This window comes from Pseudomonas sp. NBRC 111124 (genome assembly GCF_001320245.1).
Lineage (GTDB): Bacteria > Pseudomonadota > Gammaproteobacteria > Pseudomonadales > Pseudomonadaceae > Aquipseudomonas.
This window is the reverse complement of sequence record NZ_BCBA01000042.1, coordinates 113,745-169,864: the sequence shown is the minus strand read 5'-3', so window position 1 is coordinate 169,864 and position 56,120 is coordinate 113,745. Positions and strand designations below refer to the sequence as shown.

Genomic DNA, 56,120 nt, shown 5'->3' with positions numbered 1-56,120 from the left:
CAAAATTGTTCGAACGGTTACGCCGCTCGAACTCCGCCGGCGGGATGAATGCCATCAACTCGTCCGGGCAAGCCTCGCCCTTCAGGTGCGCCGCCAGGCAGTTCACGTAGGCGATGTGCCGGCGCAGCAAGGTCGCCTTGACCGGGTTCAGCCCCTCTTCTGTGTCATCGATCAGCGTCAGCGTCTGCCGGGCGAAGCTGCGCGAACCGTTCACCAGCGCCCCCCATAAAGTCCGCGCTTCCCACCAACGGTTGTAAGCGCTGCTGTTGCGAAAGCTCACCAGCACCACCAGCGCCGAACCCAGCAAGGTCAGCGGGATCAGCGGCAAGGTGAACTTGCTGTTGAAGAACAGCATGAAGTCGATGGTGACCAGCACATCCCAGAGCAGGAGCCAGAACAGCGACCAGCCGATGTAGCCGAAGGTCTTGACGATCAGGCGGTACTTGCGGGCAATGACGTCTTTCACATGAGCTGCCTCGAAAAACCGGGTATGCAGCATGGGACGCCGAGGGGCGGGTATGGTTCGGTGCTGTCGGTGCTGGGGTGTTACTGGACGTGTTGTTTAAAAAGCGCGAAGCGTACTACACAGCTTTCGGATGCCGCTGACTAGGGTGTCGAAAAGGGAACTGGCATTGTCGTTGTCTCTCTATTTAGCGCATTTATGCAGGGGCTCTGATGAAGCCAAAGCTGAATCCTTTCGACATGGCAAACCTTCTGGATTGCGAAGAGGCAATCGAGGAGTACCTGATGCAGGTGACAAACGATGGCAACTCTGCCGAGCTTGCCCGGGCACGGCTCCACGTCGACAGAGCCCGGGCTCGCAGTGCTGTGATCAACGCAGCGGCTATTTCATCTGCACCAGCGCGAACCGCGTGCCATCCTGAGCCTACTGCTCCTCAATGGCGGCGGAAGGCTCCGCCTGACTACTAGCGTTGATCACGGCTTGCTGGCCACTGCGACATAGCCCTTGACCGCCGCAGGCGCGCCGTGCGGCTTACCCTTGTGCGCCAGGTACTGGAAGCGTCGCCATTCCTTGTCGATTTCGCTGTACGACATGAACACGCTGACCCGTGCCTTGTCGGCCAAGTCCGGGCGGTTGCGGGTGTCGATCCCGTCCTTGGCGATGAAGGCCACGTTCATCCCGACCACCTTGCCGTCATCGGCGAACACCGGGCCGCCGGACATGCCCTTGACCAGCGGGCCGTCATGCACGGAGTAGAAGACGCTGCCTTGTGTGCCTTCGAGGCGCACCAGTGAGTCGAGCGTGTGGCCTTTGCCCTGCACCGGCATCATGAAACTGTTGAAGCCGACCGCAGTCACCGACTCGCCCGGCACGAACTGGCGCCACTGCGGCACTTTGCTGGCCTTGTGCTTGAAGAACACCACATCACCCAGCCCTTCATGCACCACGTTGCGCAGGAACGGGGTGTGCTTGGCGGTTACGGCGTAGTCTTCATTCCACTGGATGGCGCTGGCCATCAATAACATCGGGAGGGGGGCACCGGAAGTGACGACAAAAGCCTGGTCGTAGACGGGGTCTGAAACGTATGCGGTTGGCATTCCATTGCACCCACTCAGCAGCATCATTGCTGCCAGACAGGGCGCGGTTTTGTTCATGGGGCACGCAGTGATAATGGGTGAGGGGGCGCAACTATGGCTAAGTGCTATTACGCTATCAATACTTTTGGCATATAACCGACGAATGACAGCTTATGGCCATCATTTGGGTGGCGGCCAATAGATTCGCTGGATACCCGTAGGGCCAGTGGTCGTTGGGGTGGCGTCAAAACGTAGGAGGTTTTGGCTTGCCGGGACGAATGAGCTGGGTTGAGCTCGATTGAGCTGCATTGAGCTGCATTGAGCTGCATTGAGCTGCACCCGAGGTATTAAACGCTGAACGACAGGCACAAAAAAACCGACCATAAGGTCGGTTTTTTCGGATTTTGGTGCCCCGAGGGAGACTCGAACTCCCACTCCTTTCGAAAACGGATTTTGAATCCGCCGCGTCTACCAATTCCGCCATCAGGGCTTGTGGCGCGCAGTATAGAGAGGTGCCCGTTGTCGGTCAATCGGCTTTCATGGTCAATTTTCACGCATTGGGCTAAACTTCCCGGCCCTGTCGAACCCGAACATCATCATGCGCGTCGCCGATTTTTCCTTCGAACTCCCCGATTCCCTGATCGCCCGCCACCCTCTGGCCGAGCGCCATGGCAGCCGACTGCTGGTCCTCGATGGGCCGAGCGGGGCGCTGGCGCACAAGCAATTCCCGGATCTGCTCGACTACCTGCAGCCGGGTGACCTGATGGTGTTCAACAACACCCGGGTGATTCCGGCGCGGCTGTTTGGCCAGAAAGCCTCCGGCGGCAAGCTGGAAGTGCTGGTCGAGCGTGTGCTCGACAGCCACCGCGTGCTGGCCCATGTGCGTGCCAGCAAGGCGCCGAAAGAAGGTGCGGTAATCCTCATCGACGGCGGTGGTGAGGCCGAGATGGTCGCCCGCCACGACACGCTGTTCGAACTGCGCTTCACCGAAGAGGTGCTACCGCTGCTCGACCGTGTCGGCCACATGCCGCTGCCGCCCTACATCGACCGCCCGGACGAAGGCGCCGACCGTGAGCGCTACCAGACCGTGTACGCCGAGCGCGCCGGTGCCGTGGCCGCGCCCACCGCCGGCCTGCACTTCGACGAAGCGCTGCTGGAGAAGATCGCCGCCAAGGGCGTCGAGCGCGCCTTTGTCACCCTGCACGTGGGGGCTGGCACCTTCCAGCCGGTACGGGTCGACAAGATCGAAGACCACCACATGCACAAAGAGTGGCTCGAAGTGAGCCAGGACGTGGTCGACGCCATCGAGGCCTGCCGTGCCCGTGGCGGCCGGGTAATCGCGGTGGGTACCACCAGCGTGCGCTCGCTGGAGAGCGCTGCGCGCGATGGCGTGCTCAAGGCCTTCAGTGGTGATACCGATATCTTCATCTTCCCGGGCCGGCCATTCCATGTGGTCGATTGCCTGGTCACCAACTTCCACCTGCCGGAGTCCACGCTGCTGATGCTGGTCTCGGCCTTCGCCGGTTACCCCGAGACCATGGCTGCCTACGCGGCGGCGGTCGACAACGGGTACCGCTTCTTCAGTTACGGTGATGCCATGTTCATCACCCGCAATCCGGCGCCACGCGGCCCAGAGGATCAAGCATGAGTCGCACCTGTCGAATGTCATTCGAACTGCTGGCCACCGACGGCAAGGCCCGTCGTGGTCGCATTACCTTCCCGCGTGGCACCGTGGAAACCCCGGCGTTCATGCCGGTGGGCACCTATGGCACGGTCAAGGGTATGCTGCCGCGTGACATCGAGGCCATCGGCGCCGAGATGATCCTGGGCAACACCTTCCACTTGTGGCTGCGCCCAGGTACCGAGGTGATCAAGAAGCACAACGGCCTGCACGACTTCATGCAGTGGAAAGGCCCGATCCTCACCGATTCCGGTGGCTTCCAGGTGTTCAGCCTGGGTGCCATGCGCAAGATCAAGGAGGAAGGGGTCACCTTCGCTTCGCCAGTCGACGGCTCCAAGGTGTTCATGGGCCCTGAAGAGTCCATGCAGGTACAGCGTGACCTGGGCTCGGACGTGGTGATGATCTTCGACGAATGCACGCCGTACCCGGCCGAGCACGACGTTGCCCGCACCTCCATGGAGCTGTCGCTGCGCTGGGCCCAGCGCTCTAAGAACGCCCATGCCGACAACACCGCAGCGCTGTTCGGTATCGTTCAGGGTGGCATGTACCAGGATTTGCGCATGCGCTCCCTGGAGGGCCTGGAGAACATCGGTTTCGACGGCCTGGCCATCGGTGGCCTGTCGGTCGGCGAGCCGAAGCACGAAATGATCAAGGTGCTCGACTACCTGCCGGACCAGATGCCGGCTGACAAACCTCGTTACCTTATGGGGGTAGGCAAACCCGAAGATCTGGTTGAGGGTGTGCGCCGCGGCGTCGACATGTTCGACTGCGTGATGCCCACGCGCAACGCGCGCAACGGCCACCTGTTCGTCGATACAGGGGTGATCAAGATCCGCAACGCGTTCCATCGCCATGATGATTCGCCGCTGGATCCGACCTGTGACTGCTACACCTGCACCAACTTCTCCCGTGCTTATCTCCACCATCTGGACAAGTGCGGCGAAATGCTGAGCAGCATGCTGAATACCATCCACAACTTGCGCCATTACCAGCGCTTGATGGCCGGTTTACGCGAGGCTATTCAACAGGGTAAATTGGCCGCCTTTGTCGACGCCTTCTACGCCAAGCGCGGGCTTCCTGTGCCGCCTTTGGACTGACTGTTCGCATCCATTATTAGAAAATTACATTAGGAGTGCCCAATGAGCTTCTTGATCCCCGCCGCATACGCGGACGCTGCAGCACCCGCCGCTGGCCCAGCCGGTACCGGTTTTGAGTGGATTTTCCTGGTCGGTTTCCTGGTCATCTTCTACCTGATGATCTGGCGCCCGCAGTCCAAGCGCGCCAAAGAGCAGAAGAACCTGCTGAGCAACTTGCAGAAAGGTGACGAAGTTGTCACCAACGGCGGCATCGCCGGCAAGATCGTCAAGGTTTCCGATGACTTCGTGGTTCTGGAAGTTTCCGACACCGTCGAACTGAAGTTCCAGAAGGGTGCCATCGCGGCCACCCTGCCAAAAGGTACGCTCAAGGCTATCTGAGTTACCGGTTTCATTTTTCCAGTCGGGGCGCGCAAAGCGCCCCGCGTCTTGAACGGGCGGCGTGATGCTGAACAAATACCCTCTGTGGAAATACGCACTGATCCTGGTGGTACTGGCGATCGGTTTCATTTATTCCGCTCCCAATCTCTACCCGGATGATCCGGCGGTGCAAGTCAGCGGTGCCAGCTCGGCGCTGCAGGTCAACCAGGCCGACCTCGATCGCGTCAGCAAGGCGCTGGTCGATGCCGGTATCACCGTCAAGGGCGCGAGCCTGGGTGAGAAGGGCAGTGGGCTGATTCGCCTGACCAACCAGGAAGATCAACTGCCAGCCAAGGATGTAGTGCGCAAGGCACTGGGCGATGATTACGTCGTGGCCCTGAACCTGGCCCAGACTACCCCGCAGTGGCTGCGCAACCTGGGTGCAAGCCCGATGAAGCTGGGCCTGGACCTGTCCGGTGGTGTGCACTTCCTGCTGGAAGTGGACATGGACAAGGCCATGAGCGCCCGCATGAAAGTCTACGAAGGCGAGGTCAAGACCTTGCTGCGCAAAGAGCGCATCCGCTACCGCAGCCTGCCGCAGCAGGATGGCGGTGTGATGCTGGGCTTCGCTGACGATGCTACCCGCGAACAGGCACGTGCCCTGATCCGCAAGAATTTCAATGATTTCGACCTGACCACCACCGAGCGCAACGAGCTCGCCGTGCTGCGTCTGGCGCTGACCCAGGCGAAAGTCGCCGAGATCCGCGAATACTCGATCAAGCAGAACCTGACCACTGTCCGCAACCGTGTGAACGAACTGGGCGTGGCCGAGCCGCTGGTGCAGCGCCAGGGTGCCAACCGCATCGTGGTCGAGCTGCCAGGTGTGCAGGACACTGCCGAAGCCAAGCGTATCCTCGGCAAGACTGCCAACCTGGAGTTCCGCTTCGGTGCCGAGCCGGGTGCTTCCAAGGCCACTACCGAGGTCTTCGAATTCCGTGAAGGCAACCGTTCCGCTGCAGTCGAGCGTGGCCTGATCATCACTGGTGACCAGGTTACCGACGCCCAGGCCAGTTTCGACGAGCACGGTCGCCCACAGGTGAACATCCGCCTGGATGGCCACGGTGGTGAGCTGATGAGCCGCGCAACCCGCAGCAACGTCGGCCGCAGCATGGCGGTGATCTTCATCGAGCAGAAGCCGGTCACCCGCTACGTCAAGCAGACCGTCGACGGCGTTGAGAAGGACGTTGCCGTACAGAGCTTCCAGGAAGAGAAGAAGATCATCAGCCTGGCGACCATCCAGTCGCCGCTGGGCAGCCAGTTCCGCATCACCGGCCTGAACGGCCAGGGTGAATCGTCGGAACTGGCCCTGCTGCTGCGTGCCGGTGGTCTGGCCGCGCCGATGTACTTCGCCGAAGAACGTACCATTGGCCCAAGCCTGGGTGCCGACAACATCACCAAGGGTATTGATGCGTCGCTGTGGGGCATGCTGTTCGTCTCGCTGTTCATCATCGCCATCTACCGCGGCTTCGGCGTGATCGCCACCATCGCCCTGGCAGGCAACATGGTGCTGCTGCTGGCGCTGATGTCGTTGCTCGGCGCGACCCTGACCCTGCCGGGTATTGCCGGTATCGTGTTGACCATGGGTATGGCGGTGGACGCCAACGTGCTGATCTTCTCGCGTATCCGCGAGGAGCTGAATGCCGGCATGTCGGTGCAGCGCGCCATTCACGAAGGCTTCAACCGCGCCTACACCGCGATCATCGACGCCAACCTGACCAGCCTGCTGGTCGGCGGCATCCTGTTCGCCATGGGTACCGGCCCGGTCAAGGGCTTCGCGGTCACCATGTCCCTCGGGATTTTCACCTCGATGTTCACCGCCGTCATGGTGACCCGTGCAATGGTCAACCTGACCTGCGGCGGGCGTGACATCAAGAAGCTGTGGGTTTGAGGGAGCTGCGATGAAAACCATCAATTTCATGGGCGTGCGCAATGTCGCGTTCGCCATTACCGTGCTCCTCACCGTGCTGGCGCTGTTCAGCTGGTGGCAGAAGGGCCTGAACTTCGGCCTGGACTTCACCGGCGGTACGCTGATCGAGCTGACCTACGAACGCCCGGCCGACCTCAAGGCAGTCCGTGCCGAGCTGGTCGATTCCGGCTTCCACGAGGCCGTGGTGCAGAGCTTCGGCGCCACCACCGACCTGCTGGTGCGCATGCCGGGCGACGACCCGCAGCTGGGTGCCAAGGTTGGCGCGGCCCTGCAGAAGGCCGGTGGCGACAACCCGGCCACCCTCAAGCGCGTCGAGTTCGTCGGCCCGCAGGTGGGTGAAGAGCTGCGCGACCAGGGCGGCCTCGGCATGCTCCTGGCACTGGGCGGCATCCTCATCTACCTGGCCTTCCGCTTCCAGTGGAAGTTCGCCGTGGGCGCGATCGTCTCGCTGATCCACGACGTGGTGGTAACCCTGGGTATCCTGTCGTTCTTCCAGATCACCTTCGACCTGACGGTGCTCGCGGCGGTGCTGGCGATCATCGGTTACTCGCTGAACGACACCATTGTCGTCTTCGACCGGGTACGTGAGAACTTCCGCGTGATGCGCAAGGCCTCGCTGATCGAGAACATCAACGTCTCGACTACCCAGACCCTGCTGCGCACCATCGCCACCTCGGTTTCGACCTTGCTGGCCATCGCTGCGCTGCTGTTCTTCGGTGGCGACAACCTGTTCGGCTTCTCCCTGGCATTGTTCATCGGTGTCATGGCCGGTACCTACTCGTCGATCTATATCGCCAACGTGGTGCTGATTTGGCTCAACCTGAACAGCGAAGACCTGATCCCGCCGGTGAAAAACGAAGGCGTAGATGACCGTCCTTAACGGCTAGCCCTACACCGTTCGGCGACCAAAAAGGCGCGAGTGTTGAACTCGCGCCTTTTTTTTCGCTCCAAGGCTGGGAGAAAGCGGAGCACGCTCCGCGGGTATGATCAGGAGGTTCATGTGAACAAATCAATGCTGGTGGGTGCGGTACTGGGTGCTGTCGGTGTAACTGCCGGAGGTGCTGTGGCGACCTACAGCTTGGTGAACAAGGGGCCTGAGTACGCCCAGGTCACCGACGTGCAACCGATCAAACAGCAGGTCAAAACCCCGCGCGAGGTCTGCAAGGACGTCGCTGTCACGCGTCAGGCGCCGGTCAAGGACCAGCACCAGATCGCCGGTACCGTGGTCGGTGCCCTCGCCGGCGGTTTGCTGGGTAACCAGATCGGTGGCGGCACCGGCAAGAAGATCGCTACCGTGGCCGGTGCGGTCGGTGGTGGTTATGCCGGGAACAAGGTGCAGGAAGGCATGCAGCAGCGTGACACCTACACCACCACGCAAACCCGCTGCAACACGGTCAACGACATCAGTGAGAAGGTGGTGGGCTACAACGTCAAATACACCATCGGCGACCAGGTCGGCCAAGTGAAGATGGACCGCGAGCCGGGTTCGACCATTCCGTTGGACAAGAATGGCAAGCTGATCCTCAGCGAAGCCGGGCAGTAAGCGCCGGGCATAAAAAAAGCACCCCGAGGGGTGCTTTTTTTTTGCCTGCAATCGGCGCTTAGCGCTTCATGTGCTCTGGCAGGTGTGGCTGGATAGCGGTCAGTACGGCCTTGAAGCACTTGATGTTGCCTGCAACGATGTGGCCTTTGTCGAGGAAATCGTGGCCACCGTTGAAGTCGCTCACCAGGCCACCGGCTTCCTGGATCAGCAGCACGCCTGCCGCCATGTCCCACTCGGACAGGCCCGACTCCCAGAAGGCATCGAAACGGCCGGCGGCCACGTAGGCCAGGTCCAGGCTGGCGGAGCCTGCGCGGCGGATGCCGGCGGTCTGGCCAGTCAGGGCGCGGAACATGCCCAGGTAGTTGTCCATGTCAGCCATCTGGTTGTCACGGAACGGGAAGCCGGTGCCCAGCAGGGCGCCTTCCAGGCTGGTGCGCGAGCTGACGCGCAGGCGGCGGCCATTGAGCTGGGCGCCACGGCCACGGCTGGCGGTGAATTCTTCCTGGCGAACCGGGTCGACGATTACCGCGTGCTCGAGGCGGCCACGGTATTTGCAGGCGATGCTGACTGCGAAGTGCGGGATGCCACGCAGGAAGTTGGTGGTGCCGTCCAGTGGATCGATGATCCACAGGTAGTCCTTGCCTTCTTCGCCGGTGCCGGCGTGCAGGCCGGTTTCTTCACCTTGAATGGAGTGGTTCGGGTAGGCCTTGCGCAGGGCGTTGACGATGCTCTGCTCGGCGGCACGATCCACTTCGGAGACGTAGTCCTTGGCCTCTTTCTCGTCGACCTTGATGGTATCCAGGCGTTCGATGGAGCGGAAAATCAGTTCACTGGCGCTGCGAGCGGCGCGCAGGGCGATATTCAGCATAGGCTGCATGGGCGGGTCACCTGGAGATGTTAAAGAAGAAAGCCGAACATTCTAGCAGAAAAGTTTGGCGGCAGAAGTGTCACATTTGCTTTCATGGCGTTACGCTGGTCGGTTCTGTAAGATCGATTTCCCCCAAACCTGCATCTGTGAGCACAACACCTTGCTGCAAAATATTCGTGTTGTTCTGGTCAATACCAGCCACCCCGGCAACATCGGCGGCGCTGCGCGTGCCATGAAAAACATGGGCTTGTCGCGTCTGGTGCTGGTGCAGCCAAAAGAGTTCCCGTCCGGCGACGCCACCGCGCGCGCCTCGGGTGCCGACGACATCCTGGCCAATGCCCAGGTGGTCGACAGCCTTGAAGACGCGCTGGTCGGCTGCAGCCTGGTCATGGGTACGAGCGCCCGTGAGCGCAGTATCCCCTGGCCGCTGATCGACCCGCGCGAATGCGGGGCCAAGGCCGTCGAGCACGCCACTGGCGGTGAAGAAATCGCCCTGGTGTTCGGGCGCGAGCACGCCGGCCTGACCAACGAAGAACTGCAGCGATGTCACTTCCACGTGCACATTCCCTCGAACCCCGACTTCAGCTCGCTGAACCTTGCCGCCGCGGTCCAGGTGCTCTCCTATGAGGTGCGCATGGCCTGGCTGGCAGCCGAAGGCGCGCCCTCGAAAGTCGAGAAGTTCGACGCCAACTCGCTGCGCAGCAACGAGCTGGCGACCATGGACGAAATGGAGCTGTTCTATGAACACCTGGAGAAAACCCTGGTGGACATTGGCTTCCTCGACCCCGAGAAGCCCAAGCACCTGATGCCGCGCCTGCGCCGGCTGTACGGGCGCAGCTCGGTCAATCGTTCGGAAATGAGCATTTTGCGCGGCATCCTCACCGAGACCCAGAAGGTGGTCCGGGGCGAGCCGCATAAACGGAAGGACTGACAGATGTTCGAACGTCTGCGTGAAGATATCCAGAGCGTATTCCATCGCGACCCGGCGGCGCGCAATGCTTTCGAGGTGCTGACCTGCTACCCGGGCATGCATGCCATCTGGCTGCACCGCCTAGGCAATGCTCTGTGGAAACGCGACTTCAAATGGCTGGCCCGGCTGGTGTCGAACTTCGGCCGCTGGTTGACCGGTATCGAGATCCATCCCGGTGCGACCATTGGTCGGCGCTTCTTCATCGACCACGGCATGGGCATCGTCATCGGCGAAACCGCGGAGATCGGTGACGATGTCACCCTTTATCAGGGCGTGACCCTGGGTGGCACCAGCTGGAACAAGGGCAAGCGCCATCCGACCCTGGAAAACGGCGTAGTGGTAGGGGCGGGCGCCAAGGTGCTCGGGCCGTTCACCGTGGGTGCCGGGGCCAAGATCGGCTCCAATGCGGTGGTGACCAAGGCGGTTCCGGCGGGTGCCACTGCGGTCGGCATCCCGGGGCGGATCATCGTCAAGAGCGAAGACAGCGAACTCGAGGCCAAGCGCAAGGCCATGGCCGAGAAGATCGGCTTCGATGCCTACGGCGTCAGCGGCGACATGCCGGACCCGGTTGCCCGTGCCATCGGCCAGATGCTCGACCACCTGCAGGCCGTCGACGAGCGCCTGGAGGGCATGTGCGGCGCGCTGACCAAGATGGGCAGTGACTACTGTGCCAAAGAGTTGCCGAAGTTGCCGGAAGACGACTTCGCGGTCGAAACCCAGGCCGCCCAGCGCGACACTCAGTCGCATTGATTGCGCCGCAGTGAAGTCACTCTGACATATGGGGCGTGTGCTCACGCCCTGTTACTGCTACAATCGCGCCCGCCTTCCCGATGCAAACCCGACTAAAGCAGTAGGTCTAATAGTTGACTTAAATGCTCGGGAATCGCATACTCGCACACATCCCGTAACTCCCGTGGTACCCATTAGCCATGCGACTGACTACCAAAGGCCGATACGCCGTCACTGCCATGCTTGACCTGGCACTGCACGCGCAGCATGGGCCTGTGTCTTTGGCCGACATTTCCGAGCGCCAGGGCATTTCCCTCTCTTATCTGGAACAGCTGTTCGCCAAGCTGCGCCGCAGCAGCCTGGTCTCCAGTGTGCGCGGTCCGGGTGGTGGCTACCAGCTGTCGCGCGGCATGGAAACCATCGAGGTGGCCCAGGTCATCGATGCGGTCAACGAATCGGTTGATGCCACCCGTTGCCAAGGCCTCGGGGATTGCCATGCCGGTGATACCTGCCTGACCCACCACCTGTGGTGCGACCTCAGCCAGCAGATCCATGAATTCCTCAGCGGCATCAGCCTGGCCGACCTCGTCATGCGCCGTGAGGTGCAGGAAGTCGCCCAGCGCCAGGACCTGCGGCGTGTCGCAGGCCGTACTGCCCAGCTGGACAAGATTGAGACGTCCGCCGTCGACTGACTGATTAACAGTGACGAGCGACGCCACCGCCTGATAGGAGATACCCATGAAGTTGCCGATCTACCTCGATTACTCCGCTACCACGCCGGTCGACCCTCGCGTCGCCCAGAAGATGGCCGACTGCCTGCTGGTCGACGGCAACTTCGGTAACCCGGCCTCGCGTTCCCACGTATTCGGCTGGAAGGCCGAAGAAGCGGTCGAGAACGGCCGCCGCCAGGTTGCCGAGCTGATCAACGCCGACCCGCGCGAAATCGTCTGGACCAGCGGTGCCACCGAGTCTGACAACCTCGCGCTGAAAGGCGTGGCGCATTTCTATCAGAGCAAGGGCAAGCACATCATCACCTCCAAGATCGAGCACAAGGCGGTCCTGGACACCGCTCGCCAGCTCGAGCGTGAAGGTTTTGAAGTCACCTACCTGGAGCCGGGTGAAGACGGCATCGTCACCCCGGCCATGGTCGAAGCTGTTCTGCGCGACGACACCATTTTGGTCTCGCTGATGCACGTGAACAACGAAGTCGGCTCGATCAACGACATCGCCGCCATCGGTGAACTGACCCGTTCGCGCGGCGTACTGTTCCACGTCGACGCCGCCCAGTCGGCCGGCAAGGTTGAGATCGACCTGCAGAAGCTGAAGGTCGACCTGATGTCGTTCTCCGCGCACAAGGTCTACGGCCCTAAAGGTATCGGCGCGCTGTACGTCAGCCGCAAGCCGCGCGTGCGTCTGGAAGCCATCATTCACGGCGGTGGCCATGAGCGCGGCATGCGTTCGGGCACCCTGCCGACCCACCAGATCGTCGGCATGGGCGAAGCCTTCGCCATTGCCAAGCAGGAAATGGCCGCCGAGAACGTGCGCATCAAGGCCCTGAGCGACCGCTTCTTCAAGCAGGTCTCGGACCTCGAAGAACTGTACGTCAACGGCAGCAAGACTGCCCGCGTACCGCACAACCTGAACCTGAGCTTCAACTACGTCGAAGGCGAGTCGCTGCTGATGTCCCTGAAGGACATCGCCGTATCGTCCGGCTCGGCCTGTACCTCCGCTTCGCTCGAGCCATCGTATGTACTGCGCGCTCTGGGTCGTAACGACGAGCTGGCGCACAGCTCGATCCGCTTCTCCTTCGGCCGCTTCACCACCGAAGAAGAAGTCGACTACGCCGCGCAGCAAGTCTGCATGGCGGTTAACAAACTGCGTGAGCTGTCGCCGCTGTGGGACATGTACAAAGACGGCGTTGACATCTCCAAGATCGAGTGGGCCGCCCACTAAGCAGTCGCCGGCAAGAGCGGCTCCCTGATGAGGAAGGAATTGCACCATGGCATACAGTGAAAAGGTCATCGACCACTACGAAAACCCACGCAACGTCGGCAAGATGAACGCCGAGGACCCGGATGTCGGTACTGGCATGGTCGGCGCCCCAGCGTGCGGTGACGTGATGCGTCTGCAGATCAAGGTCAACGAGCAAGGCATCATCGAAGATGCCAAATTCAAGACCTACGGTTGCGGTTCGGCCATCGCCTCCAGCTCCCTCGCCACCGAGTGGATGAAGGGCAAGACCCTGGACGAAGCCGAAACCATCAAGAACACCCAGCTGGCGGAAGAACTGGCGCTGCCGCCAGTGAAGATCCACTGCTCGGTACTCGCCGAAGATGCCATCAAGGCAGCCGTTCGCGACTACAAGCAGAAGAAAGGCTTGATCTAAGCCGCCCGTTGCAAGGTAAGAGTCAAGGAGTTCCGATGGCTATCAGCATGACAGAAGCCGCCGCCAACCACATTCGCCGCTCCCTCGACGGGCGCGGCAAGGGTGAGGGCATTCGCCTGGGCGTGCGCACCACCGGCTGCTCGGGCCTGGCCTACGTGCTGGAGTTCGTCGACGAGCTGGCGGATGAAGACACCGTTTTCGAGAACCATGGCGTCAAGGTGATCATTGATCCCAAGAGCCTGGTCTACCTCGACGGTACCGAGCTGGACTTCGTCAAGGAAGGGTTGAACGAAGGCTTCAAGTTCAACAACCCCAACGTGCGCGGTGAGTGTGGCTGCGGCGAAAGCTTCAACGTTTGAGGCTGGCCGTGGGTACTCCTTGTCATTACGCTCTGTTTGACCTCCAGCCCTGCTTCCGTCTGGACCTCGACAAGCTGGCCACTCGCTATCGCGAGCTGGCCCGCGAGGTCCATCCGGACCGCTTCGCCGATGCTTCCGAGCGCGAGCAGCGGGTAGCGTTGGAAAAGTCCGCGGCCCTCAACGACGCCTACCAGACCCTGCGCAGTGCGCCGCGCCGTGCCCGCTACCTGCTGGCCATCGGTGGCCACGAAGTGCCCCAGGAAGTCACGGTCCATGACCCGGACTTCCTGTTGCAGCAGATGCAGTGGCGCGAAGAGCTCGAAGAACTGCAGGACGAAGCCGACCTCGATGGCGTGGCCGTGTTCAAGAAGCGCCTGAAGGGCGCACAGGACACGCTGAACGAGGATTTCGCCGCCTGCTGGGATGTGCCTGCCGAGCGCGACAAGGCCGAGCGCCTGATGCGCCGCATGCAGTTCCTCGACAAGCTCGCCCAAGAAGTGCGCCAACTGGAAGAGCGCCTCGACGATTAACCCGGTGTCGCCCGTGATGACGCCTAAGGTATTCAGATAAGCATGGCCCTACTGCAGATCGCCGAACCCGGTCAAAGCCCTCAGCCGCACCAGCGTCGCCTGGCGGTGGGGATCGACCTGGGTACCACCAATTCTCTGGTCGCTGCCGTGCGCAGCGGTCGCAGCGAGCCCCTGCCCGATGCGCAGGGCAACGTCATTCTGCCGTCGGCAGTGCGTTACCTGGCTGGCCACAACGAAGTCGGCCTGGCCGCGCGTGAGGCGGCCTCCAGCGACCCGCTGAACACCGTGCTGTCGGTCAAGCGCCTGATGGGCCGTGGCCTGGCAGACGTGAAACAGCTCGGCGAGCAGCTGCCGTACCGCTTCATTGGCGGCGAATCGCACATGCCGTTCATCGACACCGTCCAGGGGCCGAAAAGCCCGGTGGAAGTGTCCGCTGACATCCTCAAGGTGCTGCGCGAGCGTGCCGAAGCCACCTTGGGTGGTGAGCTGGTGGGCGCGGTGATCACCGTGCCGGCCTATTTCGACGACGCCCAGCGCCAAGCCACCAAGGATGCCGCGCGCCTGGCCGGCCTGAACGTGTTGCGCCTGCTCAACGAGCCGACCGCCGCTGCCGTGGCCTATGGCCTGGACCAGAACGCTGAAGGTCTGGTGGCTATCTATGACCTGGGTGGCGGTACCTTCGATATCTCGATCCTGCGCCTGACTGCCGGTGTGTTCGAGGTGCTGGCTACCGGTGGCGATACCGCCCTGGGCGGCGACGATTTCGACCACGCCATCGCTGGCTGGATCATCGAGCAGGCTGGCCTGTCCGCCGATCTCGACCCGGCCACCCAGCGCCAGCTGCTGCAGGCCGCCTGCGCCGCCAAGGAAGCCCTGACCGACGCTGATACTGTCCGCGTCAGCCATGGCGCCTGGTCTGGCGAGCTGAGCCGCACCGCCTTCGAAGCCATGATCGAGCCCCTGGTGGCGCGCAGCCTGAAAGCCTGTCGCCGCGCCGTACGCGACAGTGGCGTCGAGCTGGAGGAAGTGGGCGCAGTGGTGATGGTCGGTGGCTCTACCCGTGTGCCGCGTGTGCGCGAAGCCGTGGGTGCGCTGTTTGGCCGCACCCCGCTGACGTCGATCGACCCGGACCAGGTGGTGGCCATCGGCGCCGCCATTCAGGCCGACACCTTGGCTGGCAACCGCCGCGAAGGGGGTGAGCTGCTGCTGCTTGATGTGATCCCGCTTTCCCTGGGCCTCGAGACCATGGGTGGGCTGATGGAGAAGGTGATCCCGCGCAACACCACCATTCCGGTGGCCCGCGCCCAGGAATTCACGACTTACAAAGACGGCCAGTCGGCCATGATGATCCATGTCCTGCAGGGTGAGCGCGAGCTGATCAGCGACTGCCGCTCCCTGGCGCGCTTTGAGCTGCGCGGTATACCGGCCATGGTTGCCGGTGCCGCCAAGATTCGCGTGACCTTCCAGGTCGATGCAGATGGTCTGCTCAGCGTTGCCGCCCGTGAATTGGGCTCGGGCGTGGAAGCCAGCATCCAGGTCAAGCCGTCCTACGGCCTGACTGATGGTGAGATTGCCCGCATGCTCAAGGATTCCTTCGAGTACGCAGGTTCTGACAAGCAGGCGCGCCAACTGCGTGAGCACCAGGTCGACGGCGAACGCCTGCTTGAAGCGGTGCAGGGCGCCCTGGACGCCGACGGTGAGCGCCTGCTCAGCGAAGACGAGCGGGTAGCTATCGAGTACCAGATGCAAGAATTGCGTGATTTGCTCAGCGGCACCGATGGCGCGGCCATCGAGCAACAGACCAAGCGTCTGTCGCAGGTGACCGATGCTTTTGCCGCCCGTCGCCTTGATTCGACGGTCAAAGCCGCACTGGCCGGGCGCAACCTGAATGAGATCGAGGAGTAACCGATGCCCCAGGTGATTTTCCTGCCGCACGAGAAGTTCTGCCCGGACGGGCTGGTGGTCGAGGTGGAGCCAGGGACCAACATCCTTGAGCTGGCCCACGAGCACCACATCGAAATGGAAAGTGCGTGTGGCGGCGTGTGCGCCTGCACCACCTGCCACTGCATCGTGCGCGAAGGCTTCGACTCGCTCGAGGAAGCCGACGAGCTGGAAGAGGATATGCTGGACAAGGCCTGGGGGCTGGAGGCGCAATCGCGCCTCGCTTGCCAGGTGATCGTCGGTGAGGACGACCTCACCATCGAACTGCCCAAATATACGCTCAACCACGCTGCCGAAGCGCCGCACTGAGGTTTGCCCGATGAGCTTGAAATGGATTGATGTACTTGAGATCGCCATTCAGCTTGCAGAAAGCAAGCCGGAAGTCGATCCTAAATATGTGAATTTCGTCGATCTGCACCGCTGGGTGCTGGCCTTGCCAGAATTCAGCGACGATCCGTCACGTGGCGGTGAGAAAGTGCTCGAGGCCATCCAGGCGGCCTGGATTGAAGAAGCCGACTAAGCGCGACGCTGCAGGTTAGGCAATCCCCTGGAACCCGCGTATAATTCGCGGGTTTAATTTTTGTAACACTCAATATTCTGGAGTTTTCCATGGCTGTTCAACGTACTTTCTCGATCATCAAGCCTGACGCCGTTGCCAAAAACGTTATCGGCAAGATCACCACCCGCTTCGAAGAAGCCGGCCTGAAAATCGTTGCCTCGAAAATCAAGCAACTGTCCAAAGCCGAAGCCGAAGGCTTCTACGCCGAGCACAGCGCTCGTGGCTTCTTCGGTGACTTGGTTGCCTTCATGACTTCCGGACCAGTCGTTGTTCAGGTTCTGGAAGGCGAAAACGCCATCGCTCTGAACCGTGAGCTGATGGGCGCTACCAACCCTAAAGAAGCTGCTCCAGGCACCATCCGTGCTGACTTCGCCGAGTCGATCGACGCCAACGCCGTTCACGGTTCGGACTCCGAAGCTGCCGCTGCTCGCGAAATCGCTTACTTCTTCGCTGCTACCGAGGTAACCACTCGCTAAGCGAAAGCTTACGGGTGAGGGTGAATCCATGACGACATCTACTGGCAAAATCAACCTGTTGGGGCTGACCCAGCCGGAAATGGAAAAGTTCTTCGACTCGATAGGGGAGAAGCGCTTCCGTGCCGGTCAGGTGATGAAATGGATTCACCATTTTGGCGTGTCCGACTTTGCGGCCATGACCAACGTAGGCAAGGTCTTGCGCGAAAAGCTCGAGGCCGTTGCCGAGATTCGCCCCCCGGAAGTGGTCAGTGAAGACATTTCCGCCGACGGCACCCGTAAATGGGTGATCCGCGTTGCCTCCGGCAGCTGCGTCGAGACCGTCTATATTCCCACCGACGACCGCGGTACCCTCTGCGTTTCGTCGCAAGCCGGCTGCGCCCTGGACTGCAGCTTCTGCTCCACCGGCAAGCAAGGCTTCAACAGCAACCTCACCGCCGCCGAAGTGATCGGCCAGGTGTGGCTTGCGAACAAATCCTTCGGGACCGTCCCTGCCAAGATCGACCGCGCGATTACCAACGTGGTGATGATGGGCATGGGCGAGCCCCTGCTGAACTTCGACAACGTCATCGCCGCCATGCACATCATGATGGATGACCTTGGCTATGGCATTTCCAAGCGTCGCGTCACTCTGTCCACCTCGGGCGTTGTGCCGATGATCGACGAACTGGCCAAGCACATCGACGTCTCCCTTGCGCTGTCGCTGCATGCGCCGAACGACGAACTGCGCAACCAGCTGGTGCCGATCAACAAGAAGTACCCGCTGAAGATGCTTCTGGAATCGTGCATGGGCTACATGTCGACCCTTGGCGGCAAGCGCGTGCTGACCATCGAGTACACCCTGCTCAAGGACGTCAACGACCAGCCCGAGCATGCGGCGCAGATGATCGAACTGCTGCGCGACGTACCGTGCAAGATCAACCTGATCCCGTTCAACCCGTTCCCGCATTCGGGCTACGAGCGGCCGAGCAACAACGCGATCCGCCGCTTCCAGGACCTGCTGCACCACGGCGGCTTCAACGTCACCACCCGCACCACCCGTGGCGACGATATCGACGCCGCCTGTGGTCAGCTGGTCGGCCAGGTCAACGACCGTACCCGCCGCAGCGAGCGCTACATCGCCGTCCGCCAGCTGTCCGCTGACGCCGAGCTGCAAGACAGCGCCGTGAGCCACTGAGTCCGGCCTTGCCATGAGCCTGCGCGCTGCGCTGTCGATCCTTGCGCTTTCGCTGCTGGCCGGCTGCGTGTCGGGCGGCGCGGGCGATCCCCTGGCCAACCGCCAGGGGCGGGCGGAGGCGGGGCGGGCCTACACGCAACTTGGTCTGGGATATTTGCAACAAGGTTTGACCCAGCAGGCCAAGGCCCCCTTGGGCAAGGCCTTGGCGCTGGATGCCGATGATGCCGACGCCCACACGGCCCTGGCCATGGTGTTCCAAACCGAAGCCGAGCCTGCCCTTGCCGAGGCCCACTTCAAGAAAGCGCTGGCATCCCGCCCGGGCGACACGCGAATTCGCAACAATTACGGCAGTTTCCTATATGCTCAGCAACGTTTTGCCGAAGCCGAGCAGATGTTTCGCCTGGCCAGTGCCGATACCCTGTATCCTGAACGTTCGCGGGTGTACGAGAACCTTGGCCTGACGGCCTTGAAGCTCGACGATCGCGACCAGGCGCATGCGTATCTGACCAAGGCCCTGCAACTCAACCGTCGCCAGCCCAGAGCGTTGCTGGAAATGGCTGAGTTGTCCTACGAAAACAGGCATTATGTGCCGGCCCGAGACTACTACGATCGTTTCAGCCAGTTGAGCGATCAAGACGCCCGTAGCCTTTTGCTGGGCAGCCGCCTTGCCCGGGTGTTCGACGAGCAGGGCACCCTGGCCGATCTGGGCCAGCAATTACAACGACTTTATCCCGGTACGCCGGAATATCAGCAATACCTGTCGGAGCAACGATGAAAGCCGCGCATCCCGAAGTAGCAGCAGCGACTGGCCAGAACCCCGGTGAGCTGTTGCGCCAGGCCCGCGAGAGTCGGGAGTGGTCGCAAGCCGAGGTGGCCCGCAAGCTCAACCTCACCGTAAGTTCGTTGAACCACGTGGAAACCGGCGCCTTCGACAAGCTGCCCGGGCACACCTTCGCTCGTGGTTACATCCGCGCCTACGCCAAATTGATGGACATGGACCAGGCATCGCTGGTCGAGGCCTTCGACCAGTACACCGGCACCCACGCCAAGGGCAGCGAAGTGCATTCGCTGGGTCGTATCGAAGAACCGGTGCGCCTGTCGCACAACATCATGCGCGGCGTCACCCTGTTGCTATTGGTCGCCGTGGTTGGCGGCAGCTTCATCTGGTGGCAGGACCAGGGCAGCATGAAGGGCAAGGACCTGGCCAAGATGGCCCTTGAGCATGTAGAAGTCGAAAGCGCCGACGGCACCACCCAGATCCACCCGCTGGACGAGCCTGAAGATCAGGCAGTGACCGCAGGCCAGCAACCTGAGAGCGCACCGCTGCCACTGGAGCAGGCCCCTGCCGAGGCGGCTGCTGAAACCGCCCCTGCGACCACTGCATCTGCACCTGCTCCCGCCCCGGTTCAGCAGGCACCCGTTCATGCTGCCGCGCCAGCCCCGGCACCAGCAGCGCCGGCTGCGCCAGTGGCCAGCGTGCCAGCGGTCGCCGCCGTCGAGCCTGCCGCCCCTGCGGCGGTGCCGGCCGGCAGCGCCAAGGTTGCAATACAGTTCACTGCCGATTGCTGGACCCAGGTGTCCGATGGCAACGGCAAGGTGCTGTTCAGCGCTATCAAGCGCAAGGGGGACAACCTCGAGCTGAACGGCAAGCCGCCGTTCGCTGTACGCCTGGGCTTTGCCCGTGGCGCCCAGGTCAGCTACAACGGCCAGGCCGTCGATGTTGCCCCGTTCACCAGTGGCGAGACCGCTCGCCTGAAGTTGGGACAGTAAGTCATGCACGGCGAATCTCCGATCAAACGTCGCGAATCCCGCAAAATCTGGGTCGGCAATGTGCCGGTGGGTGGTGATGCCCCCATCGCTGTGCAGAGCATGACCAACACCGACACCAACGATGTCATGGCCACCGTGGCGCAGATTCAGCGCCTGGTCGATGCCGGCGTCGACATCGTCCGCGTCTCGGTGCCGGACATGGACGCCGCCGAGGCGTTCGGCAAGATCAAGCAGCGGGTAAGCGTGCCGCTGGTTGCCGATATCCATTTTGACTACAAGATCGCCCTGCGTGTGGCAGAGCTTGGCGTCGATTGCCTGCGCATCAACCCCGGCAACATCGGCCGTGAAGACCGCGTGCGCGCGGTGGTCGATGCTGCCCGCGACCGCGGTATCCCGATCCGTATCGGCGTCAACGCCGGTTCCCTGGAAAAGGACCTGCAGAAGAAGTACGGCGAGCCAACCCCGGCCGCGCTGGTCGAATCGGCCCTGCGTCACGTCGAGCACCTCGACCGCCTGGACTTCCAGGACTTCAAGGTCAGCGTCAAGGCCTCCGACGTGTTCATGGCCGTTGAAGCCTACCGCCTGCTGGCCAAGCAGATTATCCAGCCGCTGCACCTGGGGATCACCGAAGCCGGTGGTCTGCGCTCGGGAACGGTGAAATCCGCCGTCGGCCTCGGTATGCTGCTGGCCGAAGGCATTGGCGATACCATCCGTATCTCGCTGGCGGCCGACCCGGTCGAGGAAGTGAAGGTCGGCTACGACATCCTCAAGTCGCTGCACCTGCGTTCGCGTGGCATCAACTTCATCGCCTGCCCGAGCTGTTCGCGGCAGAACTTCGATGTGGTCAAGACCATGAACGAGCTGGAAGGGCGCCTGGAAGACCTGCTGGTGCCGCTGGACGTGGCGGTGATCGGTTGCGTGGTCAACGGCCCCGGCGAAGCCAAGGAAGCCCACGTGGGCCTGACCGGTGGCACGCCGAACCTGATCTACATCGACGGCAAGCCGGCGCAGAAACTGACCAATGACAACCTGGTCGATGAGCTGGAGAAGCTCATCCGCCAGAAAGCGGCCGAAAAGGTCGAGGCTGACGCGGCGCTGATCGCCCGCAGCTGACACACAGATTCGTAAGGACTTTTCGTGAGCAAATCGCTGCAAGCCATCCGTGGCATGAACGACATCCTGCCAGAGCAGTCGCCGCTCTGGCGCTACTTCGAAGGCACCGTCGCCGGCCTGCTGGATACCTACGGGTACAGCCAGATCCGCACGCCGATCGTCGAGTTCACCGAGCTGTTCAAGCGCTCGATTGGTGAAGTCACCGACATCGTCGAAAAAGAGATGTATACCTTCGAAGACCGCAACGGCGATTCGCTCACCCTGCGCCCAGAAGGCACCGCCGCCTGCGTGCGCGCCGTGCTGGAGCATGGCATCACCGGCAACGGCCAGGTGCAGAAGCTCTGGTACATCGGCCAGATGTTCCGCCACGAGCGCCCGCAGAAGGGCCGCTACCGCCAGTTCCACCAGATTGGCGTGGAAGTGTTCAACCTGGACGGTCCGGACATCGACGCCGAGCTGATCATGCTCACCTGGCGCCTGTGGGGCCTGCTGGGTATCCAGGACGCGGTCAAGCTCGAGCTCAACAGCCTGGGCACCAGCGAAGCCCGTGCCCGCTACCGTGACGCGTTGGTCGATTTCCTCTCAGCGCGCCTGGAGCAGCTCGACGAAGACAGCCAGCGCCGCCTCAAGAGCAACCCGCTGCGCATTCTCGACAGCAAGGACCAGGGCACCCAGGCGGTGCTGGTCGGCGCGCCGAAGCTGGAAGACTACCTGGACGAAGATTCCCGCGTGCACTTCGAGGGCCTCAAGGCACGTCTCGACGCCGCGGGTATCCCGTTCGTAATCAACACCAAGCTGGTACGCGGCCTGGACTACTACAGCAAGACCGTGTTCGAGTGGGTCACCGACAAGCTCGGCGCCCAGGGCACCGTCTGTGCCGGTGGTCGTTACGACGGCCTGGTCGAGCAGATGGGCGGCAAGCCGACCACTGGCGTTGGTTTTGCCATGGGTATCGAGCGCCTGATCCTGCTGCTGGAAACCCTCGGCAAGGTCCCCGAGTCGATCAACCGCACCATCGACGTTTACCTGTGTGCCTTCGGCGAGCAGGCGGAACTGGCCGGCCTGCGCCTGTCCGAAAGCCTGCGCGATCGCTTGCCGGGCCTGCGCCTGGCGGTCAACGCCGGTGGTGGCAGCTTCAAAAGCCAGTTCAAGAAAGCCGACAAGAGCGGCGCCTTGTTTGCCCTGATCCTCGGCGACGACGAACTGGCCAAGCAAGAGATCGGCCTGAAGCCCCTGCGTGGTCAGGGCGAACAACAGAACATTGCCTGGGATGCTCTTGCTGAGCACCTGGAAACCGCGATCGCCCAGGCGTAACGCGGTTCAACAAGCGAATAGGCGAAAAGGAGTATTGGGGTGTCGAGTACCGATGATGATGACCTGGCAGGGGTCAAGGACTGGTGGAACCGCAACGGCAAACCGCTGCTGACTGGCGCATTGCTGGCCGGTGTGGTGGTGCTGGGCTGGAACACCTGGCACAAGTACCAGAGCAACCAGTCGCAAGGTGCCTCTCAGCTGTATCAGGCATTGCTTGAGACCAGCCTGACGCCGAACGGTCAGCCAGACGCAACCAAGGTTGCGGAGCTGGCAGGCAAGCTCAAGAGCGAGTTTGGCGGTACTGCGTACGCCCAGTATGGCAGCCTGTTCGTGGCCAAGGTCGCGGTCGAGAGCGGCAAGCTCGACGACGCCGCTACCGAGCTGAAGGGTGTGCTGGACAAGCCGGCCGACGTCACCCTCGGCGAAATTTCGCGCCAGCGCCTGGCGCGGGTGCTCGCCGCCCAGAACAAGGCCGAAGAGGCCCTCAAGCTGCTCGACGGCGATGCTGACAAGGCATTCCTGGCCAGCCGTGAAGAGTTGAAGGGTGACCTGCTGGTGCAGCTGGGCCGCGGTGACGATGCCCACAGTGCCTACGAAAAAGCCAAGGCCGCGCTGTCTGACGAAGCAGCGGTCGGTGGCCTGCAACTGAAGCTGGATGACCTGGCCAAAGGGGACGCGTAAGTGATCGGTTGGAAACAAGCAGCAGTGCTGACCCTGGCCGTGCTGGCCGCAGGTTGCAGCAGCAACAGCAAGAAGGAACTGCCTCCGGCCGAGCTGACCAAGTTCACCGAAGAAGTGGTGCTGAAAAAGCAGTGGAGCCGTTCGATTGGTGACGGCCAGGGTGAAACCTACAACACCCTGGTTCCGGCCATCGAAAACGACCGTATCTACGCCTCCGACGTCAACGGCGAAGTCTTCGCCCTCGACCGCATCACCGGTGATGTGGTGTGGAAGAAGGACCTCGAGCTGCCGGTTTCCGGCGCTGTCGGCGTGGGCTATGGCCTGGTGATGCTCGGCACCCTCAAGGGTGAAGTGGTTGCCCTGGACTCCAGCACCGGTGAAGAGCGCTGGCGCTCGCGTGTGACCAGTGAAGTGCTGGCACCGCCGGCCAACAACGGTGACGTCGTCGTGGTGCAGACCCAGGACGATCGCCTGATCGGCCTTGACGCCAGCACCGGCGACCGCCGCTGGATCTACGAAAACACCCCGGCCGTGCTGACCCTGCGTGGCACCGGCGCGCCGATCGCCACCAACCGTCTGGCCGTCGCCGGCCTGTCCACCGGCAAAGTGGTGGCGGTGGACATCAACAACGGCGTGCCAGTGTGGGAGAGCCGCGTGGCCATCCCGCAGGGCCGTTCCGAGCTGGACCGCGTGGTCGACATCGACGGCGGCCTACTGCTGTCCGGTGGTACCCTGTACGTCAGCACCTACCAAGGCCGCGTTGCCGGCCTGGACCTGGAAAGCGGCCGTGTGCTGTGGCAGCGCGATGCCTCTAGCTACGTGGGTGTTGCCCAGGGCTACGGCAACGTCTATGTCAGCGAAGCCACCGGTACCGTTGAAAGTGTCGACGAGCGCTCTTCCAGCGCGCTGTGGACCAACGATTCGATGGCCCGCCGTCAGTTGACCGCGCCTGAAGTGTTCTCCAGCTACGTGGCTGTCGGTGACTTCGAGGGTTACCTGCACCTGCTGAGCCAGGTCGATGGCCGCTTCGTCGGCCGTGAGCGTATCGACAGCGATGGCCTGCGCGCCCGCCCACTTGTGGTCGGCGACACCATCTACGTCTTCGGCAACAGCGGCAAGCTCGAGGCACTGACCATCCGCTGAAGCTATGCTTGAAGCCTTGGCGGGCTTCAAGCCGCGGCGTAGGACACGCCGCCCGAACTCCGGCCGCTGCCTTGCAGCGGCCTTTGCATTTTCAAGAATTCAAGAGTGGAGAGCCGATGGTTCCCGTAATTGCCCTGGTGGGCCGCCCGAACGTCGGCAAATCCACCATGTTCAACCGCCTGACCAAAACCCGCGATGCCATCGTCGGTGACCTGTCGGGCCTGACCCGTGACCGCCAGTATGGTGATGCCAGCTGGCAAGGTCGTTCCTTCATCCTGATCGACACCGGCGGTATCACCGGTGACGAAGTGGGCATGGACGAGAAGATGGCCGAGCAGTCGCTCATGGCCATCGAAGAAGCCGACTATGTGCTGTTCCTGGTCGACGCCCGTGCCGGCATGACCGCCGCCGACCAGATGATTGCCGAGCACCTGCGCAAGCGCAACAAGGCGGCGATTCTGGTGGCCAACAAGATCGACAACATCGACCCCGATGTTGCGCGTGCCGAGTTCTCGCCGATGGGCATGGGCAACGCCATTCCGGTGGCGGGCTCTCAGGGCCGTGGTATCAGCGCCTTGATGGAAGCCGTGCTGGGCCACCTGCCGCGTGACGCCGAGGAAGAAGCCCTTGACCAGGACGTCGCAGAAGGCGAGGAGGCCGTGCGCATTCCTGGCCCAAGCGAGAAAGATGGCATCAAGATCGCCATCATCGGCCGCCCGAACGTTGGCAAGTCGACCCTGGTCAACCGCATGCTCGGCGAAGAGCGCGTGGTGGTGTATGACGAGCCGGGTACTACCCGTGACAGTATCTACATCCCGTTCGAGCGTGATGGCGACAAGTACACCTTCATCGACACTGCCGGTGTGCGCAAGCGCGGCAAGATCCACGAGGAAGTCGAAAAGTTCTCGGTGGTGAAGACGCTGCAGGCGATCAAGGACGCCAACGTCGTCATCTTCGTCATGGACGCCCGTGAGGGCGTGGTCGACCATGACCTGAACCTGCTGGGCTTCGCCCTCGAGGCCGGCCGCGCCATCGTCATCGCCCTGAACAAGTGGGATGGCATGGAGCCGGGTGAGCGCGCTTACGTGAAGACCGAGCTGGAGCGCCGGCTGTTCTTCGTCGACTTCGCCGACATCCACTTCATCTCCGCCTTGCACGGCACCGGCGTGGGCAACCTGTACAAGTCGGTGCAGGCCGCGTTCACCTCGGCTGTGACCCGCTGGCCAACCAGCCGCCTGACGCAGATCCTCGAAGATGCTGTCAGCGAGCACCAGCCACCGCTGGTCAACGGCCGCCGCATCAAGCTGCGCTATGCCCACCTCGGTGGTGCCAACCCGCCGCTGATCGTGATCCACGGCAACCAGACCGAGAGCATTCCCAAGTCGTACTCGCGCTACCTGGAAAACACCTACCGCCGCGTGCTGAAGCTGGTCGGTACGCCGATCCGTATCGAGTACAAAGGCGGTGAGAACCCGTACGAGGGCAAGAAAAACACCCTCACCGATCGCCAGGTCAACAAGAAGCGCCGCCTGATGTCGCACCACAAGAAGGCTGAGAAGAAGCGCCGCGACAAGCGCTGATTCCGCGTATGCCTCTTCGCGGGCTAGCCCGCGAAGAGGCCCGTTGATCCAGCGCAATACCCATTGTTTCAACCTTTTTCCTGACCGCTCGATCCGCTATGCTCGGACTCCACCCCGTGCCGGATACACCCCAGGAAAGAGGGCTCCATGATCCGCAGCAAACTGCCGAATGTCGGCACGACCATCTTCACCACCATGTCCCAGCTCGCCGTGCAGACCGGTGCGCTCAACTTGTCGCAAGGCTTCCCCGACTTCAACGGCCCGCAGGCGCTGCTCGATGCAGTCGGCCGGCACGTGGCCGCCGGGCATAACCAGTATTCGCCGATGACCGGCCTGCCGGCCCTGCGCCAACAGGTGGCAGCCAAGGTCGCGCGGCTGTATGGCGCCCAGGTCGATGCCGACCATGAAGTGACCATTACGCCAGGCGCCACCGAAGCGATCTTCTGTGCCATCCAGGCGGTCATCCATGCTGGGGACGAAGTGATCGTCTTCGATCCCTGCTACGACAGCTATGAGCCCTCCGTGGAGCTGGCAGGCGGGCGTTGTGTGCATGTGCAACTGAGCGACGGTGACTTTCGCATCGACTGGCAGAAGTTCAGCGATGCCTTGAGCCCGCGCACGCGCATGGTGATCCTCAATTCACCGCACAACCCCAGTGGCGCGCTGATCAGCCGTGAAGACCTCGACCAGCTGGCCCAGCTGATCGCCGCGCGTGATATCTACCTGATCAGCGACGAAGTCTACGAACACCTGGTCTACGACGGCGTACGCCACGCCAGCGTGCTTGCCCACGAGGCGCTCTACGAAAAAGCCTTCGTCATCAGCTCGTTCGGCAAGACGTACCACGTCACCGGCTGGAAAACCGGCTACGTGATCGCACCACCGGCCTTGAGCGCCGAGCTGCGCAAGGTGCACCAGTACGTCAACTTCTGTGGTGTGACGCCCCTGCAGTGCGCGTTGGCCGACTTCATGGCCGAGCACCCGGAGCACATTGATGAACTGCCGGCCTTCTACCAGGCCAAGCGCGACCTGTTCTGCGACCTGCTCGAAGGCTCACGTTTCAGTTTTACCCGCACAGCGGGCACTTACTTCCAGCTGGTGGACTACTCGCAGATCCGCCCGGACCTGAACGATGTCGACATGGCACTGTGGCTCACCCGTGAGCATGGTGTAGCGACCATCCCGGTGTCTGTGTTCTACCAGCAACCCATCCCCGAGCAACGCCTGGTGCGCCTGTGCTTTGCCAAACGTGAGGAGACGCTGCGTCAGGCAGCGGAAAAACTATGCGCGATCTGAGTGCACTGCCCAACCTGAAAGTCGCCCTGGTCCAGACCACCCTGGCGTGGCATGACCGCGAGGCCAACTACGCGCATTTCGAGGTGCTGCTTGACCAGGCCCGCGGCAGCGACCTGGTGGTCCTGCCAGAGATGTTCACCACGGGGTTCTCGATGCAGTCGCAAGACTTGTGCGAGCCCGAGAACGGCCCGACCTACAAATGGCTCAAGGCCCAGGCCAAGCGCATCGATGCGGTAATAACCGGCAGCGTGATCATCCAGGCCGCCGACGGCAGCCACCGCAACCGCCTGCTGTGGGCGCGGCCGGATGGCGAGATCCTGCATTACGACAAGCGTCACTTGTTCCGCATGGCGGGTGAGCACAAGCACTACACCCCCGGCGAGCGCCAGGTTCAGTTCGAGGTCAAGGGCTGGCGAGTGCGCCCTCTGATCTGTTACGACCTGCGCTTCCCGGTGTGGAGTTGTGATGCTCAGGACACCGACCTGCTGCTGTACACCGCCAACTGGCCCGCGGCACGCCGCCAGCATTGGAACCGCCTGTTGCCGGCGCGGGGGATCGAGAACCTGTGCTATGTGGCGGCGGTGAACCGGGTGGGGACGGACGGTAAGGGCTTTGCCTACTCCGGCGACAGCCAGGTGCTGGACTTCCAGGGCGAGAGCCTGCTCAGCGCGGGAGAGGCGGACGGGGTATTCACCGCAGTGCTGAGTGCGGCGGATCTGGCCGCCTACCGCACCAAGTTCCCAGCCAACCTGGATGCCGATACCTTCGAGTTGCACTAACGCAGGCCAGGCCCTTTCGCGGGGCAAGCCCGCTCCTACAGGCTCAGCGCTATCCTTGTAGGAGCGGGCTTGCCCCGCGAAAGGGCCGGCCCTGCTTACACCCATCTCAAATCAATACACATCCCGCCGATACCGCCCATCCTCAATCAACTGCTGCACTGCCTCCTCCCCGAGGATGCCGCTGAGTGCCGCATCTACCCCCGCAGCCATGCCTTGCAGGCTTCCGCAGACATATATGCAAGCACCATCAGCTACCCAGCGCTTGAATTCCTCGGCGTGCTGCAGCAGCACATCCTGCACATAGACTTTCTCTGCCTGATCCCGCGAGAACGCCAGGTCCAACCGCGCCAGGTCGCCGTTGTCGAGCCAACCCTGCAGCTCTGCGCCACACAGCAGGTCATGGGCCCTGTTGCGCTCGCCGAACAGCAGCCAGTTGCGCTGCTCACCGGCATTGACCCGCGCTCGGATCAGGCTGCGCAGGCCCGCCAGGCCGGTGCCGTTGCCGATCAGGATCATCGGCGCCGAGGTGTCCGGCAGGTGGAAACCGCTGTTGCGCCGCAGGCGCAGGCTCAGCGTGCCGTTCAACGGCAAGTACTCTGTCAGCCAGCCGGAGCCTAGGCCCAGGTTGCCGTCGGCGTGGCGCTCCTGGCGCACGATCAGTTCCAGCACGCCATCGCTGGCGATCGAGGCGATTGAGTATTCGCGGCTGCCGATCGGCACCAGCGCATCGATCAGTGCCTGCGGTTGCAGGCCAAGCAGGTGGTCTCGGCGGCTCGGCAATTGGCGGCCAGCCAATGCCTGGCTCAAGGTCTCCTGCAAGCCACCGACTTGCACCAGCGCTTTTGCGTCCAGCGCCATACCGTGCAGGAAGGTGTCGATCCGTGGCTGGCCATTGAGCGGCAGGATTTCCACCAGGTCACCGGCCTCCCAGCTGGCGGGTTGCTCGGGGCGCAGACCCAGCAGGTAGACCGGCTGCCCTTGGCTGCCGGGGTTGAGCAGATCGCGTTGCACCAGCGTCCAGCTGCCGAAACTCGGCGGCTGCCAGGCGCTGACAGGCTGGGCGCCGGTCAGTTGCGCCAGTTCCTGCTGCCACTGCTGCAGTGCGGCCTGATCGGCGTTGTCGACTTCCACCGGGCTGAAGGCGCTGCTGGCGCCACGATCACCCAGCCAGGCCTGCAGCCTTCGGGCAAAGCCGCAAAAGTGCGGGTACTGACGGTCACCCAAGGCGAGCAGGGCATAGCTGAGGTTGTTCAGCGCCCACGGTTGGCCGAGGATCTTTCGTTCGAAGCCACGGGCACTGTCAGGCGCCTCGCCATCGCCGAAGGTACTGACCACAAACAAGGCACGGCGAGCCTGGCGCAGGTCTTCTTCACCCAGATCGGCCAGGGCGCGCACTTGTACCGGCAAGCCGGCTGCCTGCAACTGCCCGGCGCTCTGCCAGGCCAGTTGCTCGGCGAAACCGCTCTGGCTGGCGAAGCCGATCAGCCAGCTGTCGGCGCTGGCCGGGTTGCCGTGGACAGTGCCGCGGGCGGCACGGACCTGGCGCTTCTTGCGGCGGCGGTCGAGGTACAGCAGCCAGCCGGTGACGAAGAACAGCGGCATGGTCAGGCTGGCGATGGTGACGATGATGCGGCCCGGCAGGCCGAAGTATTCGCCGACGTGCAGGGCGTAGACGCTCTGCAGCAGCTGCGCCTTGAAGGATTTGTCGCTGTAGCGGTCCTGGCTTTTCACCTGGCCAGTGGCGGGGTCGAGCACCAGGGTGTTGAACGCGCGCGGGTGTGCGGCGTCTTCGGGGAGGTAGAACAGGTTGGCCGGCTGGCCACCTGCCGGCGGCAGGCGCAGGTTGTACATGGCCAGGCCAGGGCCGGCGGCGTCCTTGAGGTTGGCCCAGATGGCATCGTAGTCGACCACCAGCGGCGGGGCGTTCTTGTCGACCCTGGGCGGCCCGTGGCGGCCACGGCCTTCGCCACGTTTCTGCTGTTGGCCGGCGGCGGGTTCGTCAGCCAGCAGCTTGTTCAGGCCCGAGCGGTACCATTCGTAGGACCAGAACAGCCCGGTCAGTGCGAACAGAAGGTAGAACAGCAGGCACCAGGTCCCGGCCACAGCGTGCAGGTCCCAGTTGAAGGCGCGGCCTTTCTTGGCCCAGTCGAAGGTCAGCCAGGTGCGCCATTTCAGCGCTTTGCGCGGCCAGCGCAGGTACAGGCCGGACAGGCAGAAGAACACCAGCATCAGGGTGCAGGCCCCGGTGATCTGCCGGCCGGTGTCGCCCATGGCGAGGAAGCGATGCAGGGTCAGCATCAGGTTGAAGAAGCCTTGGCCGGCCGCATCACCCTTGAGCTCGCCAGTGTAGGGGTCGGCGTAGCGCAGCGCGCCGCGGCGCTCGCCCGGTGGCGGGGTGAAGAACACCCGCGCGGCGTTGCCTTCGCGCACGTCGACCCACAGCATCGACACCTTGTCGCCTTGCTCGGCCTCGACCCGGCGCACCAACTCGCCCATTGGCAGCACGCCCTCGGCGCGTACCTCGACCTTCAGCACATCGGCGTTGAAGGCGCGCAGCAGCTCTTCCTGGAATGAGTACAGCGCACCGGTGACGCCCATCAAGGCCAGCACCAGGCCGGCGGTGATGCCAAAGAACCAGTGCAGTTGGAACAGCGTCTTCTTCACCACGTCTCTCACCTTGTGTTGCTGCCACAGACCCCGCGGGGTGCATTATGCCTTGATACGCAAAAGCCCCGCTCACAGGTATGAACGGGGCTCGGCGGTGTTTCGTCAGAAGTGGACGCTGGTGGTCAACAGTGCTGTCCGCCCTGCCGCCTGGTTGGCGAAATGGGTGGAGAAGGCCTTGTCGTAATACACCTCGTTGGTCAGGTTCTGCACGTTCAGCTGCAGGTCGACGTTCTTGGTCAGCTTGTAGGCGGCCATGGCGTCATAGCGCACATAGCTATCGACCATGGTGGTGTTGGCTACGCTGCCGTACACATCATCCACATAGAAGGCGCCGCCACCGACGGTCAGCTTCGGCGTGATCGAATAGGTGGTCCACAGGCTGGCGCTGTTGTTCGGCGTGTTCGGCAGCTGGTTGCCGTCGTTGGCCTTGCCCAGCGGGCCTCCGTCGATCTGACGCGCTTCCATGTAGGTGTAGCCGGCGAATACTTGCCACTTGTCGGTGATCTTGCCGCTGGCCGACAGTTCGATGCCCTGCACCCGGGTTTCGCCGACGTTTTCGTAAGTGGTGGTGTTCACCTGAACGCGGGCGTTTTCCTTCTCGGTGCGGAATAGGGCGGCAGCCAGGGACAGACGCTCGTTGAACAGGTCCCATTTGGTGCCGATTTCGTAGTTGGTGGTTTCTTCCGGCTCCATGTCGCTGCTCAGCAGGTTGCCGCTGCGATCGGTGGTGTTGCCCAGCGGGTTGCCTTCCATGCCTTCGCCGAGGTAGGCCCCTGGCGGGGTGGCCGAGGTCGCGTAGGACACGTAGATGCTGCCGTTGTCGGCCGGTTTCCATACCAGGCCGAGCTGGCCGGTGACGAACTCGCTGGTGTCCTTGCCCTTCGAGACGATGCCCTTGCTACTGACCGCAGTGCTGCCGTCGGCGTTGTAGCCGCGGTACTGGGTGTCGAAGTGGTCGTAACGCAGGCCCATGTTCAGCAGCCATTGTGGCGACAGTTCGAGGGTATCGAACACGTAGATGGCCCGGGTGTTGCTCTTGGTGTTGGTGCCGGCGTAGTTACGGGCGATGGAACCGTTCCATGGGTCGTCCGGGTTCGGGTTGCTCAGCGAGGTGCAGTTGTAGCCGCTGGTCGAACCGATCATGCCCGGGGTGCAATTGGTGTTCGCTGCGCCGCCGGGGACGGTGTCGGTGTTGACGTCGTAGGTTTCACGGTCGCTTTCTTCGCGGCTCAGCTCGATACCGGTGGAGAAGCTGTTCTTCAGGCCGCCGAGGTAGAACTCACCAAACAGGTCGGTCTGGTTGGTGGTGGTGGCGGTGTTGCCAACACGGGTGTTGGCGCGGCGCCAGACGCTGCCGTTGTTGACGTTGCCCTTGCTGTCGTCGGGCTGGGTCAGGATGTAGTCCTGCATGCTGTTGCCGTGACGGAAGGTGTTCTTGATGGTCAGCGCTTCGGTCAGGTCGTGCTCGATGGAGAAGGTGGCGATGTCGACGCGGGTCTTGCGGAAGTCGCGGTCGGTCAGGCCGTAGAAGTTGTCACTGTTGCCACCGTCGTTCGGCTTGCTCGGGTGAGCAGAAGTGCGTGCGGCGCTGCCAGCGGTCGGGATGCTATACGGAATGCCCGAATCCGGCAGGTCGTCGCTTTCCAGGTGGTAGTAGTCGAGGTTGACGCGGGTCGCGGTGCCCAGGCCGAAGGCCAGCGACGGGGCGATACCCCAGCGGTCGTAGTTGACCTTGTCGCGGCCGGCGACGTTGCTTTCGTGGGTCATCAGGTTCAGGCGGCCGGCAACGGTGTCGCTGAACTGGTAGTTACCATCGAAGGTGTAGCGCTGGGTCTGGTCGCTGCCCCAGGTCCAGGCGCCGTCGAGCGAGTTGCCAAGGTGCGCGCGCTTGCTCACCAGGTTGATGGTGCCGCCGGCGGCGCCACGGCCGCCGATAGCCGAGTTCGGGCCCTTGGCCACTTCGACCGATTCGATGGCGAAGATTTCGCGGGTCTGGGCTCCAGTATCGCGCACGCCGTCCAGGTAGGTGTCACCCTGGGCGTCGAAGCCGCGGATGAACGGGCGGTCGCCTTGCGGGTTGCCGCCTTCGCCGGCACCGAAGGTGATGCCGGGTACGGTGCGCAGGGCGTCCTGCAGGGTCAGGGCGTTGGTGTCCTTGATCACTTGCTGCGGGATCACGGTGATTGAGCGCGGGGTGTCCACCAGCGGTGCGGTGTACTTCTGCGAGGAGGCCTTCTCGACTTTGTAATCGGTATTGGCCTGCTCAGCCTTGCCATTGACGCTGGTGGCGTCGAGGGTGACGGCATTGCTGGCGGCCGGGTCGGCGGCATAGGCGCCCGAAGCGCTGAGGGCGACCCCGATGGCCGAAACGATCAGGCGTGGTGAGCTCACTGCAGATGGTACGTGACGCATTGTTATTGGCCTTCCCCAAGGTGTGAAGGCCGCGGATATTAATGTAAGGGTTTGTCAGGCACAATTGAGACTCGTTACCATTCGCTAGAAATTTACATTCTTTACATATTCTCTTTACGGTTTATGACCGCTGAATCGTCTAATGCGCAGCCAGGGCTTGTGCCGCGTAAAAGGGAATCAATATCATTGGTGCTTTACAGGTCTTAACGGTGCCGCCGCCATGCTGCTTCATATCCCAGGGTTGTTCGACGCCGATGAACTGGCCCGTATCCGTGAGGCGCTGGAGCAGACTGACTGGGCCGATGGCAAGGTCACTGCTGGCTACCAGTCGGCCAAGGCCAAGCACAACCTGCAGCTGCCGGAAGGGCACCCGCTGGCCAAGGAAATCGGCAGCGCATTGATCGACCGCTTGTGGCAGACCCCGCGTTTCATGTCGGCGGCCTTGCCGCACAAGGTGTTCCCGCCGCTGATCAATTGCTACCGCGAGGGCGGCAACTTTGGTTTCCACATCGACAATGCCCTGCGCCAGCCCAAGGGCAGCGCGGAACGGGTACGCACCGACCTGTCCTCGACCCTGTTCCTCAGCGACCCGGACAGCTACGACGGCGGCGAATTGGTGATTCAGGACACTTACGGCATGCAGCAGGTCAAGCTGGCGGCCGGTGACCTGGTGCTGTACCCCGGCACCAGCTTGCACAAGGTCAACCCGGTCACACGTGGCGTGCGCTACGCGGCGTTCTTCTGGACCCAGAGCCTGGTGCGCGAGGACAGCCAGCGGGCGCTGCTGTTTGAAATGGACAACGCCATCCAGCAACTCACCGCCGACGTGCCGGACCATCCGTCCCTGCTGCAACTGACCGGCACCTACCACAACCTGCTGCGCCGCTGGGCCGAGGTCTGAGCCGTGTCCTATCAGCTGCGTCGTGAAGAAGTGGTGGATGCTAGCGGCCTGCAGGCCATGCTCGAACACAGCCCCGGCAAGGCGGCCCAGGCGATCCTGGCCGCGGCGGGGGAGGGCATGGTCGAGGCGCAGTTGCTGCTCGGGCAGATCCTGCTCGATGGCCGTGGCATCGAGCAGGATGCTGCTGTTGCCAGGCGCTGGTTCGGCATTGCCGCCCAGGGCGGCAGTGCCATGGCCCATAACATGCTTGGGCGTTGCCTGGAGCATGGCTGGGGCGGTGATGTGGACCCATCGCAGGCCGCCATCCACTATGCTCGTGCGGCCGATGCCGGGCTGGATTGGGGCTTGTACAACCTCGGCAACCTGCTGGCCACCGGGCGTGGGGTGCCGGCCAATCAGGCGCAGGCACTGATGTGCTATGAGCAGGCGGCGCAGCTGGGGCATGCCAAGTCTATGAATCTGTATGGGCGTTATCTGGAGCAGGGCATTGCCACGGCGCCGAGCCCGGCAAGGGCGGTGCGCTGGTATCGGCGTTCGGCCGAGGCGGGGGATTTTCGTGGCATGTTCAGCCTGGCGCTGGTGCTGGTCGAGCGCGGCCAAGTGGCGGAGGCCGTGCCTTGGCTGGAGCGGGCGCGGGTCGAAGGCAACCTGAACTTTCTCCGCGCTGCCTTGGTGACCTTGCAGGGGGCAGGGCCGGTATTCATGGCTTTTGCAGCGCGCTATGCAGAGGAAATTGAACAGCGCGGAGATTGAGGGCACCTGTAAACAACGGGTTGATTATTCCACCCCACCTTTCGAGTAGGTGGGAAGCGCCTGCCGCTTAGAACGCTTTACTGCATTGAGTAAGTTGGCCGTCAGCCAATATGGCTTAACTCAAGGAGCAGTACATGAGCGACTTTAGCGAACAGCAACTGCATGGCCGGTTGTGGTTGATTCAAGGCCCTGTGCGCTACCCCGTGATTGTCAATGGTGATGGCTATCTACAAGTGGCTTTCAGCAATGTCGAGGGGGAGTGCTTCACCATTGCCAAGTTGTCCCATCCCAAGATCGGGGGCGAAACGGCTTTTGAATTTCGCTCGGCTGCCGGGCGGCAGATTACGGGTGCGGGCAAGAACGTACTGCGGGAAGCTGCAGAGGAAATGCCCGTGCCGGGGCCGGCCTGTCGCATCATTCGGGAAGATGTGGAATATGAAGGCTACCCGAACCTTCACAAGATCAAGCTGCAAACGTTGGACTCGCGGTTCATTTCGGCCAGCAAGCGCGTCGTTGTAACGACTACGAGAAAAAAGCAGGGGTTTAGTTGGTGGTCGCTTAACCCTTACGAGACAGTGAAAAGCTACTCGACCGAGGCCAGTGACTTCTTGCGCATGCTGGAACCCAGCGAGGCAGAGCCCAGCGAGTTCATTCTCGAGCTGATGGATCCTGATGCAGTAGGCGAAGCATAAATAAAACGGGGCCTTTCGGCCCCGTTTCGCATTACAGGTAGTAGGCCTTCAGCGGCGGGAAGCCGTTGAACTCCACTGCGCTGTAGCTGGTGGTGTAGGCACCGGTCGACAGCCAGTACAGGCGGTCACCGATGGCCAGGTTCAGCGGCAGGCCGTACTTGTAGTTTTCGTACATGATGTCGGCGCTGTCACAGGTCGGGCCGGCGATGACCACTTCTTCGGCTTCGCCTTTCTTCTCGGTCCAGATCGGGAATTTGATCGCTTCGTCCATGGTTTCGATCAGGCCGGAGAACTTGCCCACGTCGGTGTAGATCCAGCGCTCGACGGCGGTGCGCGACTTGCGTGCGACCAGTACCACTTCGCTGACCAGGATACCGGCGTTGGCGATCAGCGAACGGCCTGGCTCGAGGATGATTTCCGGCAAGTCGTCACCGAAGTCTTCCTTCAGGAAGCGGATGATCTCTTCGGCGTAGGTCTCGAGGCTGTTGGTACGGGTGATGTAGTTGGCCGGGAAGCCGCCACCCATGTTGATCAGCTTCAGCTCGATGCCGTCTTCTTCCTTCAGGCGCTCGAAGATCACCTTGACCTTGGCGATGGCTGCGTCCCACACGCTGATGTCACGCTGTTGCGAACCGACATGGAAGGAGATGCCATAAGGCACCAGACCCAGGTCACGGGCAAGGATCAGCAGATCCATGGCCATGTCGGTCTGGCAGCCGAATTTGCGTGACAGTGGCCAGTCGGCAGTGGTCGAGCCTTCGGTGAGAATACGCACGTAGACTTTCGAGCCCGGTGCGGCCTTGGCGATGTTGCGCAGGTCGGCTTCCGAGTCGGTGGCATACAGGCGCACGCCCTTCTCGTAGAAGTAGCGGATGTCCTTGGACTTCTTGATGGTGTTGCCGTAGCTGATGCGGTCGGCGCTGACACCGCGGTCCATGACCTTGTCCAGCTCGTAGATCGAAGCGATGTCGAAGCTCGAACCTTTGTCTTTGAGCAGGTCGATGATCTCGACGGCCGGGTTGGCCTTGACCGCGTAGTACACCTTGGCGAACTCGAAACCCGCACGCAGGTCGTCGTAGGCCTGGCTGATCATCTGGGTGTCGATGAGTACGAACGGGGTTTCCTGCTTGTCGGCGAACGCCTTCATTTTCTGGAAGGTGTCACGCGCGAAATAGTCTTCGACCTGGATCGACATGCTCAGGGACTCCATGGGCAAACTGAAAGATTAAGTGGCTGCAAACTGAACGTCCTCCGTATCCCCACTTTGGTTCGCCTACTCAGTACTTGAGCCGGATGGATCGTTTCCAGCATGGACGTTCGGCGCGCACTTTAGGGCGTGAAGAATGCAGAATCAACAGGCAATCCGGGTGCGATCGTCGTGGATCGCCACACTACCCGTTGAATAACCGACTCGCATGACGAGCTGATGTTCCCCAGGGTGTTTCAAGCGTAAAAAATTGTGGAATAGACCGCGTTGACCCCTTCGCGGGTAAACCCGCTCCCACAGGGTTTTGGCAATTCCTGTGGGCACGGGTTTGCCCGCGAAGGGGCCTGTGGTGTTCATATTTATGGCCACATTTTCTGGCACTGCCGTACATGAAAAAGACGATAAATTTTTTGTTACCGACTGGCGGATTTGCTGGTTTTGATGAGAAACATTACTATTCGCACCCTCATCCGCCTCCCTGACGACCCTGAACGTGTCCGGACACAAAGGCTTCCTCGACCACTACCATGAGCTGATCGGCACCTGGACGCGCAAGCTGCGTAGTCGTCAGCAGGCCGAGGACCTCGCTCACGATGCCTTTGTGCGAGTACTGGAAAACCCGTGCGAGCAAGTCGAGCAGCCACGCGCCTACCTGCACCAGACCGCCCGTAATATCGCCGTGGATGGTTTCCGTCGCGAAGACCGGCGCCAGGCCCTGGCGCTGGAAGCCTTCGACGAAGGCGTGGCCAGCAGTGACGACCCGGAAGCCTACATGCACGCTCTGGAGCTGGCCGATAGCGTCGAGCGTGCGTTGGCCGAGCTGCCGCTGAACTGCCGCCGGGTGTTTATCTGGCAGAAGCTCGAAGGCCTGAGCCAGGCCGAGATCGCCGAGCGCATGGGTTTGACCAAGAACATGGTCGAAAAGTATATGATTCGCACGCTCCGGCATCTGCGTGAGCACCTGGATGTGTCGGCACGATGAGTCAGGAGACCTTCCCCATGAAACAGCACGGTACCGAGACCGTCCGTGAGCAGGCGGCCGCCTGGTTCGTCCGCATGCAGGACGCGCCGCGCGACGCCGCGCTGAACAAGCAGCTACGTGCCTGGCTTGCCGCCGACCCCAGTCATCGTGCCGAATACGATGCCCTGGCCACGGTCTGGAGTGCGGCGGAGCTGATTCCGCGTCAGCGCCTTGAAGCACTGTGCGAGCCAGACCCGGTGCGCCAGCTGCCGCAGCGGCGCCTGTTGCGCCAGGCCCTGGCGGCCAGCGTGGCGATGGTGGCGTTGGGGCTGGGCTGGACCGGCTGGCACTACCAGCAACTCAATCACCAGGACCAGCTGCAGACCGCCTTTGGCGAGCGCCGTCAGGTCGAACTGCCAGATGGTTCGCAGCTCGAGCTCAATGGCGCAACCCAGCTGCGCGTCGATTTCAGCCCAGGCCGCCGTCACATTCAGCTGAACGCCGGTGAGGCGATGTTCATCGTCGCTCACGACAGCAGCCGCCCGTTCGTGATCGATACCGCCCAGGGTAGCGTGACCGTGACCGGTACCCGTTTCGATGTACGCCTGGACCCGGCCGCGACCCGGGTAGCGGTCGAGCAGGGCTCGGTGCGTGTGCAGGGCAGCGACACCTCCCTGGCGCAACTGGGTGCTGGCCAAGGTTCCTATATAGATGCGCACGGCCAGGTCGCCGCACCTTATGCGGTCAATGCCGCTGCCCTGACCGCCTGGCGCCAGGGCAAGCTGGTGTTCGACAACGCCACGCTCGCCGAGGTGGTGGCCGAAGTGTCGCGCTACCGTGCCCAGCCCCTGCGCGTGGCACCTGGCAACATTGCCCAGATGCGCATTTCCAGCACCTTCAGCACCGATGACACGGACGCCCTGTTGCGCGCCTTGCCGAGCATCCTGCCGGTGGCGATCAAGGCCCATGAAGACGGCTCCCGCGAAATAATCGCGAAATAGATTCAGGTTTTTTTCCGCTCGTTCGTCTTCCCCGCCAGCTGCAACTGCCAAGCATTTACATTTGCATGCGGTTGGCGTTTATTCCTTCTTCAGGATGCTTCGACGACGTGAACAACAACAAACCTTTTCCACGCCTGAGCGCTCTGGCGCTGGCGCTGGCGGTCAGCACCGCAGCCGTCAATGCTCTGGCTGAGCAGGCCGGCAGCACAATCCAGATCCAGGCGCAGCCTTTGGCTTCGGCGCTGAGCCAACTAGGCCAGCAGACCAATCTGCAACTGTTCTTCAGCCCTGAACTGGTGGCCGGCAAACAGGCCCCGGCGGTGTCTGGCAACCTGGCGCCCGAGCAGGCGCTGCAGCAACTGCTGCAGGGCAGCGGGCTGACCTATGAGAAGTCCGAAGACACGGTGGTGGTGAAACCGGCCCAGCCTGCCGGCACGCTCACCACCGGCAGCCTGGAGCTGGCGCCTACCGACGTGAAGGTGGTCGGTGACTGGCTGGGCGATGCCGACCAGGCTGTTGTGCAGAACCACCCAGGCGCGCGCACCGTGGTCCGCCGCGAGGCGATGGTGGAAAAGGGCGCGATGAACGTGCGTGATGTGCTGCGCGGCATCCCTGGCGTGCAGGTGCAGGACAGCAACGGCACCGGTGGCAGTGACCTGTCGCTGAACGTTGGCGTGCGTGGCCTGACCTCGCGCCTGTCGCCGCGCTCGACCGTGCTGATCGACGGTATTCCGGCAGCGTTTGCGCCCTACGGCCAGCCGCAGCTGTCGATGGCACCGATCTCGTCCGGCAACCTCGACAGCATCGATGTGGTGCGCGGTGCGGGCTCTGTTCGTTATGGCCCGCAGAACGTCGGCGGGGTGATCAACTTCGTCACCCGGGCGATTCCCGAAAAGCCGTCGGCTGAACTGTCCACCACGCTGGAAACGTCCCAACACGGTGGTTGGAAGCACACCGAGTCGGCATTCGTCGGCGGCACCGCCGACAATGGCATGGGCGTGGCTTTGCTCTATACCGGGGTTAACGGCAACGGCTACCGCCAGAGCAATAACGGCAACGACATCGACGACGTCATCCTCAAGACTCACTGGGCGCCGACCGACGTTGACGAGTTCTGGCTCAACTTCCACTACTACGATGGCCGTGCCGACATGCCCGGCGGCCTGACCCAGGCCCAGTACGACAGCAACCCGTACCAGTCGCTGCGCGACTACGATTACTTTGCCGGCCGGCGCAAGGACGTGTCGTTCAAGTGGCAGCGCCAGCTCGACGATGCCACCCAGTTCGAAGTGCTGACCTACTACACAGACAGTTTCCGCGGCAGCGCCATCGCAGCACGCGACATGAAAACGTTGTCGTCGTACCCGCGCAACTACCACACCTTCGCCATCGAGCCACGGCTGTCACGCATCTTCTTCGCCGGCTCCACCACCCAGGAGGTCAGCGTCGGTTATCGTTACCTTAAAGAAGCCATGCGCGAGCAGTCGACCCGACTGGCATTGATCGACAACGTACCGACGCCCACACCGACTTCAGACGGCCACGTGTTCCAGGACCGCAGCGGTGGCACTGAAGCCAGCGCCTACTACATCGACGACAAGATCGATGTCGGCAACTGGACCATCACCCCGGGCATCCGCTTCGAACACATCAACACCGACTGGCGCGACCGCCCGGTGCTCGGCACCAATGGCCAGCCCGTGCCGGAGAAAAACCGCAGCATCACCAGCAACGAGCCGCTGCCGGCGCTGAGCGTGATGTATCACCTCTCCGATGCCTGGAAGGTGTTCGCCAACTACGAGACCTCATTCGGCAGCCTGCAGTACTTCCAGCTGGGCCAGGGTGGCACCGGCAACAGCACGGCCAACGGCCTGGAGCCGGAGAAGGCCAAGACCTACGAGCTCGGTACTCGCTATGACAACGGTGGATTCGCCGGTGAACTGACCGCGTTCTACATCGACTTCGATGACGAACTGCAGTACATCAGCAACGACGTGGGCTGGACCAACCTCGGGGCGACCAAGCACCAGGGTATCGAGGCGTCCGCGCGATATGACCTGGCCGGGCTGGACCCGCGTCTGGAGGGGTTGTCGGTGAGCGGTGGCTACACCTATACACGCGCGACGTATGAAGGGGACATCCCGGGCTTCAAGGGCCGTGACCTGCCGTTCTATTCACGCCAGGTGGCCACCGCCGGAGTGCGCTACTCGATCAACCGCTGGACCTGGAATCTGGATGCCTACGCCCAGTCCAAGCAGCGCGCGCCGGGTACCGGGATCAACGCCGATGGCAGCTTCAACGGTGACTACATCACCGAGCCGAGTGCCGATGGGCAGTATGGCGATATTCCGGGGTATGTGACTTGGCATGCGCGTGGCGGGTATGAGTTCGGGGCGGACATGTCCAACCTGAAGCTGGCGGCGGGGGTGAAGAACCTGTTCGACAAGCAGTACTTCACCCGCTCCAGTGATAACAATGCCGGCATCTACGTGGGCGAGCCGCGCACTTTCTATGTGCAGGCCAGTGTAGGGTTCTGACACCGCAGCGCCTGCTTCGCGGGGCAAGCCCGCTCCTACAGGGAAACGCGTACTTCTGTAGGAGCGGGCTTGTCCCGCGAATGGGGCGCAGAGCGCCCCCAGCGATTTAAGCGATCACCGCCTCGGCCGGCGAAACGATGCTGGTCTTCGCTCCCCGCGAACGGCCCGAACTCAGGTAAGCCGCAATCGACTCCTGGGTCACCTCACCCAGGAACACCTGCTCGGCATCCAGCACCGGCAACCACGCCCGGTTGAACTCGTACATCCGCGACAACAGGATGCGCAGGTGCTCGTCATGCGCCGCCGTGGCGTTGAACGGCCGCAGGAAGTCACCACAAGTACCTTGCTGGCGGTGCATGTCACGCCGGCGCACATAACCCAGCGCCTTGTTCTGTCCGTCGGTCACCACCACATAGCGGCGGTCATGCTCGTCGAGCAGCTCCAATGCATCGCTTACCGGCGTCTCGGGGCTCACCGACGGCGCGTTGTCCGCCGCATCTTCGGCACGCACCAGCAGCAGGCGCTTGAGCGTGCTGTCCTGGCCGACGAAGTTGCTCACAAAGTCGTCCACCGGGTGCGCCAGCAGGGTGTCCGGGTGGTCCAGCTGCAGCAGCTTGCCAGCGCGGAAGATGGCGATCTTGTCGCCCAGTTTGATCGCCTCGTCGATGTCGTGGCTGACCATGATCACGGTCTTGTTCAGCGCCCGCTGCATCTCGAAGAACTCGTTCTGGATCATCTCGCGGTTGATCGGGTCGACCGCGCCGAATGGCTCGTCCATCAACAGCACCGGCGCTTCGGCCGCCAGCGCGCGGATTACCCCGATACGCTGCTGCTGGCCGCCGGACAGTTCGCGCGGGTAGCGCTGCAGGTATTGCTTGGGTTCGAGCTTGATCATGCTCATCAGCTCGCGGGCGCGCTCGTGGCAGCGCTGCTTGTCCCAGCCGAGCAGGCGCGGGACCACGGTGATGTTCTCTTCGATGGTCATGTTGGGGAACAGACCGATCTGCTGGATCACGTAGCCGATCTGCCGGCGCAGGGTCACTTCGTCGAGGCCGGTGGTGTCTTCGCCATTGATGAACACCTGGCCGGAAGTCGGGGTGATCAGGCGGTTGATCATCTTCAGCGTGGTGCTCTTGCCGCAGCCCGAGGGGCCGAGGAACACGCAGATTTCGCCTTCGTTGACGGTGAGGCTAACCGAGTCGACGGCTTTGACGGTTTTTCCGTTGACGTCGAAGGTTTTGCTGAGGTTCTTGAGTTCGATCATGAGCGCAGTCCTTCTGGAGTCAGGGCACGTTGCAGGGTTTGCAGGAGCAGGTCGGCAATGATCGCCAGCAGGCTGACCAGCACAGCGCCGACCAGCAGCATCGACATGTCGCTGCGGCTGATGGAGGTAAGAATGAGGACGCCCAGGCCGCCGGCGCCGATGGTGGCGGCGATGGTCATGACGCCGATGTTCATCACCACGGCGGTACGCACGCCGGCGAGGATCACCGGTATCGCGATGGGCAACTCGACCATGCGCAGGCGCTGGCCGAAAGTCATGCCGATGCCGCGCGCGGCTTCACGGATACCGGGCTCGACGCTTGTCAGGGCCAGGTAGGTGTTGCGCAGGATCGGCAACAGCGAATAGAGGAACACCGCCGTGATTGCCGGCAGCGGGCCGAGGCCCTGGCCGAACTTGGAATAGAACGGCAGCAGCAGGCCGAACAGGGCGATGGAAGGGATGGTCAGCAGCACGGTGGCGCTGGCCTGTAGCGGGCCGGCGACGGCCGGGAAGCGGGTCATCAGAATGCCCAGCGGCACGCCGACGAGGATCGCCAGGCTGACGGCAACGCCGACCAGCATGATGTGTTGCCAGGTCAGTTGCAGCACCTGGGCCCAGTCGAGGTGGGCGAACGTGTCGAGCAGGCTCATGGCTGTACCTCGCCAGGCATGGGGTGCTCGCGCAGGAAGGCGGCGGCCACCGTGGTCGGGTTCTGGTGTTCGACGTCGACCTTGGCATTGAGCTGGCGCATGGTTTCGTCATCCAGCTGTTCGGCCAGGGGCTTGAGCAGGCCAACCAGTTTCGGGTTGGCGTCGAGCACCTGTTTGCGCACCACCGGGGCGGCGGTGTAGTCAGGGAAGTAGTGCTTGTCGTCTTCCAGCAGTTTGAGGTTGAACGCGCTCAGGCGGCCGTCGGTGGTGTACACAAGGCCGGCGAACACCTGGTTGTTGTGCATGGCGGTGTAGACCAGCCCGGCATCCATCTGGCGGATGTTGGCGCGGCCCACTTGCAGGTCGTACATCTCCTTGAGCCCGACCAGGCCATCCGGGCGGTTGGCGAACTCGGTGTCCAGCGCTACCAGGTGGTTGCGCTTGCTTTCGTCACGCAGCACCTGGTTGAGGTCGCTGATGGTGTTGACCTGTGGGTACGCCTCGGCGACCTGCTTGGGCAAGCCCAGCGCGTAGGTGTTGCTGAACTTCGACGGGGTCAGCCAGATCAGGTCTTTCTTCGCGTCCAGTTCCTTGACCTTGGCGTAGGTGGCTTCGGCACTGGGCATGCGCTCGTCGATATGGTTGTACGAGACCAGCGACACGCCCGTGTACTCCCACATCAGGTCGAGCTGGCCGGTTTCCTGGGCCTGGCGCGCGATGCTGCTGCCAAGGCCGGAGGTGACACGCACGTCGAAGCCGTTGGCGCGCAGGTACTGTGCGGTGATTTCGGCAAGCACGGTCTGTTCGGTGAACACCCGCGCGCCGATGCGGATCAGGGGTTTTTCGGCTGCCTGGGCAAATCCTGCGAACAGCAGGGCCGCGCCCAGCAGCAAGGCGATTCTCTTGTTCATACGTTCCCTCTTGTTATCCAGCCAATCCACGTTCCAGCCAGCGCTTGCTGGAGAAACTCACCGCTGCGTCGAGTACCAGTGCCAGCAGCGCGGTGCAGGCGGCTCCCAGCAGCAGCTGTGGCTGGTTGTTCAGGGCGATGCCAGGGAAGATCAGGCTGCCCAGGCTGTTGGCGCCGATCAGGAAGGCCAGCGGTGCGGTACCGACGTTCAGCGCCAGGGCCACGCGCACGCCGCCGACGATGATCGGCACGGCGTTGGGCAGCTCCACCTGCCAGAGTTGCTGGCGCGGGGTCATGCCGATGCCGGTGGCGGCTTCCTTGAGCGAGGCGGGGACGTTTTTCAGGCCCTCGTAGGTGTTGCGCACGATGGGCAGGAGGGAGGCGAGGAACAGCGCGAAGATCGCAGGGCCAGCGCCGATGCCCAGGATACTCAGGGCGATGGCCAGAACGGCCAAGGGGGGGATGGTGTTGCCAACGTTGAAGAACTGCATGAAGCGCTCGGCTTTGTCGACCCGGTGCGGTCGACTCAAGGCAATGCCGGCGGGGATGCCCACGGCCAGCGCCGCCGCCATCGAAGCCAGCACCAGTACCAGGTGCGCTTGCAGGTAGAACCCAAGATCGTCGCGATAACGCGCGATCGTGTCGATGCCGATCCAGTGGATCAGCAGGGCCAGGATGACGAGCACGGTGGCGCATCCCAACAGCCCTTTACCGTAGCGTGTAGCCACAGGCGGACTCCTTGTGTTGTCGGCGAGCACACTTCTTGGTAGCCGGCCAGTCCTGGCGGCGGGTGGTGTGTTCGCGAGTAGCAGCGTGAGGCAGCCGAAGGCTGCGATCAGGCCATGAGCCGAACCCCGTCGGGCCCGAAAATGCTGATGAAACCAGTCCCCAACCGAAGCGGGTTGCAGGGGAATGGACGTCTCCGTGGGCGTAAAGGTTCCCATCTGAGGCGGCATTTGGCCAGCGTTAATCACTGGCGGCCTGGAAATTTCACGCGAAAAATAAGCGCTTTTCCTACATCAAGGCGTTGAATTACCTAGTATCGAGCTGTTTGTGCCCTCGAGCATTATCTGCTTTGAAATTCTCCTGATATCTACTTGAGAGAATATTCCTTTGGGGGTATTTTGTGGTGTGGTCTATAAGGATGTGCCCGGAATTCATGATCGAATTCAGGGCGTTGGCTCTGGAGGTTCAGGATGAACTGCTGGCTCAACTCCACCTGCTTGCATGCCAAGGCCCGGCTCTGGGACGACCTCGCGTGGATTCCTTGAAAGGTTCAAGGCATTCGAACATGAAAGAATTGCGATTCAGTGTCGGCGACGGAGTGTGGCGGGTAGCGTTCGCCTTTGATCCATCACGTTGTGCGCTGCTATTGGTTGCCGGCGATAAAGCAGGCATTAGTGAGCGTAGGTTTTACCGCAGCCTGATCGGTCGTGCTGACGTGCGTTTCGAACGGCATCTGTATAGAGGTTGAATGATGAAAACACTCGATGAGGTTATGTGCGAGCTTTCGCCTGAGCGTAGGGCCAGGGTTGAAGCCCGCGGTCGTGAACTGATCCGTGAAGAAATGACCTTGCAAGCATTGCGCAAGCAACTGGCAATCACCCAGGAAGGGCTGGCGGAGCGTCTGGATATCCGTCAGGGGAATGTTTCGAAAGTGGAGAAGCGCAGTGACATGCTGATTTCCACCTTGCGCAGCTATGTGGAGGCTCTGGGCGGGACTTTGGAGCTGGTTGCGCATATTCCCGGGCGTCCCCCCGTTACGCTTGACGGTTTCCTTGAGGAGCAGGAGCTGCGCGCTTAGCCCCTGCGATCGAGCGGTTGCGGGAGATCAAATTTTGGCCCACGCCCAATTTCAGGTATGATATCGCCCCTTTTTAAATCCCCCAGTCAGGCGATTTCCCATGACCAACCAGGCCGCCGAAGTCGCGAAGCGCCGCACTTTCGCAATCATTTCCCACCCCGACGCCGGTAAGACCACCATCACCGAGAAGCTCCTGCTGATGGGCAAGGCCATTGCCGTCGCCGGTACCGTGAAGTCGCGCAAGTCCGACCGCCACGCCACCTCCGACTGGATGGAAATGGAGAAGCAGCGCGGCATCTCCATCACCACCTCGGTGATGCAGTTCCCCTACCGCGAGCACATGATCAACCTGCTCGACACCCCCGGCCACGAAGACTTCTCGGAAGACACCTACCGCACCCTGACCGCGGTGGACTCGGCGCTGATGGTGCTCGACGGCGGTAAAGGTGTAGAGCCACGGACCATCGCCCTGATGGACGTTTGCCGCCTGCGCGACACGCCGATCGTCAGCTTCATCAACAAACTCGACCGTGACATCCGTGACCCGATCGAACTGCTCGACGAGATCGAAGCGGTTCTGAAGATCAAGGCCGCGCCGATCACCTGGCCGATTGGTTGCTACCGCGACTTCAAGGGCGTGTATCACCTGACCGGCGACTACATCGTGGTCTACACCCCGGGCCACGGCCACGAGCGCACCGAAGCCAAGATCATCCAGAAGCTGGACTCCGACGAGGCCCGCGCCCACCTGGGCGACCAGTACGATTCGTTCGTCGAGCAGCTGGAGTTGGTGCAGGGCGCCTGCCATGAATTCAACCAGGAAGAGTTCATCAACGGTCAGCTGACCCCGGTGTTCTTCGGTACCGCGCTGGGCAACTTCGGTGTCGACCACGTGCTTGATTCGGTCGTCGACTGGGCGCCGCGCCCGCTGGGCCGTGTGGCCCACGAGCGGACCGTCGAGCCTGTGGAAGAGAAGTTCACCGGCTTCGTGTTCAAGATCCAGGCGAACATGGACCCGAAACACCGCGACCGCATCGCCTTCATGCGTATCTGTTCGGGCAAGTACGAAAAGGGCATGAAGATGCGCCATGTGCGCCTGAACAAGGACCTGCGCATCGGCGACGCGCTGACCTTCTTCTCCTCCGAACGTGAGCAGCTGGAAGAGGCCTACGCTGGCGACATCATCGGCCTGCACAACCACGGCACCATCCAGATCGGTGACACCTTCACAGAAGGCGAGGCGCTGGGCTTCACCGGTATCCCGCACTTCGCCCCGGAACTGTTCCGCCGCGTGCGCCTGAAGGACCCGCTGAAATCCAAACAACTGCGTCAGGGCCTGCAGCAGTTGGCAGAAGAAGGCGCGACCCAGGTGTTCTTCCCAGAGCGCAGCAACGACATCATCCTCGGTGCGGTCGGTGTGCTGCAGTTCGACGTGGTCGCCAGCCGCCTGAAGGAAGAATACAAGGTGGAGTGCGCCTACGAGCCGATCACCGTCTGGTCGGCCCGCTGGATCGCCTGCGACGACAAGAAGAAGCTCGAGGAATTCCAGAACAAGGCCATGGAAAACCTGGCCATCGACGGCGGCGGTCACCTGACCTACCTGGCGCCGACCCGGGTCAACCTGGCGCTGATGGAAGAGCGCTGGCCAGACATCAAGTTCCGCGCTACCCGCGAGCACCACTGATCGCTGAATTGGGGCTGCTTTGCAGCCCTTCGCGGGACAAGCCCGCTCCTACAAGGGATCGCATAGCCCTGTGGGAGCGGGCTTGTCCCGCGAAGGGCCGCAAAGCGGCCCCATTTCAATTTCCGGCTTTGATACTGGTCCAGATCCGGGTCCTGATGCGGTCAATCTTGGCCGGCATCGCCTCCAGCGCATACAGCTTGCCCATCACGTCCTCGCTCGGGTAAATCATCGTATTGCCCTTCATCGCCGGCTCCACCAGCCCGTCCGCCTTGAGGTTGCCGTTGGCGTACTGCACATGATTGCTGATATTGGCCATCACCTCTGGCTGCAGCAGGTAGTTCATGTAGGCATACCCGGCCTTTTCATCCGGTGCATCGGCCGGCATGGCCACCATGTCGAACCACATCGGCGCGCCTTCCTTTGGGATCGAGTACCCCACCTTCACCCCGTTCTTCGCCTCTTCGGCGCGGTTCTTCGCCTGCAGCACATCCCCCGAGAAGCCCACCACCACGCAGATATCGCCGTTGGCCAGGTCGCCGGTGTACTTCGATGAGTGGAAGTAGCTGATGTACGGCCGCACCTGCATCAGCAGCGCCTTGGCCTTGTCGTAGTCGGCCGGGTTCTGGCTATGGTGCGGCAGGCCCAGGTAGTGCAGGGCGATCGGTAGCAGTTCGGGGCCGTTGTCCAGCACGGCCACGCCGCAGCTCTTCAGCTTGCTCATGTATTCGGGCTTGAAGATCAGGTCCCAGGAATCCACCGGCGCGTTGTCGCCGAGCACCGCTTTGACTTTGTCGATGTTGTAGCCGATGCCGGTGCTGCCCCACAGGTACGGGAAGCCGTACTGGTTGCCCGGGTCGTTGACCTCCAGCGCCTTCATCAGCACCGGGTTGAGGTTGTGCCAGTTGGGCAGCTGCGACTTGTCCAGCGGCTTCAGGGCCTTGCCCTGGATCTGCCGGGCCATGAAATGGTTGGACGGGAACACCACGTCGTAGCCGGAGTTGCCGGTCATCAGCTTGCCGTCGAGGGTCTCGTTGCTGTCGTACACGTCGTAGGTCGGGACGATGCCGCTGGCTTGCTGGAAGTTTTTCAGCGTGTCGGGGGCGACGTAGCTGGACCAGTTGTAGATCTTCACCGTCTCGGCGGCGCTGGCGACGCTTGCGGCCAGCATCAGGGGTGCAAGAAGGGGCGTTCGCATGTCGGGTTTACCTTGCTTTGTCTGTTGTTATCGAAGGCAGGCGATCAGCGGATCAGAAAATCAGAACGTAGGTCTTGCGCACGGTCTCCTGGATATCCCAGATGCCGGTGCTGTTGGCCGGTAGCATCAGTGCGTCTCCGGCTTCTATGAGCAGGGTCTCGCCACCGTCTGGCGTGAAGGTGCAGCGGCCCTTGATGAAATGGCAGAACTCCTGTTGCACGATCTGCCGCCGCCAGCGCCCGGGGGTGCACTCCCAGATGCCGGTTTCGACGCCGTCGCTGCGTTCCACGCAGGTGACCGAAGCCACTGCCACGGGTTCGCCAAGCGGCACCGCGACCGGGTTGGAGCTGTCGAGCACGGCGCTGTCTGTGTGTTTGAACTGGGTGATGCTCATGACCGGTGGATCCTGTGTCGGGGAAAGGGAAGTCAGTGCATGAAGCCTTCCATGAAGTCCGCAAGGGAGCTGGCCAGGCGCCGCCTCCAAGGCGCGCTGGCGGGGTTGGCGAGGGTCCGGTCCTCGTGGACGAAGCTCTGGATGATCGCGTTGTAGCCGAGCCAGCGGCAGGGCTCGGGCGGCCAGCTGGCCAGGCTCGCAACCGGGCGGTTGTCGAGCACCCAGGGTTGCGCGGTCAGCGGGTTGTGCTGGTTGAGGATCAGTGCCGCCAGCGTGCGTCCACCGAGGTTGGTGGCGCCGACACCTTCGCCGCCATAGCCGCCGGCCAAGGCGATGCCGCGCTGGCGGTCGCAGAGCATGTGCGGGCGGAAGCGCCGCGCCATGCCCAGGTTGCCGCCCCAGGAGTGGGTGATGCGTGCGTGCTTGAGCTGCGGGAACAGTTCGCCGAACAGGTAGCGACGCAGTTCGATTTCGTGATCCTGCAGGTTGAAGTTCTCGCGCAGCCGGCCACCGAAGCGGTAGCCGCCGCGGGCGCCGAATACCAGGCGGTTGTCGGCGGTGCGTTGGCCATAGGTGACCTGGCGGCTGCTTTCGCTGAAGGCCTGGCCCTGGCTCAGGCCGATCTGCTCCCAGGTCGATTCCGGCAGTGGCTCGGTGGCTACCAGCAGGCTCTGCACCGGCAACTGGTGCTTGCCCAGCGGCGGCAGGCTGGCGGCATACCCTTCGACGGCGGGTACCATCCACTGGCAGCGGATGCGCGCCAGGGGCGAGCGCACCTCGCCAGGCTGCCAGTCGATGGCCGGGGTGTTCTCGTAGATCGGCACGCCTAGCGCCTCCACCGCCCGGGCCAGGCCACGGGCCAGCTTGGCCGGCTGGATGGTCGCGGTGTGCGGGCTGTAGATTGCGCCATAGGCATTGCTGACTCGCAGTTGCGCGTCCAGCTGCTCGGGGCGCAGCCAGCGGTAGTCATCCTCGGTCATGCCCTGGCGGTACAGGTCGTCGAGGTAGGCGCGCAGGCTGCGTTCCTGCTCCGGGTAACGTGCGGCGCAATACAGCACGCCGCCTTTGCGGTAGTCGCAGTCGATGCCCTCGCGCTGCAGCACGCTGTGCACTTCATCGGGAATGCCGTGCAGCAGGTCGATGCTGGCGCGGCGTTGCTGCGGCGACAGGGTGGCCAGCAGGCGGTCTTCGCCGAGCAGGTTGCCCATCAGCCAACCGCCATTGCGCCCCGAAGCGCCGAAGCCGGCGATGTTGGCCTCGATCACCGCGATGTTCAGTTGCGGCGCCTGGCGCTTGAGGTAGTAGGCGGTCCAGAGACCGGTGTAGCCGGCGCCGATGATGCACACGTCGACTTCCAGGTCCTGGCGCAGGGCTGGGCGCGCGCACAATGGCTCGTCAAGCTGGTCCATCCACAGGCTGAGCGTGCGCAGGGGTTGCATCGGGTTTTGCTCCACATCCGTCAAGGTCTGTGGGCGATGCTAGTGGTGTCGGTCAGTGCCTGTCTTACGTGCGTGCACGCAGGGAAATTTGCTTGAGGTAGGCCTTGGGTGTGAGGCCGGTGTGTTCGCGGAAGCACTTATAGAAGGCCGACAGCGAGTTGAAGCCGGCGTTGAACGCAAGGTCGTCGATTGGCGCCTCGACGCTGTCGTCGTCGAGGCTGGCCATCAGGTGCTGCAGGCGCGCCTGGTTGACGTAGCGGTAAAAGCTTTGCCCGAGCACCTGGTTGAGCAGGTAGGAGATCTGATTGCGGCTGTAACCGCTAGCGTCGGCAACTTGCTGCAGGTCCAATTCCGGATCGAGGTAGGGGCGCTGGCGCTGGAAGTAGTGCTCCAGGTCTTGGGCCATGGTCGACAGCTGCCGCGGTGACAGGCCCAGGCGGCTGGTGGCCGGGCGTGGGCCACTAGTGGCCAGGCCGTTGCCGTTCTGGCGCACCAGGGTAGCGTACTCATTGACCCGCCAGATCAGCCCATCCTTGACGGTGATCGCTTCGCTGGACTGGAACGCCACCAGTCCAGCGCCCCCTTGTACTGTCACCTGGTACTGGATGAACGCCGTGCAGCCGTCGACGCGGATGCGGTCGCTGTGGACGATGTCCTCGCCAGCTTCATGGGGCAGGCAGGCGCGTACGTAGTCGCGCAGTTCCTCGTAGCCGAGCACGCGGTTCTGGAAGAAGTCGTGGTACTGGATGTCGGGGTGGTAGAGCGCGATCACGCCGTCGAGGTCACGGTGCTTCCAGCACAGGTGATAGCGCAGCACGGTGTCGGCGGTGAGCGGGGTCTGGGCGGTGTCATCGGGCAGCGTCATGCGCGAATCATGCCTCGCCGATAGCGACCGTTACAAGAATGCAGAACACCTGACCCGTTGAGGGCGTTCGCGCATTTTGCACGGTCCCAAGACAGCCGATTTTATTAAGTGATTGATTTTAAAAGGAGTCATTTTTTGTCACAACTGGCACAGCCGCTGCAATGGTTACTGCGCGAACGGAATTCACGCTCACCTATAAGGCGCACACATCATGATCACCCCTGCCGATTATCCCGCTGTCGACATCCAAAGCCGCTCAGGTGTTTCCTGGGCGGCGATCTTTGCTGGCGCGGCTGCCGCCGCGTCGGTCTCTCTCATCCTGGTGGTACTGGGCGCCGGACTGGGCTTTGCGGCCACGTCACCCTGGGCTGACGAGGGCGCAAGTGCCAAGGCGCTGGGGGTTTCGACCATCATCTGGCTGCTCGTCACCCAGATCATTGCCTCGGGCCTGGGGGGTTATATAGCCGGTCGCCTGCGCGTCAAATGGGCCAACCTGCATGGCGATGAGGTGTACTTCCGCGACACGGCACATGGTTTCCTGTCTTGGGCAGTGGCCACACTGGTAGCGGCAATGCTGGTATTGGGCGCCGCCGGCAACCTGGTCGGGGCCGGGGCCAGTGCTGCCTCACAAGCAGCGACTGTTTCTGCTGCTGCAGGGGGCGCCGCTGCGGCGCGTGGCGACAACGATTCGATGGGCTATTTCGTCGATAGCCTGTTCCGTGGCGATGGGCCTGCGCCGGTCAGCGATGATGCTGCCAATGGCATCGCAGCGCGCATCTTGGCCAAGGGCGTTGCGGGGGATGGCGCATTACCTGCCGAAGACCGTACCTACCTGGCGCAACTCGTTGCCCAACGCACTCGCCTGAGCCAGGCGGAAGCCGAAGCTCGGGTCGATCAGGTACTGGCCCAGGTACAAGCGCTGAAAACCAGTGCCAAGCAAGCGGCGGATACCGCTGCCAAAGTTGCAGCCTGGACTGCGCTGTGGACCTTTGTCGCACTGCTGTGCGGCGCATTCTTCGCCAGCCTGGCTGCCCTTTACGGTGGTCGTCAGCGCGACCGCGTGCAGTGGCTTGAGGGCGACTACGTTGCCCACCGCCCCCTTCAACGTTAAGCAAGGAGAACTACCATGCGCTCGATACTGCTGTGGATGATTGGCGTACCGATTCCCGTCATCATCCTGATTGCACTGTTCATGCACTGACCGATAGGGGCCGCTTTGCGGCCCCTATCGCGTGACACGCTCACACCTAGCTAGAGGAACTGCTCGGCATAGTGGCAGGCCACCTGCCGAGTACTTACCTGCCGCAATGCCGGCACCTCCTTGGCACAACGCTCGGTCGCATACGGGCAACGCTTGTGGAACGCACACCCATCCGGCGGATTGAGCGGGTTGGGCAGTTCCCCCGCAATGCGAATTTTCGGCTTCAGCGGGTCTGGGTGAATCGCCGGTGTCGCCGACAGCAGCGCCTGGGTATACGGATGCAGCGGCTTCTCGTATATATCCTCCTTCGGCCCCATCTCCGCCGGCCGCCCCAGGTACATCACCAGCACCTGATCAGCCACATGCCGCACCACTGCGAGGTTGTGCGAGATGAACACATAGGCGGTGTTGAACTCCTTCTGCAAGTCCATGAACAGGTTCAGCACCTGGGCCTGGATCGACACGTCCAGCGCCGAAGTCGGCTCATCGGCCACCAGCACCTTTGGTTGCAGCATCATTGCCCGGGCCAGGGCGATGCGCTGGCGCTGGCCACCGGAGAACATGTGCGGATAGCGCTGGTAATGCTCAGGCCGCAGGCCGACCTGCTCCATCATCTTCTGCACTTTTTCGCGGCGTTCGGCCTTGCTCAGCGAGGTGTTGATCAGCAGCGGCTCGGCCAGCTGATCACCGATCTTCTGCCGTGGGTTGAGCGAGGCATAGGGGCTTTGGAACACCATCTGCACGTCGCGACGCAGTTGCTTGCGCGCGGACTTGCTGGCGCCTTTCACCTCGGTGCCATCGATCTGCAGCGAGCCGGAGGACGGTTCTTCGATCAAGGTCAGGGCACGGGCCAGGGTCGACTTGCCGCAGCCGGACTCACCGACCACGGCCAGCGTCTTGCCGGCCTCCAGTTCAAACGACACGCCATTGAGCGCGCGCACCAGGGCGTGGCCCTTGAACAGGCCGCGGGAGACTTCGTAATGCCGGGTCAAATCCCGGGCAGTGAGAACGACGGCCATCACGCCACCTCCTGGTTCAGCGGGTAGAAGCAACGCACCAAGCTGTGTGCCTGCGGGTCAAGGGGCGGGCGCTGGTGCCGGCAGTTGTCCTGCACGTATGGGCAGCGCGGCGACAGCAGGCAGCCGGCCGGGCGGTCGTAGCGGCCGGGGACGATACCGGGCAGGGTGGCCAGGCGCTCGGCGCCGATGCTGTGCTCGGGGATCGCCGCCAGCAGCGCTTCGCTGTAAGGGTGGGCGGGTACGTCGAACAGTTCTGGCACCTGGCCGACTTCAACGGCCTGGCCTGCGTACATCACGCACACCCGTTTGGCGGTTTCGGCAACCACGGCCAGGTCGTGGGTGATCAGGATGAGCGCCATGTTGCGCTCCTTCTGCAGGTTGACCAGCAGCTCCATGATCTGTGCCTGGATGGTCACGTCCAGCGCGGTGGTCGGTTCGTCGGCGATCAGCAGCTTGGGTTCGCCGGCAATCGCCATGGCGATGGCGACGCGTTGGCTCATGCCGCCGGAGAGCTGGTGAGGGTAGGCATCCAGGCGGCTTTCCGCAGCCGGGATTTCCACTTTCTTCAACAGTTCCAGGGCACGCTGGCGCGCGGCCTTGCCCTTCAAGCCCAGGTGCTGGCGCAGCACTTCCTCGATCTGGTAGCCGACGGTGTAGCTGGGGTTGAGTGCGGTCATCGGGTCCTGGAAGACCATGGCGATGTCCTTGCCCACCACCTTGCGCCGCTGGCGGCCACTGAGCTTGAGCATGTCGGTGCCGTCGAAGGTGAGCGAATCGGCGGTGATGCGCCCGGGGGCGTCGATCAGGCCCATCAGGGCCATCATGGTGACGGACTTGCCCGAGCCGGACTCGCCGACGATGGCCAGGATCTCGCCGGCGTCCACCGCCAGGTCCAGGCCATCGACCACGGGCACGGCATTGGCGTCGCCGAAGCGCACGTTCAGGTTGTTGATCTGCAACAGTGACATGGCGTTCTCCTCAGGCGGCGTTCTTGAGTTTCGGGTCCAGCGCATCGCGCAGGCCGTCGCCCATCAGGTTGATTGCCAGCACACTGAGCAGAATGGTCAGGCCGGGCAGGCTCACCACCCACCAGGCGCGCTCGATGTAGTCACGGGCCGAGGCCAGCATGGTGCCCCACTCGGGGGTTGGCGGCTGCACGCCAAGGCCGAGGAAGCCCAGGGCGGCGGCGTCGAGGATCGCCGAGGAAAAGCTCAAGGTCGCCTGTACGATCAGCGGTGCCATGCAGTTGGGCAGCACGGTGACGAACATCAGCCGTGGCAGCCCGGCACCGGCCAGGCGTGCGGCAGTGACGTAGTCGCGGTTCAGCTCGCCCATCACTGCGGCGCGGGTCAGGCGCACGTAGGACGGCAGGGAGACGATGGCGATGGCGATCACCGTGTTGATCAGGCCAGGGCCGAGGATGGCAACGATCGCCACCGCCAGCAGCAGCGAGGGCAGGGCCAGCATCACGTCCATCAGGCGCATGATCGACGGGCCGAGCACCTGCGGGAAGAAGCCGGCCAGCAGGCCCAGCAGGATCCCAGGGATCAGCGACATGATCACCGACGACAGGCCGATCAGCAGTGACAGACGCGCGCCCTGGATCAGGCGCGACAGCAGGTCACGGCCGAGTTCGTCGGTACCGAGGATGAACTGCCAGCTGCCGCCGTCGAGCCACACAGGTGGGGTCAGCAGGAAGTCGCGGTACTGCTCGCTCGGGTCATGGGGTGCGACCCATGGCGCGAACAAGGCGCAGAACACCACTAGGCACATGAAGGCCAGGCCCATTACCGCGCCCTTGTTGCGCGAGAAGGCGTGCCAGAATTCTTTGTACGGGGATGGGTAGAGCAGGCTCTGATCCACCGGGCTGGCCGGTGTGACGGATTTCGGAATCGGGCTAGTCATGGCGAAGGCCTCAGCGCTGATGACGGATGCGTGGGTTGGCCAGGCCGTAGAGGATATCCACGACGAAGTTGACCAGGATCACCAGGCAGGCGATCAACAGGATGCCGTTCTGGACCACGGGGTAGTCACGGGCACCGATGGCTTCGATCAGCCATTTGCCGATGCCCGGCCAGGAGAAGATGGTTTCGGTCAGCACGGCGCCGGCCAGCAGCGTGCCGACTTGCAGGCCGAATACGGTCAGCACCGGGATCAGCGCATTGCGCAGGCCATGCACGAAGACCACGCGGGCCGGCGACAGGCCTTTGGCACGGGCAGTGCGGATGTAGTCTTCGCGCAGCACTTCGAGCATCGACGAGCGGGTCATGCGGGCGATCACCGCCAGCGGGATGGTGCCCAGCACGATGGCCGGCAGTATCAGGTGCATCACCGCGTCCTTGAACGCGCCTTCCTCGTCGCTGAGCAAGGTGTCGATGAGCATGAAGCCGGTTTTCGGCTCGATGTCATAGAGCAGGTCGATACGCCCGGAAACCGGGGTCCAGCCCAGGCTCACCGAGAAGAACATGATCAGGATCAGGCCCCACCAGAAGATCGGCATGGAATAGCCGGCCAGGGAAACCCCCATCACCCCGTGGTCGAACAGCGACCCGCGCTTGAGCGCGGCGATCACCCCGGCCAGCAGGCCGACCACGCCGGCGAACAGCAAGGCGGCGAGGGCCAGCTCCAGGGTCGCGGGGAACAGGGTGAGGAACTCGGTCCACACACTTTCGCGGGTGCGCAGCGATTCACC

The 56,120-nt window shown here is 62.6% G+C and carries 56 protein-coding genes and 1 tRNA gene (2 of these 57 cut by a window edge); 38 read left to right on the top strand and 19 right to left on the bottom strand.

Annotation, left to right across the window (positions count from 1 at the left end):
* Positions 1-466: the 5' portion of a bestrophin family protein gene (locus tag APH28_RS17435; RefSeq protein ID WP_060511504.1), read on the bottom strand. The gene continues 425 nt to the left of window position 1, outside the view; only the first 466 of its 891 coding nucleotides appear in the window; its start codon is at positions 464-466; the stop codon falls past the left edge of the window.
* 209 nt (positions 467-675) lie between these two features.
* On the opposite strand from APH28_RS17435, the gene APH28_RS29530 reads away from it, so the two are divergent.
* On the top strand, positions 676-930 hold the full coding sequence (locus tag APH28_RS29530) for a hypothetical protein (RefSeq protein ID WP_371263094.1): 255 nt from the start codon (positions 676-678) through the stop codon (positions 928-930).
* 6 nt (positions 931-936) lie between these two features.
* Here APH28_RS29530 and APH28_RS17430 read toward each other — a convergent pair whose 3' ends face one another.
* The gene (locus tag APH28_RS17430) at positions 937-1,584 is read right to left on the bottom strand and encodes a trypsin-like peptidase domain-containing protein (RefSeq protein WP_060511503.1); all 648 of its coding nucleotides are present in this window, start codon (positions 1,582-1,584) and stop codon (positions 937-939) included.
* A 360-nt stretch (positions 1,585-1,944) separates the two neighbouring features.
* A tRNA-Leu gene (locus APH28_RS17425) sits at positions 1,945-2,029 on the bottom strand.
* Between the two features lie 108 nt (positions 2,030-2,137).
* Here APH28_RS17425 and queA point away from each other — a divergent pair.
* From queA to APH28_RS17395, 6 genes are all read left to right on the top strand, one after another.
* Positions 2,138-3,187, top strand: a complete 1,050-nt coding sequence (gene queA, locus APH28_RS17420) for a tRNA preQ1(34) S-adenosylmethionine ribosyltransferase-isomerase QueA (RefSeq protein WP_060511434.1) — start codon at positions 2,138-2,140, stop codon at positions 3,185-3,187.
* A gap of 14 nt (positions 3,188-3,201) precedes the next feature.
* Positions 3,202-4,317, top strand: coding sequence for a tRNA guanosine(34) transglycosylase Tgt (tgt, locus tag APH28_RS17415; protein WP_177334274.1), 1,116 nt, complete (start codon positions 3,202-3,204; stop codon positions 4,315-4,317).
* Between the two features lie 42 nt (positions 4,318-4,359).
* Positions 4,360-4,695, top strand: coding sequence for a preprotein translocase subunit YajC (yajC, locus tag APH28_RS17410; RefSeq protein ID WP_027920288.1), 336 nt, complete (start codon positions 4,360-4,362; stop codon positions 4,693-4,695).
* 64 nt (positions 4,696-4,759) lie between these two features.
* On the top strand, positions 4,760-6,622 hold the full coding sequence (secD, locus tag APH28_RS17405) for a protein translocase subunit SecD (protein ID WP_060511430.1): 1,863 nt from the start codon (positions 4,760-4,762) through the stop codon (positions 6,620-6,622).
* A 10-nt stretch (positions 6,623-6,632) separates the two neighbouring features.
* Entirely contained in the window at positions 6,633-7,541 is a 909-nt protein-coding gene (gene secF, locus APH28_RS17400; protein ID WP_060511428.1) for a protein translocase subunit SecF, read from the top strand.
* A 120-nt stretch (positions 7,542-7,661) separates the two neighbouring features.
* Positions 7,662-8,204: a glycine zipper 2TM domain-containing protein gene (locus APH28_RS17395; RefSeq protein ID WP_027920285.1), complete on the top strand. Its 543-nt coding sequence runs from the start codon at positions 7,662-7,664 to the stop codon at positions 8,202-8,204.
* A gap of 58 nt (positions 8,205-8,262) precedes the next feature.
* Here APH28_RS17395 and suhB read toward each other — a convergent pair whose 3' ends face one another.
* Positions 8,263-9,081 (bottom strand): inositol-phosphate phosphatase, encoded by an 819-nt coding sequence (suhB, locus tag APH28_RS17390; protein WP_060511426.1) that lies wholly within the window; start codon positions 9,079-9,081, stop codon positions 8,263-8,265.
* 151 nt (positions 9,082-9,232) lie between these two features.
* Between suhB and trmJ the strand changes: the two genes are divergently transcribed.
* The 21 genes from trmJ (at position 9,233) to APH28_RS17285 (ending at position 27,872) form a co-directional block, all read left to right on the top strand.
* Entirely contained in the window at positions 9,233-10,003 is a 771-nt protein-coding gene (gene trmJ, locus APH28_RS17385) for a tRNA (cytosine(32)/uridine(32)-2'-O)-methyltransferase TrmJ (protein ID WP_060511501.1), read from the top strand.
* Between the two features lie 3 nt (positions 10,004-10,006).
* The gene (gene cysE / locus APH28_RS17380) at positions 10,007-10,792 is read left to right on the top strand and encodes a serine O-acetyltransferase (RefSeq protein WP_060511424.1); all 786 of its coding nucleotides are present in this window, start codon (positions 10,007-10,009) and stop codon (positions 10,790-10,792) included.
* Between the two features lie 179 nt (positions 10,793-10,971).
* Entirely contained in the window at positions 10,972-11,463 is a 492-nt protein-coding gene (gene iscR / locus APH28_RS17375) for a Fe-S cluster assembly transcriptional regulator IscR (protein WP_060511422.1), read from the top strand.
* 46 nt (positions 11,464-11,509) lie between these two features.
* On the top strand, positions 11,510-12,724 hold the full coding sequence (locus APH28_RS17370) for an IscS subfamily cysteine desulfurase (protein ID WP_060511420.1): 1,215 nt from the start codon (positions 11,510-11,512) through the stop codon (positions 12,722-12,724).
* A 46-nt stretch (positions 12,725-12,770) separates the two neighbouring features.
* The gene (iscU, locus tag APH28_RS17365; protein WP_007929523.1) at positions 12,771-13,157 is read left to right on the top strand and encodes a Fe-S cluster assembly scaffold IscU; all 387 of its coding nucleotides are present in this window, start codon (positions 12,771-12,773) and stop codon (positions 13,155-13,157) included.
* A 35-nt stretch (positions 13,158-13,192) separates the two neighbouring features.
* The gene (gene iscA, locus APH28_RS17360; RefSeq protein WP_060511418.1) at positions 13,193-13,516 is read left to right on the top strand and encodes an iron-sulfur cluster assembly protein IscA; all 324 of its coding nucleotides are present in this window, start codon (positions 13,193-13,195) and stop codon (positions 13,514-13,516) included.
* 8 nt (positions 13,517-13,524) lie between these two features.
* A complete protein-coding gene (gene hscB / locus APH28_RS17355) occupies positions 13,525-14,046 on the top strand; it encodes a co-chaperone HscB (RefSeq protein WP_016501398.1) in 522 nt (173 codons plus the stop codon).
* 42 nt (positions 14,047-14,088) lie between these two features.
* Positions 14,089-15,951 (top strand): Fe-S protein assembly chaperone HscA, encoded by a 1,863-nt coding sequence (hscA, locus tag APH28_RS17350; protein WP_060511416.1) that lies wholly within the window; start codon positions 14,089-14,091, stop codon positions 15,949-15,951.
* Positions 15,952-15,954: 3 nt separating this feature from the next.
* Complete coding sequence (gene fdx / locus APH28_RS17345) at positions 15,955-16,296, top strand: ISC system 2Fe-2S type ferredoxin (protein ID WP_027920278.1); 342 nt, start codon at positions 15,955-15,957, stop codon at positions 16,294-16,296.
* Positions 16,297-16,306: 10 nt separating this feature from the next.
* A complete protein-coding gene (gene iscX, locus APH28_RS17340; RefSeq protein WP_016393987.1) occupies positions 16,307-16,507 on the top strand; it encodes a Fe-S cluster assembly protein IscX in 201 nt (66 codons plus the stop codon).
* 89 nt (positions 16,508-16,596) lie between these two features.
* Positions 16,597-17,022, top strand: coding sequence for a nucleoside-diphosphate kinase (ndk, locus tag APH28_RS17335; protein ID WP_011532343.1), 426 nt, complete (start codon positions 16,597-16,599; stop codon positions 17,020-17,022).
* A gap of 28 nt (positions 17,023-17,050) precedes the next feature.
* Positions 17,051-18,196 (top strand): 23S rRNA (adenine(2503)-C(2))-methyltransferase RlmN, encoded by a 1,146-nt coding sequence (gene rlmN / locus APH28_RS17330; RefSeq protein ID WP_060511414.1) that lies wholly within the window; start codon positions 17,051-17,053, stop codon positions 18,194-18,196.
* A gap of 13 nt (positions 18,197-18,209) precedes the next feature.
* Entirely contained in the window at positions 18,210-18,971 is a 762-nt protein-coding gene (pilW, locus tag APH28_RS17325) for a type IV pilus biogenesis/stability protein PilW (RefSeq protein WP_060511412.1), read from the top strand.
* Positions 18,968-19,966, top strand: a complete 999-nt coding sequence (locus tag APH28_RS17320) for a RodZ domain-containing protein (RefSeq protein ID WP_060511410.1) — start codon at positions 18,968-18,970, stop codon at positions 19,964-19,966. Before pilW ends, APH28_RS17320 begins: the two co-directional genes overlap by 4 nt.
* Positions 19,967-19,969: 3 nt before the next feature.
* A complete protein-coding gene (gene ispG, locus APH28_RS17315; protein ID WP_060511408.1) occupies positions 19,970-21,079 on the top strand; it encodes a flavodoxin-dependent (E)-4-hydroxy-3-methylbut-2-enyl-diphosphate synthase in 1,110 nt (369 codons plus the stop codon).
* Between the two features lie 24 nt (positions 21,080-21,103).
* On the top strand, positions 21,104-22,393 hold the full coding sequence (gene hisS / locus APH28_RS17310) for a histidine--tRNA ligase (protein ID WP_060511406.1): 1,290 nt from the start codon (positions 21,104-21,106) through the stop codon (positions 22,391-22,393).
* A 39-nt stretch (positions 22,394-22,432) separates the two neighbouring features.
* On the top strand, positions 22,433-23,074 hold the full coding sequence (locus APH28_RS17305; protein WP_060511404.1) for a tetratricopeptide repeat protein: 642 nt from the start codon (positions 22,433-22,435) through the stop codon (positions 23,072-23,074).
* A complete protein-coding gene (gene bamB, locus APH28_RS17300) occupies positions 23,075-24,217 on the top strand; it encodes an outer membrane protein assembly factor BamB (protein ID WP_060511402.1) in 1,143 nt (380 codons plus the stop codon).
* Positions 24,218-24,333: 116 nt separating this feature from the next.
* Complete coding sequence (gene der, locus APH28_RS17295) at positions 24,334-25,797, top strand: ribosome biogenesis GTPase Der (protein ID WP_060511400.1); 1,464 nt, start codon at positions 24,334-24,336, stop codon at positions 25,795-25,797.
* Positions 25,798-25,944: 147 nt separating this feature from the next.
* On the top strand, positions 25,945-27,093 hold the full coding sequence (locus APH28_RS17290; RefSeq protein ID WP_060511398.1) for a pyridoxal phosphate-dependent aminotransferase: 1,149 nt from the start codon (positions 25,945-25,947) through the stop codon (positions 27,091-27,093).
* Positions 27,081-27,872, top strand: coding sequence for an amidohydrolase (locus tag APH28_RS17285; protein ID WP_060511397.1), 792 nt, complete (start codon positions 27,081-27,083; stop codon positions 27,870-27,872). The genes APH28_RS17290 and APH28_RS17285 overlap by 13 nt, the downstream gene beginning before the upstream one ends.
* A 111-nt stretch (positions 27,873-27,983) precedes the next feature.
* Here the strand turns inward: APH28_RS17285 and APH28_RS17280 are convergent, their stop codons facing one another.
* Entirely contained in the window at positions 27,984-30,539 is a 2,556-nt protein-coding gene (locus APH28_RS17280) for a sulfite reductase flavoprotein subunit alpha (RefSeq protein ID WP_060511395.1), read from the bottom strand.
* Positions 30,540-30,641: 102 nt separating this feature from the next.
* Complete coding sequence (locus tag APH28_RS17275) at positions 30,642-32,951, bottom strand: TonB-dependent siderophore receptor (RefSeq protein WP_060511394.1); 2,310 nt, start codon at positions 32,949-32,951, stop codon at positions 30,642-30,644.
* A gap of 220 nt (positions 32,952-33,171) precedes the next feature.
* Here APH28_RS17275 and APH28_RS17270 point away from each other — a divergent pair, with 220 nt between their 5' ends.
* The 3 genes from APH28_RS17270 (at position 33,172) to APH28_RS17260 (ending at position 35,297) form a co-directional block, all read left to right on the top strand.
* Positions 33,172-33,852, top strand: a complete 681-nt coding sequence (locus APH28_RS17270) for a Fe2+-dependent dioxygenase (RefSeq protein ID WP_060511392.1) — start codon at positions 33,172-33,174, stop codon at positions 33,850-33,852.
* Between the two features lie 3 nt (positions 33,853-33,855).
* Positions 33,856-34,605: a tetratricopeptide repeat protein gene (locus APH28_RS17265; RefSeq protein ID WP_060511390.1), complete on the top strand. Its 750-nt coding sequence runs from the start codon at positions 33,856-33,858 to the stop codon at positions 34,603-34,605.
* A 134-nt stretch (positions 34,606-34,739) separates the two neighbouring features.
* Positions 34,740-35,297 (top strand): hypothetical protein, encoded by a 558-nt coding sequence (locus tag APH28_RS17260; protein WP_060511388.1) that lies wholly within the window; start codon positions 34,740-34,742, stop codon positions 35,295-35,297.
* A gap of 31 nt (positions 35,298-35,328) precedes the next feature.
* Here APH28_RS17260 and APH28_RS17255 read toward each other — a convergent pair whose 3' ends face one another.
* Positions 35,329-36,492 (bottom strand): type III PLP-dependent enzyme, encoded by a 1,164-nt coding sequence (locus tag APH28_RS17255; RefSeq protein WP_060511386.1) that lies wholly within the window; start codon positions 36,490-36,492, stop codon positions 35,329-35,331.
* Positions 36,493-36,997: 505 nt separating this feature from the next.
* On the opposite strand from APH28_RS17255, the gene APH28_RS17250 reads away from it, so the two are divergent.
* From APH28_RS17250 to APH28_RS17240, 3 genes are all read left to right on the top strand, one after another.
* Positions 36,998-37,486 carry a sigma-70 family RNA polymerase sigma factor gene (locus APH28_RS17250; RefSeq protein WP_060511384.1) on the top strand — a complete coding sequence of 163 codons (489 nt, stop codon included), beginning with the start codon at positions 36,998-37,000 and terminating at the stop codon, positions 37,484-37,486.
* Between the two features lie 17 nt (positions 37,487-37,503).
* Positions 37,504-38,466, top strand: coding sequence for a FecR family protein (locus APH28_RS17245; RefSeq protein ID WP_060511382.1), 963 nt, complete (start codon positions 37,504-37,506; stop codon positions 38,464-38,466).
* Positions 38,467-38,573: 107 nt separating this feature from the next.
* On the top strand, positions 38,574-41,003 hold the full coding sequence (locus APH28_RS17240) for a TonB-dependent receptor (RefSeq protein WP_060511380.1): 2,430 nt from the start codon (positions 38,574-38,576) through the stop codon (positions 41,001-41,003).
* Between the two features lie 106 nt (positions 41,004-41,109).
* On the opposite strand, the gene APH28_RS17235 is transcribed toward APH28_RS17240, so the two are convergent.
* Genes APH28_RS17235 through APH28_RS17220 form a run of 4 tightly spaced genes read right to left on the bottom strand, consistent with a single transcriptional unit; the run spans position 41,110 to position 44,555 of the window.
* Positions 41,110-42,267, bottom strand: a complete 1,158-nt coding sequence (locus APH28_RS17235; RefSeq protein WP_060511378.1) for a betaine/proline/choline family ABC transporter ATP-binding protein — start codon at positions 42,265-42,267, stop codon at positions 41,110-41,112.
* Positions 42,264-42,917, bottom strand: a complete 654-nt coding sequence (locus APH28_RS17230; RefSeq protein ID WP_060511377.1) for an ABC transporter permease — start codon at positions 42,915-42,917, stop codon at positions 42,264-42,266. The genes APH28_RS17235 and APH28_RS17230 overlap by 4 nt, the downstream gene beginning before the upstream one ends.
* The gene (locus tag APH28_RS17225; protein ID WP_060511376.1) at positions 42,914-43,828 is read right to left on the bottom strand and encodes a glycine betaine ABC transporter substrate-binding protein; all 915 of its coding nucleotides are present in this window, start codon (positions 43,826-43,828) and stop codon (positions 42,914-42,916) included. The genes APH28_RS17230 and APH28_RS17225 overlap by 4 nt, the downstream gene beginning before the upstream one ends.
* A 13-nt stretch (positions 43,829-43,841) precedes the next feature.
* Positions 43,842-44,555: an ABC transporter permease gene (locus APH28_RS17220; protein ID WP_060485333.1), complete on the bottom strand. Its 714-nt coding sequence runs from the start codon at positions 44,553-44,555 to the stop codon at positions 43,842-43,844.
* A 431-nt stretch (positions 44,556-44,986) separates the two neighbouring features.
* Here APH28_RS17220 and APH28_RS17215 point away from each other — a divergent pair, with 431 nt between their 5' ends.
* The 3 genes from APH28_RS17215 (at position 44,987) to APH28_RS17205 (ending at position 47,315) form a co-directional block, all read left to right on the top strand.
* A complete protein-coding gene (locus APH28_RS17215) occupies positions 44,987-45,301 on the top strand; it encodes a type II toxin-antitoxin system RelE/ParE family toxin (RefSeq protein ID WP_256249780.1) in 315 nt (104 codons plus the stop codon).
* Positions 45,302-45,631, top strand: a complete 330-nt coding sequence (locus APH28_RS17210) for a helix-turn-helix domain-containing protein (protein WP_060511374.1) — start codon at positions 45,302-45,304, stop codon at positions 45,629-45,631.
* A gap of 100 nt (positions 45,632-45,731) precedes the next feature.
* A complete protein-coding gene (locus tag APH28_RS17205) occupies positions 45,732-47,315 on the top strand; it encodes a peptide chain release factor 3 (RefSeq protein ID WP_060511372.1) in 1,584 nt (527 codons plus the stop codon).
* A 115-nt stretch (positions 47,316-47,430) separates the two neighbouring features.
* Here APH28_RS17205 and APH28_RS17200 read toward each other — a convergent pair whose 3' ends face one another.
* The 4 genes from APH28_RS17200 to APH28_RS17185 all read right to left on the bottom strand — a co-directional run bounded on the left by APH28_RS17200 (position 47,431) and on the right by APH28_RS17185 (position 51,208).
* The gene (locus APH28_RS17200) at positions 47,431-48,510 is read right to left on the bottom strand and encodes a polyamine ABC transporter substrate-binding protein (protein ID WP_060511370.1); all 1,080 of its coding nucleotides are present in this window, start codon (positions 48,508-48,510) and stop codon (positions 47,431-47,433) included.
* A gap of 52 nt (positions 48,511-48,562) precedes the next feature.
* Positions 48,563-48,904: a cupin domain-containing protein gene (locus APH28_RS17195; protein WP_060511368.1), complete on the bottom strand. Its 342-nt coding sequence runs from the start codon at positions 48,902-48,904 to the stop codon at positions 48,563-48,565.
* A 32-nt stretch (positions 48,905-48,936) separates the two neighbouring features.
* Positions 48,937-50,343: an FAD-binding oxidoreductase gene (locus APH28_RS17190; protein WP_060511366.1), complete on the bottom strand. Its 1,407-nt coding sequence runs from the start codon at positions 50,341-50,343 to the stop codon at positions 48,937-48,939.
* A gap of 64 nt (positions 50,344-50,407) precedes the next feature.
* Positions 50,408-51,208 (bottom strand): nuclear transport factor 2 family protein, encoded by an 801-nt coding sequence (locus tag APH28_RS17185; RefSeq protein WP_060511364.1) that lies wholly within the window; start codon positions 51,206-51,208, stop codon positions 50,408-50,410.
* Positions 51,209-51,419: 211 nt separating this feature from the next.
* Between APH28_RS17185 and APH28_RS17180 the strand changes: the two genes are divergently transcribed.
* The gene (locus APH28_RS17180) at positions 51,420-52,319 is read left to right on the top strand and encodes a hypothetical protein (protein ID WP_060511362.1); all 900 of its coding nucleotides are present in this window, start codon (positions 51,420-51,422) and stop codon (positions 52,317-52,319) included.
* Between the two features lie 140 nt (positions 52,320-52,459).
* On the opposite strand, the gene APH28_RS17175 is transcribed toward APH28_RS17180, so the two are convergent.
* The 4 genes in view from APH28_RS17175 to APH28_RS17160 are tightly spaced (at most 10 nt apart) and all read right to left on the bottom strand, a layout consistent with a single transcriptional unit that may run on beyond the window.
* Entirely contained in the window at positions 52,460-53,428 is a 969-nt protein-coding gene (locus APH28_RS17175) for a peptide ABC transporter ATP-binding protein (protein ID WP_060511359.1), read from the bottom strand.
* Positions 53,428-54,396, bottom strand: coding sequence for an ABC transporter ATP-binding protein (locus APH28_RS17170; protein WP_060511357.1), 969 nt, complete (start codon positions 54,394-54,396; stop codon positions 53,428-53,430). The genes APH28_RS17175 and APH28_RS17170 overlap by 1 nt, the downstream gene beginning before the upstream one ends.
* A gap of 10 nt (positions 54,397-54,406) precedes the next feature.
* On the bottom strand, positions 54,407-55,333 hold the full coding sequence (locus APH28_RS17165; RefSeq protein ID WP_060511355.1) for an ABC transporter permease subunit: 927 nt from the start codon (positions 55,331-55,333) through the stop codon (positions 54,407-54,409).
* 10 nt (positions 55,334-55,343) lie between these two features.
* Positions 55,344-56,120, bottom strand: partial view of an ABC transporter permease subunit gene (locus APH28_RS17160; protein WP_060511353.1) — the 3' portion only. The gene runs 234 nt beyond the window's last position; 777 of the gene's 1,011 nt are visible here — the last part of the coding sequence; its start codon lies off the right edge, out of view — the gene reads right to left on this strand; it ends in the stop codon at positions 55,344-55,346.

Bases quoted from the DNA above. Each gene is read 5' to 3' on its own strand.
- APH28_RS29530 (WP_371263094.1), top strand. From the start codon at position 676: ATGAAGCCAAAGCTGAATCCTTTCGACATGGCAAACCTTCTGGATTGC.
- APH28_RS17430 (WP_060511503.1), bottom strand. From the start codon at position 1,584: ATGCTGCTGAGTGGGTGCAATGGAATGCCAACCGCATACGTTTCAGAC.
- queA (WP_060511434.1), top strand. From the start codon at position 2,138: ATGCGCGTCGCCGATTTTTCCTTCGAACTCCCCGATTCCCTGATCGCC.
- tgt (WP_177334274.1), top strand. From the start codon at position 3,202: ATGTCATTCGAACTGCTGGCCACCGACGGCAAGGCCCGTCGTGGTCGC.
- yajC (WP_027920288.1), top strand. From the start codon at position 4,360: ATGAGCTTCTTGATCCCCGCCGCATACGCGGACGCTGCAGCACCCGCC.
- secD (WP_060511430.1), top strand. From the start codon at position 4,760: ATGCTGAACAAATACCCTCTGTGGAAATACGCACTGATCCTGGTGGTA.
- secF (WP_060511428.1), top strand. From the start codon at position 6,633: ATGAAAACCATCAATTTCATGGGCGTGCGCAATGTCGCGTTCGCCATT.
- suhB (WP_060511426.1), bottom strand. From the start codon at position 9,081: ATGCAGCCTATGCTGAATATCGCCCTGCGCGCCGCTCGCAGCGCCAGT.
- cysE (WP_060511424.1), top strand. From the start codon at position 10,007: ATGTTCGAACGTCTGCGTGAAGATATCCAGAGCGTATTCCATCGCGAC.
- iscR (WP_060511422.1), top strand. From the start codon at position 10,972: ATGCGACTGACTACCAAAGGCCGATACGCCGTCACTGCCATGCTTGAC.
- APH28_RS17370 (WP_060511420.1), top strand. From the start codon at position 11,510: ATGAAGTTGCCGATCTACCTCGATTACTCCGCTACCACGCCGGTCGAC.
- iscU (WP_007929523.1), top strand. From the start codon at position 12,771: ATGGCATACAGTGAAAAGGTCATCGACCACTACGAAAACCCACGCAAC.
- iscA (WP_060511418.1), top strand. From the start codon at position 13,193: ATGGCTATCAGCATGACAGAAGCCGCCGCCAACCACATTCGCCGCTCC.
- hscA (WP_060511416.1), top strand. From the start codon at position 14,089: ATGGCCCTACTGCAGATCGCCGAACCCGGTCAAAGCCCTCAGCCGCAC.
- fdx (WP_027920278.1), top strand. From the start codon at position 15,955: ATGCCCCAGGTGATTTTCCTGCCGCACGAGAAGTTCTGCCCGGACGGG.
- iscX (WP_016393987.1), top strand. From the start codon at position 16,307: ATGAGCTTGAAATGGATTGATGTACTTGAGATCGCCATTCAGCTTGCA.
- ndk (WP_011532343.1), top strand. From the start codon at position 16,597: ATGGCTGTTCAACGTACTTTCTCGATCATCAAGCCTGACGCCGTTGCC.
- rlmN (WP_060511414.1), top strand. From the start codon at position 17,051: ATGACGACATCTACTGGCAAAATCAACCTGTTGGGGCTGACCCAGCCG.
- pilW (WP_060511412.1), top strand. From the start codon at position 18,210: ATGAGCCTGCGCGCTGCGCTGTCGATCCTTGCGCTTTCGCTGCTGGCC.
- APH28_RS17320 (WP_060511410.1), top strand. From the start codon at position 18,968: ATGAAAGCCGCGCATCCCGAAGTAGCAGCAGCGACTGGCCAGAACCCC.
- ispG (WP_060511408.1), top strand. From the start codon at position 19,970: ATGCACGGCGAATCTCCGATCAAACGTCGCGAATCCCGCAAAATCTGG.
- der (WP_060511400.1), top strand. From the start codon at position 24,334: ATGGTTCCCGTAATTGCCCTGGTGGGCCGCCCGAACGTCGGCAAATCC.
- APH28_RS17290 (WP_060511398.1), top strand. From the start codon at position 25,945: ATGATCCGCAGCAAACTGCCGAATGTCGGCACGACCATCTTCACCACC.
- APH28_RS17285 (WP_060511397.1), top strand. From the start codon at position 27,081: ATGCGCGATCTGAGTGCACTGCCCAACCTGAAAGTCGCCCTGGTCCAG.
- APH28_RS17275 (WP_060511394.1), bottom strand. From the start codon at position 32,951: ATGCGTCACGTACCATCTGCAGTGAGCTCACCACGCCTGATCGTTTCG.
- APH28_RS17270 (WP_060511392.1), top strand. From the start codon at position 33,172: ATGCTGCTTCATATCCCAGGGTTGTTCGACGCCGATGAACTGGCCCGT.
- APH28_RS17260 (WP_060511388.1), top strand. From the start codon at position 34,740: ATGAGCGACTTTAGCGAACAGCAACTGCATGGCCGGTTGTGGTTGATT.
- APH28_RS17255 (WP_060511386.1), bottom strand. From the start codon at position 36,492: ATGTCGATCCAGGTCGAAGACTATTTCGCGCGTGACACCTTCCAGAAA.
- APH28_RS17245 (WP_060511382.1), top strand. From the start codon at position 37,504: ATGAAACAGCACGGTACCGAGACCGTCCGTGAGCAGGCGGCCGCCTGG.
- APH28_RS17235 (WP_060511378.1), bottom strand. From the start codon at position 42,267: ATGATCGAACTCAAGAACCTCAGCAAAACCTTCGACGTCAACGGAAAA.
- APH28_RS17230 (WP_060511377.1), bottom strand. From the start codon at position 42,917: ATGAGCCTGCTCGACACGTTCGCCCACCTCGACTGGGCCCAGGTGCTG.
- APH28_RS17225 (WP_060511376.1), bottom strand. From the start codon at position 43,828: ATGAACAAGAGAATCGCCTTGCTGCTGGGCGCGGCCCTGCTGTTCGCA.
- APH28_RS17215 (WP_256249780.1), top strand. From the start codon at position 44,987: ATGATCGAATTCAGGGCGTTGGCTCTGGAGGTTCAGGATGAACTGCTG.
- APH28_RS17210 (WP_060511374.1), top strand. From the start codon at position 45,302: ATGATGAAAACACTCGATGAGGTTATGTGCGAGCTTTCGCCTGAGCGT.
- APH28_RS17205 (WP_060511372.1), top strand. From the start codon at position 45,732: ATGACCAACCAGGCCGCCGAAGTCGCGAAGCGCCGCACTTTCGCAATC.
- APH28_RS17200 (WP_060511370.1), bottom strand. From the start codon at position 48,510: ATGCGAACGCCCCTTCTTGCACCCCTGATGCTGGCCGCAAGCGTCGCC.
- APH28_RS17195 (WP_060511368.1), bottom strand. From the start codon at position 48,904: ATGAGCATCACCCAGTTCAAACACACAGACAGCGCCGTGCTCGACAGC.
- APH28_RS17190 (WP_060511366.1), bottom strand. From the start codon at position 50,343: ATGCAACCCCTGCGCACGCTCAGCCTGTGGATGGACCAGCTTGACGAG.
- APH28_RS17185 (WP_060511364.1), bottom strand. From the start codon at position 51,208: ATGACGCTGCCCGATGACACCGCCCAGACCCCGCTCACCGCCGACACC.
- APH28_RS17180 (WP_060511362.1), top strand. From the start codon at position 51,420: ATGATCACCCCTGCCGATTATCCCGCTGTCGACATCCAAAGCCGCTCA.
- APH28_RS17175 (WP_060511359.1), bottom strand. From the start codon at position 53,428: ATGGCCGTCGTTCTCACTGCCCGGGATTTGACCCGGCATTACGAAGTC.
- APH28_RS17170 (WP_060511357.1), bottom strand. From the start codon at position 54,396: ATGTCACTGTTGCAGATCAACAACCTGAACGTGCGCTTCGGCGACGCC.
- APH28_RS17165 (WP_060511355.1), bottom strand. From the start codon at position 55,333: ATGACTAGCCCGATTCCGAAATCCGTCACACCGGCCAGCCCGGTGGAT.